This window comes from Lacticaseibacillus yichunensis (assembly GCF_003946405.1).
Lineage (GTDB): Bacteria > Bacillota > Bacilli > Lactobacillales > Lactobacillaceae > Lacticaseibacillus > Lacticaseibacillus yichunensis.
In genome coordinates, this window is record NZ_RHOG01000004.1 from 57672 (window position 1) to 100694 (window position 43023).

The 43023-nt window shown below is 55.9% G+C and carries 43 protein-coding genes, 3 pseudogenes and 1 riboswitch; of the genes and pseudogenes, 6 read left to right on the forward strand and 40 right to left on the reverse strand.

The features are described from left to right. Nucleotides 1-16 precede the first annotated feature (16 nt). The 6 genes from EKM95_RS02365 to EKM95_RS02390 form a co-directional block, all read right to left on the reverse strand. A complete protein-coding gene (locus EKM95_RS02365; RefSeq protein ID WP_125696234.1) occupies nt 17-853 on the reverse strand; it encodes an aldo/keto reductase in 837 nt (278 codons plus the stop codon). A 228-nt stretch (nt 854-1081) separates the two neighbouring features. Further along, on the reverse strand, nt 1082-1426 hold the full coding sequence (locus EKM95_RS02370; RefSeq protein WP_125696235.1) for a DUF1831 domain-containing protein: 345 nt from the start codon (nt 1424-1426) through the stop codon (nt 1082-1084). 66 nt (nt 1427-1492) lie between these two features. Continuing rightward, complete coding sequence (locus tag EKM95_RS02375) at nt 1493-2653, reverse strand: cysteine desulfurase family protein (protein WP_125696236.1); 1161 nt, start codon at nt 2651-2653, stop codon at nt 1493-1495. Between the two features lie 139 nt (nt 2654-2792). Further along, entirely contained in the window at nt 2793-3485 is a 693-nt protein-coding gene (locus EKM95_RS02380) for a 5'-methylthioadenosine/adenosylhomocysteine nucleosidase (protein WP_125696237.1), read from the reverse strand. An 18-nt stretch (nt 3486-3503) separates the two neighbouring features. Next, the gene (locus tag EKM95_RS02385) at nt 3504-3776 is read right to left on the reverse strand and encodes a hypothetical protein (protein WP_125696238.1); all 273 of its coding nucleotides are present in this window, start codon (nt 3774-3776) and stop codon (nt 3504-3506) included. After that, complete coding sequence (locus EKM95_RS02390) at nt 3769-4320, reverse strand: NUDIX hydrolase (protein ID WP_125696239.1); 552 nt, start codon at nt 4318-4320, stop codon at nt 3769-3771. The genes EKM95_RS02385 and EKM95_RS02390 overlap by 8 nt, the downstream gene beginning before the upstream one ends. Before the next feature lie 151 nt (nt 4321-4471). On the opposite strand from EKM95_RS02390, the gene EKM95_RS02395 reads away from it, so the two are divergent. Together EKM95_RS02395 and EKM95_RS02400 are read left to right on the forward strand one after the other, a co-directional pair. Continuing rightward, nucleotides 4472-5203 (forward strand): 5-bromo-4-chloroindolyl phosphate hydrolysis family protein, encoded by a 732-nt coding sequence (locus tag EKM95_RS02395; RefSeq protein WP_125696240.1) that lies wholly within the window; start codon nt 4472-4474, stop codon nt 5201-5203. Further along, entirely contained in the window at nt 5196-6440 is a 1245-nt protein-coding gene (locus tag EKM95_RS02400) for a toxic anion resistance protein (RefSeq protein ID WP_125696241.1), read from the forward strand. Before EKM95_RS02395 ends, EKM95_RS02400 begins: the two co-directional genes overlap by 8 nt. Nucleotides 6441-7196: 756 nt before the next feature. Here the strand turns inward: EKM95_RS02400 and EKM95_RS02405 are convergent. Then, nucleotides 7197-8627 (reverse strand): MFS transporter, encoded by a 1431-nt coding sequence (locus EKM95_RS02405; protein ID WP_125696242.1) that lies wholly within the window; start codon nt 8625-8627, stop codon nt 7197-7199. Between the two features lie 190 nt (nt 8628-8817). On the opposite strand from EKM95_RS02405, the gene EKM95_RS02410 reads away from it, so the two are divergent. The 3 genes from EKM95_RS02410 (at nt 8818) to EKM95_RS02420 (ending at nt 10731) form a co-directional block, all read left to right on the forward strand. Then, nucleotides 8818-9711 (forward strand): phosphate ABC transporter substrate-binding protein, encoded by an 894-nt coding sequence (locus tag EKM95_RS02410; protein ID WP_125696243.1) that lies wholly within the window; start codon nt 8818-8820, stop codon nt 9709-9711. 211 nt (nt 9712-9922) lie between these two features. Then, complete coding sequence (locus EKM95_RS02415) at nt 9923-10225, forward strand: hypothetical protein (RefSeq protein WP_125696244.1); 303 nt, start codon at nt 9923-9925, stop codon at nt 10223-10225. Continuing rightward, entirely contained in the window at nt 10216-10731 is a 516-nt protein-coding gene (locus tag EKM95_RS02420; RefSeq protein ID WP_164510054.1) for a hypothetical protein, read from the forward strand. The genes EKM95_RS02415 and EKM95_RS02420 overlap by 10 nt, the downstream gene beginning before the upstream one ends. A 72-nt stretch (nt 10732-10803) precedes the next feature. Here EKM95_RS02420 and EKM95_RS02425 read toward each other — a convergent pair whose 3' ends face one another. From EKM95_RS02425 to EKM95_RS02505, 18 genes and pseudogenes are all read right to left on the reverse strand, one after another. Then, a complete protein-coding gene (locus EKM95_RS02425) occupies nt 10804-11016 on the reverse strand; it encodes a cold shock domain-containing protein (RefSeq protein ID WP_125696275.1) in 213 nt (70 codons plus the stop codon). A 1-nt stretch (nt 11017) separates the two neighbouring features. After that, on the reverse strand, nt 11018-13801 hold the full coding sequence (gene ileS / locus EKM95_RS02430) for an isoleucine--tRNA ligase (protein ID WP_125696246.1): 2784 nt from the start codon (nt 13799-13801) through the stop codon (nt 11018-11020). Between the two features lie 318 nt (nt 13802-14119). Further along, nucleotides 14120-14908 (reverse strand): DivIVA domain-containing protein, encoded by a 789-nt coding sequence (locus EKM95_RS02435; RefSeq protein WP_125696247.1) that lies wholly within the window; start codon nt 14906-14908, stop codon nt 14120-14122. A 36-nt stretch (nt 14909-14944) separates the two neighbouring features. Next, complete coding sequence (locus tag EKM95_RS02440; protein ID WP_125696248.1) at nt 14945-15724, reverse strand: YlmH family RNA-binding protein; 780 nt, start codon at nt 15722-15724, stop codon at nt 14945-14947. A 9-nt stretch (nt 15725-15733) separates the two neighbouring features. Continuing rightward, nucleotides 15734-16021, reverse strand: coding sequence for a YggT family protein (locus EKM95_RS02445; protein WP_164510055.1), 288 nt, complete (start codon nt 16019-16021; stop codon nt 15734-15736). A gap of 44 nt (nt 16022-16065) precedes the next feature. Then, nucleotides 16066-16533, reverse strand: coding sequence for a cell division protein SepF (locus EKM95_RS02450; protein ID WP_125696249.1), 468 nt, complete (start codon nt 16531-16533; stop codon nt 16066-16068). 358 nt (nt 16534-16891) lie between these two features. Continuing rightward, nucleotides 16892-17089, reverse strand: a pseudogene (locus tag EKM95_RS11965) (cell division protein FtsZ); the annotation flags it as partial. Between the two features lie 80 nt (nt 17090-17169). Then, nucleotides 17170-18127 (reverse strand): annotated as a pseudogene (gene ftsZ / locus EKM95_RS02455) (cell division protein FtsZ); the annotation flags it as partial. A gap of 19 nt (nt 18128-18146) precedes the next feature. Further along, nucleotides 18147-19478, reverse strand: coding sequence for a cell division protein FtsA (gene ftsA / locus EKM95_RS02460; RefSeq protein WP_125696251.1), 1332 nt, complete (start codon nt 19476-19478; stop codon nt 18147-18149). A 113-nt stretch (nt 19479-19591) separates the two neighbouring features. After that, complete coding sequence (locus EKM95_RS02465; RefSeq protein WP_125696252.1) at nt 19592-20440, reverse strand: cell division protein FtsQ/DivIB; 849 nt, start codon at nt 20438-20440, stop codon at nt 19592-19594. Between the two features lie 43 nt (nt 20441-20483). Next, nucleotides 20484-21566, reverse strand: coding sequence for an undecaprenyldiphospho-muramoylpentapeptide beta-N-acetylglucosaminyltransferase (gene murG / locus EKM95_RS02470; protein WP_125696277.1), 1083 nt, complete (start codon nt 21564-21566; stop codon nt 20484-20486). 2 nt (nt 21567-21568) lie between these two features. Beyond that, nucleotides 21569-22945 carry a UDP-N-acetylmuramoyl-L-alanine--D-glutamate ligase gene (gene murD / locus EKM95_RS02475; RefSeq protein ID WP_125696253.1) on the reverse strand — a complete coding sequence of 459 codons (1377 nt, stop codon included), beginning with the start codon at nt 22943-22945 and terminating at the stop codon, nt 21569-21571. A gap of 23 nt (nt 22946-22968) precedes the next feature. Next, entirely contained in the window at nt 22969-23934 is a 966-nt protein-coding gene (mraY, locus tag EKM95_RS02480; protein ID WP_125696254.1) for a phospho-N-acetylmuramoyl-pentapeptide-transferase, read from the reverse strand. Between the two features lie 18 nt (nt 23935-23952). Continuing rightward, a complete protein-coding gene (locus tag EKM95_RS02485; protein ID WP_125696255.1) occupies nt 23953-26103 on the reverse strand; it encodes a penicillin-binding protein in 2151 nt (716 codons plus the stop codon). Beyond that, nucleotides 26100-26492: a cell division protein FtsL gene (locus EKM95_RS02490; protein WP_225423137.1), complete on the reverse strand. Its 393-nt coding sequence runs from the start codon at nt 26490-26492 to the stop codon at nt 26100-26102. Before EKM95_RS02490 ends, EKM95_RS02485 begins: the two co-directional genes overlap by 4 nt. A gap of 17 nt (nt 26493-26509) precedes the next feature. Beyond that, nucleotides 26510-27445, reverse strand: coding sequence for a 16S rRNA (cytosine(1402)-N(4))-methyltransferase RsmH (rsmH, locus tag EKM95_RS02495; protein ID WP_125696256.1), 936 nt, complete (start codon nt 27443-27445; stop codon nt 26510-26512). Between the two features lie 2 nt (nt 27446-27447). Then, nucleotides 27448-27879 (reverse strand): division/cell wall cluster transcriptional repressor MraZ, encoded by a 432-nt coding sequence (gene mraZ, locus EKM95_RS02500; RefSeq protein WP_125696257.1) that lies wholly within the window; start codon nt 27877-27879, stop codon nt 27448-27450. 188 nt (nt 27880-28067) lie between these two features. Then, nucleotides 28068-28394, reverse strand: a complete 327-nt coding sequence (locus EKM95_RS02505; RefSeq protein ID WP_125696258.1) for a hypothetical protein — start codon at nt 28392-28394, stop codon at nt 28068-28070. A gap of 117 nt (nt 28395-28511) precedes the next feature. Here EKM95_RS02505 and EKM95_RS02510 point away from each other — a divergent pair, with 117 nt between their 5' ends. Beyond that, nucleotides 28512-28652: a DUF4044 domain-containing protein gene (locus EKM95_RS02510; RefSeq protein ID WP_164510056.1), complete on the forward strand. Its 141-nt coding sequence runs from the start codon at nt 28512-28514 to the stop codon at nt 28650-28652. A gap of 114 nt (nt 28653-28766) precedes the next feature. Here EKM95_RS02510 and thiT read toward each other — a convergent pair whose 3' ends face one another. From thiT to EKM95_RS02585, 15 genes and pseudogenes are all read right to left on the reverse strand, one after another. After that, nucleotides 28767-29375 (reverse strand): energy-coupled thiamine transporter ThiT, encoded by a 609-nt coding sequence (thiT, locus tag EKM95_RS02515; RefSeq protein WP_125696260.1) that lies wholly within the window; start codon nt 29373-29375, stop codon nt 28767-28769. 50 nt (nt 29376-29425) lie between these two features. Continuing rightward, nucleotides 29426-29524, reverse strand: a riboswitch (TPP riboswitch). 497 nt (nt 29525-30021) lie between these two features. Beyond that, a complete protein-coding gene (cls, locus tag EKM95_RS02520) occupies nt 30022-31452 on the reverse strand; it encodes a cardiolipin synthase (protein ID WP_125696261.1) in 1431 nt (476 codons plus the stop codon). Between the two features lie 36 nt (nt 31453-31488). Next, a complete protein-coding gene (locus EKM95_RS02525; RefSeq protein WP_125696262.1) occupies nt 31489-32298 on the reverse strand; it encodes an amino acid ABC transporter substrate-binding protein in 810 nt (269 codons plus the stop codon). Next, nucleotides 32295-32936: an amino acid ABC transporter ATP-binding protein gene (locus EKM95_RS02530; RefSeq protein WP_125696263.1), complete on the reverse strand. Its 642-nt coding sequence runs from the start codon at nt 32934-32936 to the stop codon at nt 32295-32297. Before EKM95_RS02530 ends, EKM95_RS02525 begins: the two co-directional genes overlap by 4 nt. A 15-nt stretch (nt 32937-32951) precedes the next feature. Next, nucleotides 32952-33608: an amino acid ABC transporter permease gene (locus EKM95_RS02535; protein ID WP_125696264.1), complete on the reverse strand. Its 657-nt coding sequence runs from the start codon at nt 33606-33608 to the stop codon at nt 32952-32954. A gap of 487 nt (nt 33609-34095) precedes the next feature. Further along, entirely contained in the window at nt 34096-34893 is a 798-nt protein-coding gene (minD, locus tag EKM95_RS02540; RefSeq protein WP_125696265.1) for a septum site-determining protein MinD, read from the reverse strand. Next, a complete protein-coding gene (locus tag EKM95_RS02545) occupies nt 34893-35540 on the reverse strand; it encodes a septum site-determining protein MinC (RefSeq protein WP_225423139.1) in 648 nt (215 codons plus the stop codon). Before EKM95_RS02545 ends, minD begins: the two co-directional genes overlap by 1 nt. 28 nt (nt 35541-35568) lie before the next feature. Further along, the gene (mreD, locus tag EKM95_RS02550) at nt 35569-36105 is read right to left on the reverse strand and encodes a rod shape-determining protein MreD (protein WP_125696267.1); all 537 of its coding nucleotides are present in this window, start codon (nt 36103-36105) and stop codon (nt 35569-35571) included. A 1-nt stretch (nt 36106) separates the two neighbouring features. After that, the gene (gene mreC / locus EKM95_RS02555; protein ID WP_125696268.1) at nt 36107-36964 is read right to left on the reverse strand and encodes a rod shape-determining protein MreC; all 858 of its coding nucleotides are present in this window, start codon (nt 36962-36964) and stop codon (nt 36107-36109) included. Nucleotides 36965-37050: 86 nt separating this feature from the next. Continuing rightward, nucleotides 37051-38055, reverse strand: a complete 1005-nt coding sequence (locus tag EKM95_RS02560) for a rod shape-determining protein (protein WP_125696269.1) — start codon at nt 38053-38055, stop codon at nt 37051-37053. 119 nt (nt 38056-38174) lie between these two features. Beyond that, nucleotides 38175-38858 carry a RadC family protein gene (gene radC / locus EKM95_RS02565; protein WP_164510057.1) on the reverse strand — a complete coding sequence of 228 codons (684 nt, stop codon included), beginning with the start codon at nt 38856-38858 and terminating at the stop codon, nt 38175-38177. 34 nt (nt 38859-38892) lie between these two features. After that, entirely contained in the window at nt 38893-39531 is a 639-nt protein-coding gene (locus EKM95_RS02570; protein ID WP_125696271.1) for an HAD family hydrolase, read from the reverse strand. Further along, entirely contained in the window at nt 39528-40835 is a 1308-nt protein-coding gene (locus EKM95_RS02575; RefSeq protein WP_125696272.1) for a bifunctional folylpolyglutamate synthase/dihydrofolate synthase, read from the reverse strand. The genes EKM95_RS02570 and EKM95_RS02575 overlap by 4 nt, the downstream gene beginning before the upstream one ends. A 69-nt stretch (nt 40836-40904) precedes the next feature. After that, entirely contained in the window at nt 40905-42278 is a 1374-nt protein-coding gene (locus EKM95_RS02580; RefSeq protein ID WP_225423141.1) for a L,D-transpeptidase family protein, read from the reverse strand. Nucleotides 42279-42503: 225 nt separating this feature from the next. After that, nucleotides 42504-42950: pseudogene (locus tag EKM95_RS02585) on the reverse strand (ABC transporter ATP-binding protein); the annotation flags it as partial. Nucleotides 42951-43023: the final 73 nt, after the last annotated feature.

The following is a 43023-nucleotide window of genomic DNA, read 5'->3' on the forward strand; positions in this document are numbered from 1 at the left end:
GTCGCTTGCTTGTTGATCAGTGTTGGGTCTTGTTGCCTGGTTGTTGCGGGAGCGCGTTCAGGGTCGCCATGTCTGCGTCGCTGATCTCGAAGTCCAGGTTAGTGTTGGCTTCGATGTGCGCGGTGCTTGAGGCTTTTGGCAGTGGCAGGGTGCCGTTTTGCAGGCAGAAGCGCAGGGCCAGTTGGGCGACGGAGACGTTGTTTTTATCCGCGATGCGGGTGATGGTCGGGTCATCGAGCAGGCCGCCTGTAGCCAACGGTGAGTAGGCCTCGACCAGCATCCCCGCTTTTTCTGCGGCGGCGGTGTTCTTCGGCTGGGTGAAGCCGGCGAAGTAACGAATCTGATCGACGGCCGGCACAACGTCGGTATTGGCGATCAGGTTGGCGATGTCGTGATCGTTGAAGTTGGAAATGCCGATCGCGCGAATCTTGCCAGCCTTGTACAGCTTGACCATTTCCGCCCACACGGCGATGTTGTCCTTATCATGGTTATCGCCGATGCGGTTCCATGGCCACGGCGCGTGAATCAGCCACAAATCAAGATAATCGACACCTAGGTTTTGGATGGTCTGGTTAAAATAGCCTTCGACCTTCTTGGCGTCCTTGACCTCGGCCGGCAGCTTGGAGGTGATGAACACATCCTTGCGCGCCAGGCCGCTGTCCTTGATCGCCGCGCCGACACTTTCCTCATTGCCGTACGCAAACGCGGTGTCAATGTGCCGGTAGCCGGCACGCAGCGCATCCGCCACGGCGTCATACGCTTTTTGGCCGTTTGGAATCTGCCAGGTCCCAAAGCCGACCTTTGGAATCTCAACGCCATTATTCAAGGTGTAAGTCTCTGTCAAAATAGTCATCAAATTCGCTCCTTTCGTTAAGTCCTCTTCATGATACCGTTTTCGCCAAAAAGATGATAGCAGCGCTGCTTATTCTGGTCGTTTTTCCCGCGGGTGGCCGGAACCCCGACGCCACGAAGTCGGTAATACGCTCGGGTCGCCGCGCCGCCCCGCCCGTCTGCGCGCCCAGCCCACGAAAAATGCCCCGCCGCGGCCGCATTCGGCGCCACAACGAGGCATCATTCTGATCTATTTTTTCAGCTCAAAGACACCGCGGTCAATCAGGTTATCCATGAGGTACTCGTATTGCTCGACGTTGTCTTTCGTCGCGTCGTGTTTAAAAATATCGACGGCCTTCATGCCATTGCCTGTGGTCGCAGAGATCTGGAACTTGTCGAGATCCTTGCTGACGGTGATCTTGAGCTTGTTGGCGGCGGTGTAAGGCGAATTCGGGTCCAGCGAACGCTCGAGCTGGAAGTTGCCGTTGTTCGTCTTGATGAAGCCAACGTCCATCAAGGTGTAACGTTTGATCTGCGGGCTGATCTGATAGGTGTTCTGATCACCCAACGCGGCCCCTGTTGTGCTTAATGCCATATGAGACACCCCTTACCTGCGGCGCTGCCGCAATTGTTTACCTTTTCATTGTACCATGACGACTGGTCAGCCGGCATGTTTGGCGAGCAAGCGGGTCGAGATTTTTGCGATCGCGGTGGCCAGCTTAGAAATATCCAAGGCGGTGGTGTCCTTGCCAAATGAAATGCGCAGCGATTCGCCAATACGCGGGCTATCCTTGCCGAACATCGCGGTCAAGACGTGCGACGGCTCGAGGCTGCCAGCGGTGCAAGCGGACCCGCCGGAAACGGCAAAGCCGGCGAGGTCGAGGTTTGTCTGCATGGCATACGTGGAGCAGCCTGGCAGCCAAATGTTGAAGACGTGATTTAAGTTGTCCAGTTCGACTTGGCCATTGACTTTGAACGCGACCCCACTGATGGTGAGATCCTGCATCAACTGCTGTTTGAGGCCGTAGTATTTGGCCTGCCGATCCGCTTTTTCCTGCGGGGTGATCAACTTGACAGCCGCCGCGAACCCGGCGATCGCCGGAATATTTTCCGTGCCCGCGCGCCGCTTCATTTCCTGCTCCCCGCCTTTGAGAAACGGTGAGAAGTTTAGGCCCTCTCGGCGGTATAAAAAGCCGATTCCTTTTGGCCCATTCAGCTTATGGGCCGAAACGGACAACAGGTCGATGCCAAGCGCGTGGACGTCGAATTCGAGCAGGCCATACGCCTGGGTCGCGTCGACATGGAGCCAGGCTTGATGCTCGGCCAAACGCTCAGCGATCGCCGCGATCGGCATGACAGAGCCAACTTCATTGTTGCCCATCATGATCGTGACAAGAATCGTTTGGTCGTCCAGCGCCGCATCAAAATCGGCGAGGCTGATCACGCCATTTTCATCGACTGGCAGATAGGTGACGGTGAAGCCCTCTTGTTCAAGTGCCGCCAGCGGTTTGAGCACACTGGGATGCTCGATGGCGGTGGTGATAATGTGTTTGCCAAGCGCCGCCCGCGCATGCGCCGTCTGGGTGATCGCGGTATTGTTGGCCTCCGTCGCCCCTGAGGTGAAAACAATTTCGCCTGGCTTGGCATGAATACTGTTTGCCATCACTTGGTGGGCGTCGTCCAAGACCGTGTGCGCTTGCCGACCAAACCAGTGGGTCGAGCTCGCATTGCCAAAATCTTCGGCCATCTGCGTGGTCATGGCGTCAATGACAGGCTTGGCCATCGGAGTGGTGGCGGCGTTGTCGAGATAAATGTGTTCCAAAAAAGCCACTTCCTTAGTTGAGTTGGGGCTCGGTGCGCATGGGTGGACATCTAACTGACCCAGTCACTCGGGGCTAAGACCGCCCCCAAGTGTCTGGCCCAAACTAGCTGCTCAGACCTAAACGCCGCGCGCCGCACCCTTATGAGTTGTTCTTGAGATATGCCAGCAGCATTTGGGCGCTTTGCTTGCCGGCATCGATGATAAAATCGTCAAAATTGACCGAGGCGCTTTCGTCGCCGACATCACTCATCGCGCGGATGATGACAAACGGTACACCGAATTGATGTGCCACTTGGCCGATCGCCGCGCCTTCCATTTCACTGGCCAACGCGTCTGGGTAGATCGCCAAAATTTTGCCAATGGCGGGCTTGCTGGCAATGAACTGATCACCGGAAACGATCAGGCCAACATGGGTCGTTAGCGCAACGTCTCGCGCGGCCTCGGCGATTGCCGCAACAGCTGTAGCGTCCGCCTCAAATTTTTGCGGCTGCTGGGGCAGCTGGCCTGGCAGGTAGCCAAAAGCCGTGGCGTCGACGTCGTGATACGCGACTGCATCGGAGATCACGACATCGCCGATTGCAAGACCTTCGCCGATGCCACCGGCGCTCCCTGTGTTGATCAGGAGATCTGGCTTGAACACTTCCAACAACACGGCCGCAGTGAGCGCCGCTTGCACTTTGCCGATGCCCGATTCGACCAAGGCGACCTCGTGTCCGGCTAGCTGGCCAGAATAAAAGCGTTGACCGGCGACCAGCGTTTCTTGTCGGTCAGTCAGCTGGTTGACCAGCGTGCGGATCTCTTCTTCCATGGCGCAGATAATACCGAGTTTCATTCAGTTGACTTCCTTCTATTATAAGATGAGCATGACGGCATACGTGATGATGATCAGGACCACCACAATGCCGATTGCCCAGTTCAGTTTTTTCTTGAGCGCGTTGACCTTTTGAAAACTCGGATCAAGCCGCTGGTCGCCGGCACCCGCAAGCACCGTTTCGCGTTCAGCCTCGCGCTGTTGTTTGGCGTAGTCGCGTTCGACTTCTTGCCGTTTTTCATCGCGCGCGGCAGCTTGGCGTTGCGCGTTTTTTTGCTGCTGGCGGTACTCTTTGCGCGTCAATTCAGCCATGTGCGTTCCCTGCTTTCTGTTCCAATTCCCACAGGGCAAGCCCCAGGGTCGATTTGGCGTCACACAGCCGCCCGTCTTGGTGGGCCGCTTGCGCCTGCGCCAACGTCAACCATTGCACCTGAACGAACTCGCCGGGATCCATGGCGCGCTTGTGCAAGGCAGGCGTCAGGCCAGTTGCGAGAAACAACGTGGTCTTGGCATCGGAGAAACCCGCGCTTTGAAAAAAACTGGTAAGCGGCCGCCAAGTGCCAGCCTCAAGCCCTGCCTCTTCATTCAGCTCGCGTTTCGCAGCGGCCAGCGGCGTTTCCTTTGGCTCGATCTTACCCGCCACAAGCTCCAGCGTTTCGCGGTTCAGCGGGGTGCGCCATTGCCGCACAAATAGGGCCTTGTCACCGTTTAGCGCCAAGATTGCCGCCGCGCCAGTGGTTCGCACAATTTCGCGGGTCGCCGTCGTGCCGTCTTGGAGCAAAACGGTGGCCTGACTCAACGTGAGAATCTGGCCCCGGTACAACGTTTTTTCCGAACGAATGACTTCTTTTGCCATGCTGCCACGTTCCTTTCCTTCCTATCATACCAATGCGCGGCGTTTTGGCAAATGCGCTAATAAATTCTTAACGAAACTCAATCTAGAGGCGGAGCCAGACCCCCATTTTATATGCTAAAATTGAGTCACAATAACCTAGGAAGTGAACGGAATGAAAAGCGGACAAAAACAGATCCGGTGGTGGCGTGTGGGCGTGTGGGCGCTGGCCGGCCTCGCGCTTGGGGCCCTCTCCGGCCGCCTGTGGCTGGCAATTTTCACCCTGCTCGTGTTCGGCGGGGCCAGGTTGATCGGCGAATTGTCGCGACCCAAACCGCAGCCGACCGAGCCCGAGACCCCGCCCTTGTCAGAGCAAATGGCCAAGCATTACGAGCAATCAGGGCTGGCCGGCAACGACGTCAAAGTCTTTCGGGACACAATGGACACCACCAGCGATCAGATTCAGGCCTTCGAGGCGGTCACCCAGCGCGTACCGAAGTTGCGGGCGATCGCGACCAATGCCGATCTGAGCACCATTTTGCATGCATACTTCAAGGCAATCGTGGCCAATCCTAAGAAACTGAGCGCGGCCGGCCATTTTATTTACGAAATGTTGCCGAACTTGCTGAGCATCGCGCAGAAATACGAGACAATCAGCCATCACGAGGTCAAAACGGATGACACGTTTGCCGTCCTGACCACTGCGGGCAACACCATCAGTGATCTAGCCGGGAAAATTCGCGCCGACTATGCGAATTTTGTGGAGACCGACCTGGATGACCTTGAAGCCGACATCGATCTCGCCAAAAAGCAAGCCGCCGAAATTCCGGAAAGCACCCAGCCGCTCAATCGTCGTGTCAATCTCACCGATCCGATCAAAGAAGAAATGGAGCATCCACATGACTGAAGAAAATAATCAACCTGTTGAACCACTGCAGCCAGCTGCTGAGCAAAACGCCTCGAGCCAGGCCCAGACCGTCGAGCAATCCCAACTGGTCAATGACTTGTTGCGCCAGCCGTTTGCCAACACCCAGCCCCTGACCACCGCCGCCGCCCAGGAGCCCGCCCAGCAAGACGGCCGCCCGCGCCTGACGCCTGAACAGGAAGCGCAGGCCAAGGACCTCGCCAGCCAGATCGACGTACGAAACACCGACTCGGTCCTGAACTACGGCGCAAGCGCGCAAAAGCAACTGGGTCAATTTTCCCAGACCATGCTGGATCAGGTGCAAAGTCAAGACACCGGTGCGGTCGGCGACGCCCTCACCTCCTTGATGGCGCGCCTCAACGAAGCGAATCCTGACGAATTGCGGGCCGAAGACAACAATATTTTCAAAAAGATCTTCGGCAAGGTCCGCCGGTCGATCTTTGAGATCACCGCGAAGTATCAAAAGATCGGCGCGCAGATCGACGGCATCGCCAATCGCCTCGACAAGGAGCAAAAAGGCCTGCTGACGGACAATAAGATGCTGGACGAATTATACGCCCAGAACAAGGCGTATTTTGACGCCCTGAACATCTACATCGGCGCCGCGAAGATGAAGCTCGACGAACTGGAAACGACCACCATTCCGGCCGCAATGAAAGAGGCGCAGGACTCCGGCGACCAAATGAAGGTCCAGGAAGTCAACGACCTCAAGGAATTCCAGTCACGCCTTGAAAAACGGACCTATGACCTTGAGCTCGCCCGCCAGATCACCTTGCAGCAAGCGCCGCAGATTCGCCTGATTCAAAACACCAACCAGGCGCTGGCGGAAAAGATCCAGGCCAGCATCAACACCGCGATTCCGCTTTGGAAAAATCAGGTCGCCATCGCCCTTACCCTACTTCGGCAAAAGGACGCGGTCACGGCCCAGCGCGAAGTTTCTGAGACCACCAACGACCTGCTGAAGAAAAACAGCGCGATGCTGAAGATCTCGGCAGTCGAAACGGCAAAGGAAAACGAACGTGGCGTCGTCGACATCGAGACCTTGACGCAGACGCAGAACGACTTGGTCGACACCTTGAAGCAGACCCTCCAGATTCAACAAGATGGCCGGGTCAAGCGCCAAGCCGCCGAACAAGAACTCACCAAGATGGAAAACGATCTCAAGAATCACCTGCTGGACTATACTTCGGGCAAAATGGGCGGCACGACCCCGCAATAACGCGGGCGGCAACCAGTTCAGCAAGTTCTCTGAGAGACGCGATGGCGAAAGCTGTGGTGCCTCTTTTTTTCGCGAATCCTTGGCTCAGAGAAAGTTATTTTAAATAAATATATCGCAGACTGACAAGACATTGTTCAAAACGCCCCTTCTATGCGGTTTTGGGCGTTTCATTGACCGTCAAATAAAGTTGACAAAACCGTTTTCAAAATGCTATATTAATCGACAGCAGAAGGGGCTTCTGGTGTGGCCACACGGAACGATCTCCCCCGAGGCAGGCGGACCCAGTGCGGGGGATACCGTACGCAAACCTAGAGTGGCTGCTATGAAGGGCATCCGAGTCAGTGGTGTCATAAATTAGGGGAGTGGGTCAGTTCCACAGTTCCATCGTTCTACCCGTATTACCAGTTTTACCAGCGCGACGGTTCTTCAGTCGCCTCGTTGTCCGGCAGTAAGTATCGACCTTTGATCACGCTGTCGCAGTTGAAATCTGATCGTGCCAAGCCCCACAGGCAAGGCGCCCGCAGTATCCTAATCTAAAATCACGCAAACACACTGGCCATGCCTGAAAGGACACGTCGACCGGTGTGTTTGTCGTACATAGCCCCAAAATATTCATTTTCGATTCTGACCTTTTTTCAAAAAAGTGAGAATCGACAAAAAATCTAAACATGCACAAAAAAACGTGCCAATTTTTGGGCACATTGACAAACTGGGACGGCCCTGCGATGGACCGTCCCAGTATTTTTAAAAGGTGGCTCAATGTGCCTTGCGCATCGCGATCATCCGGGTGGCTGTCAATAAGATCGATACCACACAGAAGCCGGCCGCGACCAGAAAGACCACATGCATCCCGCCGATGAACAGGTCGGGACGGCCAGCCACATAGGTCGTCACCTTTTTCCCTGCATGCGCGCTCATCGCGCTGAAGAGCACGGTGGTCGCCGTTGAGATGCCCACGACCATGCCGAGGTTCCGCGCCAGCGCGTTCAATCCGCCAGCGATGCCCAGCTCAGACGGCGCCACAGAGGACATGACGATTGTGTTGTTCGGCGACTGGAACACCCCGTTGCCAAGGCCGACCAGCCCGATCAGCAGCGCCACCACTGCCCACGGGGTGCTCAGGCCGAGCACTGCATAACCGAGCTGGTTAAACAGAATCAAAATCAAGCCGACCAGCGTGATCTTGTACGGCCCAATTTTATCCGACAAACTGCCGGCAAGTGGTGCCACCACCACTTGGACGATCGGGAAAACCATCAGGAGATACCCTGCCTTGGTCGCACCCAATCCCCGCGCATTTTCCAGATAAAACGGCGCGATCACGTTGAAGAAGAAGTTGGTGATGAAGATCATGAAGCCCGCCAACAAACTGATCGAGAACTCAAAATTTTTAAACAGGCTCAGTGAGACCAAGGGCTCAGCGACGCCCCGCTCCGTGACCAAAAACAGACCCAGCGCCACAACCGCAACGGCAAACAAGGCAAGCACCAGGGGCGCCGCGAAGCCGGTCACCTGGCCGATGAAGATGCCGACAAACAACGCGACGATGGTGACAAAGAAGCTGCCAAAGCCGAGCCAGTCGATGCGGGCATGGGTCTGGCGGATGTCTTTTGGCAAAACGACCTGGCCGATGATGATGGTCGCCACTCCGATCGGCACGTTGATCCAGAAGATATAACCCCAAGGCAATGCGCCGAGAATCAGGCCCCCAAGCCCTGGGCCGGCGATCGAGCCGACCGCCACGAAGGAGCCAATCAGCCCGAGGGCCTTGCCGCGTTCCTTAAATGGAAAGACTTCAGTGATGATGCCGTTGTTGGTCGCCATCGTCATCGAGGCCCCAAGCGCCTGAACGAAGCGCGCCGCCAGCAGCAACATAAAGCTGTGGTTGAAACCCGCGAACAGCGAACCAATCGTGAAGAGCACGGTGCCGATGCGGAAGACCCGAATTTTACCGATCGTATCGCCCAGTTTTCCCATCAATAGCAACAAGGCGCAGATCACGATCAGGTAGATCGAGACCACCCACTCCGCCTGGTTCATGGGAATGTGCAAGTCGCGGCTCATTACCGGCAGTGCGATATTCACGATCGAGGCATCAAGTGTGGACATGATGGTGAACATTCCGACCGCGGTAATGATCCACCAGCGATGTTTTTGCACCACTGGATCATCGACATAATTTTGCATGTGGGTACCCTCCTTCGGTTCTTGTGGTATTATACGCCATCATTTTCTGAAAAACAAAATTCGTTTTTACGGCACCGATACAAGATCGAGGCCATCTTTTTACCGCCACAACGTTTTTGATACGCGCCAAGTCATGGAATTTTACAAGACTCGCCTATGCTTAGTGTATTCAAACACGGAGGCGAATGACATGAAGAAAAGTACATTGATCCTCGGCTTCACCATCCTGCTCACCTTGGCCGGCTGCGGCTCGCAAAGCACAAAAGGCGCTAAGGAACTATCCGGCAGTGTGCAGACCGAGCAGACCAAGATCGTTGCAGTCGGCTCCACCGCGCTTCAGCCGCTGGTCGAACAGGCGGCGCAAGATTATCAGGCGAAGACCCCTGGTGCCGACATCACCGTTCAAGGCGGCGGCTCCGGTGCTGGCCTCAGCCAGGTAGCCAGCGGCGCGGTCACGATCGGCAACTCCGACATTTTTGCCCAGGAAAAAGACGGCATCGACGCGAACAAATTGGTCGATCATCAGGTCGGCGTGGTCGGTATCGCCCCGGTCGTTCATCCTGGCGTTGGCGTGAAAAACGTGACGAGCAAGCAGCTGGTCGACATTTTCACCGGCAAAGTGAAGAACTGGAAGGCACTTGGCGGCAAGGACCAACCGATCGTCGTGATCAACCGCGCGCAAGGCTCTGGCACCCGCGCCACTTTTGAAAAATTGGCCCTGAAAACGGACAAGGTCATGACCGCCCAAGAACAGGATTCCAGCGGCACCGTCATGAAGATGGTCGCCAGCACCCCTGGCGCCATCAGCTACCTCGCCTTTTCCGCCATTCAGTCCGGCGTCGACAAGCTCAGTATCGATGGCGTTGAGCCGACCGACGACAACGTGACGACGAACAAGTGGCAAGTCTGGGCATACGAGCACATGTACACCAAGGGCGCCCCGACTGCCGGCGTTGCTAAATTCATCAACTACATCCAGTCCGCCGCGGTCCAAAACAGCCTCGTCAAGAAAATGGGCTATGTGGCCATGACCGCGATGAAAGTCGCCCGGACCCATGACGGCAAGATCGAAGACGTTAAATAATGCCCACATCAGCGGTGCCAATTGCGGCATCGCTTTTTTTGTTCAAAAAAGGGCAGGCCCATTTGCGCGCTTTGGCCCCTTCATTTCTACCATCGCAAACCGGTTTCAACTGCACCCGAAAATAGTGTCACCTCGCGTTTTCCCTGGACCGCCCGCCACGCACACATCTGCTATACTGAGACTGACAAAACGGATAAGGGAGAGATGCGCATTGACACAAACAATCGCGACGCAGTGGGATATCGCAGACATCTATGATGTGATTTTGGATTGGCAGGGCCGCGTCGATGAATTCGAGCGGCGCGACCCAGACGACCCCGCAACCGATCAATATAAGTACATCATTGGGACGTTGAATGGCGTGACGCTTGAAGCTCGGCATGGCACAGACGGGACACATCTCACCCTGTCAGACGGCGACGAGGCCAGCGAGACAGAGGTGATCTCGATTTTGACCGATGCCCTGGGGCCAGCTTCTAGCGCTCGGACCTACGACGGAAAAGCTTGGAAATGACGCCCTACGACTATACGCTGATTGCGAACCTCAATCTGACTATTCGCGTTGAGCGTTTCCGCATCATGGATCCCGGTTTTGGCGAACCGCTCGCCTTGACGGACATTCCTTACACGCAGGTCCAGCTGACCGAAGACGATATGGCGGCACTGATTCTGGGTGCCAACGCGATGGCCGAAAATGTGACGTTGTACGTCAAGGCCAAGGCCCCTGTGCTTTCAGCGGATCAACTGGTGGCGGTGCATGCCGCCCTTCAGCAGGCGCTCACCACCCTGCTCGACCACCTGCCGGATACGGCTTTTCAGCGGGACCACGTGCAGGTGCTTCACCCAGCGGACCCGGAAAACCGAGCATCCGGGTTGAACAGTTATGTGCACGTTGTCGACGACGGGGCCTTCCAGACGAAGATCTACCTGACGTATATGCCGACTATCCTCAGTAGCATCCGTATTTTTCCGATTCGTCCAGGTGCAGTGATCAACGATTATTCGATTCTGACATATTAGACCACGCAAAAGGGTCGCGCAGGCAATTAACATGCCTGTGCGACCCCTTTTGAATACGATAGGTTGACTGCGTTAGTCGTTTTCGTCGCGGACGACGGTGACGTTCGCGGCTTGCGGTCCCCGCGGGCCTTCGACGATCACAAAATCGACGAGCTGGCCCGGTGTCAGAGACTTAAAGCCCCGTTCATTGATCGCCGAGAAATGAACAAAAATGTCGGGTTGGCCTTCCGCCTCGATGAAGCCGTAGCCATGATCCGTGTTGAAGTTCTTCACGTGGCCCCGCATCTTATTCAAGCCCCTCGCTGAGTGCGTCTGGGTAGTTCGCCGCAACAATAGCGGCACAGCGCGCGCACAACTGCGGAAAGCGGCTGTCGGTGCCAACATCTTCGCGCGTCATCCGGCAACGCGGGCAGACCTCGCCTGTTGCGTGGGCCACCACGATCGCGACATCATCGAAGACGGTAGCATCGGCTGGCGCCTCGGCCTTCTCGCCGGCAATCTCAAACCCGCTGGTGATCAAAAGCTGCATGATGTTTGCATCAAGGCCTTCAAGCAATTGTGTGAGACCAGCCGTTGGGTAGACCGTGATGGCAGCTTCAAGTGATTTGCCGATCACTTTGGCATCGCGGGCCATTTCCAGCGTCTTTTGCACGTTGGCGCGAAACTTCATGAAGCCGTCCCACTGGGTGAGCAGTTCGGCTTGACCAGGAAAGTCCTGGGCAGTTGGCATTTCGGACAGCGTTGCATAGGCTTCAGAGCGCTTCAGGTAAGGCCAGATTTCCTCGGCGGTGTGCGGCAAGATCGGTGTCAGAAGCTGCACGAGACTGAGCAGTGCCTGGTACATCACCGTCTGCATCCGGCGCCGCTTCAGATCATTTTTGCCTTCAATGTAGACAACGTCCTTGGCGAAATCCAGATAAAAGGCAGAGAGGTCGTTGACCAGGAAGCTGGAGATCGTTTTTTCGACGGTCGCGAAGTCGTACTTGTCATACGCGGCCTTCGCCTGCTTGATCACCTGGTTCAAGCGCACGGTCAGGTATTGATCGACGCGGCCGAGCTGGTCATAGGCCACACTGTTGGTCGCCGGATCAAAGTCATCGGTGTTGGCGATCATGAACCGCAGCGTGTTACGAATTTTCCGATAAGCCTCACTGGTCTGGGAAAAACTATCCAGTGACACGCGCACATCGGAGCTTGAGTCCACGGTCGAGACCCACAGCCGGATGATCTCAGCGCCAAATTGTTTTTCAACAGTATCCGGCACGATGGTGTTGCCCAGCGACTTACTCATCTTGCGGCCGTCGCCATCCAGCGTGAAGCCCTGGGACAGGATCTGCTTATACGGGGCAACGCCGTGGTTGGCCACGCTGGTGATGAGACTGGAGTTGAACCAGCCGCGGTACTGATCGGAGCCTTCCAGGTAGAGGTCGGCGGGATAACTCAACTCCGGCCGCGCTTCAAGCACACCGGCCCAGCTGGAGCCAGAGTCAAACCAGACATCCATGATATCCGTTTCCTTGGTGAACTGACCGTGCGGGGAATGTTCGTTGGTGTACCCGTCCGGGAGAAGATCCTTGGCCTCGCGCTGGGACCACACGATCGAGCCGTATTCGGCAAACAGCTCCGCAACATGATCGATGGTGGCTTTTTCCAAGATTGCGGTGCCGTCTTCGGCATAGAAGATCGGCAGCGGCAGGCCCCAGGCACGCTGGCGCGAAATGACCCAGTCGCCGCGGTCGCGAATCATGTTGTACAGACGCGTTTTGCCCCATTCCGGCGTGAAGGACACGGTGTCGATCGCGTCAAGAATCTGTTTGCGGAAGGCATCGACTGAAGCAAACCATTGCGTCGTAGCGCGGAAGATCACTGGCTTTTTCGTCCGCCAGTCATGCGGGTAGCTATGGGTGAAGAAGGAAAGCTTGAGCAATGCGCCCTTTTCTTCCAAGGCTTTGGTGACCATCGGATTAGCTTTGTCGTAGAAAACACCGGTGAAGCCAGGCGCATCCTCGGTCATGAAGCCTTTTTCGTCCACGACAGACACAACTGGCAACTTGTAAGCTAAGCCAGCCTTGTAGTCATCTTCACCATGCCCCGGTGCGGTGTGGACCAGGCCAGTCCCCGAATCCAGCGTGACATGATCACCCAAGATCACGAGACTGTCGCGGCCGTAAAGCGGGTGCTCGCCGACCATGCGATCCATGTCCTTACCGGAAAATGTCTTGAGCACCTCGACTTCTTGCCAGCCGAGCTCTTTTTTCACAACATCGAGACGCTCGCTTGCGACGACGTATTTCTTGCCGTCTGCGAGGACCTGGGCGTATTCAAAACGCGGGTTGACTGCGATGCCCTGGTTGGCGGGAATGGTCCACGGGGTGGTGGTCCAGATGATGAAGCTGGTATCGGTGTCGACGATGCCCTTGCCGTCCTTGACCTTAAAGGCCACATAGATCGAGGGCGACTTCACATCGTGGTATTCGATCTCGGCTTCGGCCAGCGTGGACTCGGAGCTCCAGGACCAGTAAACGGGTTTCAGGCCATGATAGATATACCCCTGTTCCGCCATTTTACCGAACGTGCGAATCTCCTGCGCCTCAAATTCCGGCTGCAAAGTGATGTACGGATGGTCCCAGTCGCCGAGCACGCCGAGCCGCTTGAAATCGGTGCGTTGCTTATTGATCTCCTTCATGGCAAACTGACGGCAAAGCTCGCGGTACTCGTCCAGCGCCATTTCCTTGCGGTGAACACCCTGCTTGGCCAGTTGCTGTTCGATCGGCAGGCCGTGGGTATCCCAGCCAGGTACATATGGCGCGCGGAATCCGTTCATGCTCTTGTAGCGCACGATGATATCCTTAGAGATCTTGTTCAACGCGTGGCCCATATGGATATTGCCGTTCGCAAATGGCGGCCCGTCATGAAGAATAAACGTCGGCTTGCCTTCGTTGAGCTTTTGGCGCTGCTGGTACAGGCCGTTTTCCTCCCAGCCTTGTTGCATGACTGGCTCCTTGGTCGGCAGGCCGGCGCGCATTTTAAAATCGGTCTGGCCAAGGTTCAATGTGTCTTTGACTTTCATATGCTCCTCCTAGGAATTTTGATAACGTGGACAAAACGAATGGCGGTCGCTGAGACTCGGCGCACGACGCTTTCAAATGGCGGTGTGGCGAAAATGCCGCCAGGTGGCTCCCCGCCAATAAAAAAAGCCCGCCCCTGACATAGGACGAGCTGGTCGTGGTACCACCTAATTTTGCAGACAAACTGTCTGCCTTATGGACGGATAACGGGGTCGGCCGGTGCAAAACAGTGTCGGGACTGATACTTACTGTCGCTGCGGCTGGGCTTTCATCAGCTCCCAGCTCGCTTTCTCGCAGGTGAAACAGCAAGCGCGTGTCCGTCATTCGTTGGTTTCGTTAGTTGACTCGGTCTCTGAATCGCTGGCTTCGGCAGACGCGTCGGCCGCGGTGTCATCACTGACAGGCGCGGCTTCGCTTGGCGTCAGCTCCTCGATCGGCTGATCGTCGACTGGGGTGTCATCCGGTGCCGGGGCCGGTTCATCTTCTGGAAAGATCACTTGGTTGTAGCTATCGAAGACTTCACCAGCCGCTTCTGAGTTTACCGATTCTACAGGGGCATTGTCAACCGCTGCGGCAGGTTGGGCCGGATCCAGATCGTCGATGGCTTCACTTGAGGATGACAGGAGCTCTTTCCATTCCGGGCTCTTGACCACTTCAAGCTGGGATTCGAGCATCACCTGAAGCCGCTGACGGAACACGCGCGTTTGGCGCTTGAGGTCTTCCGTCTGCACGGAAATGACCTTGCGCTTATCGGCGGCGTCGCCCAAGATCTTATTGGACTTGTCCGTCGCTTCAGTCAGCAAGTCGCCTGCATTCTTCTCGGCCTTTTGCTGAATCAGATTGGCCTCTTCGTCCGCATTTTTCTTGACCTTGTCCGCCGCTTCCTGGGCAACCAGGATACTTTGGTTCAAGGCGTCTTTCAGATCGGTGAAGTACTTGACCTTTTCCTGGGAATCGGCCAGCTGCTTTTGCAGGTCTTCCTTGTCCTTGATCACCGCCGTGTAGTCTTTGATGATCTGGCTGAGAAAATCATTGACCTGGTCTTGATCATAGCCGTGAAAACGGACATTGAATTCTTTGTTGTGAATGTCTAATGGTGTCAGTGCCATCATTTTCCTCCTCGCACCCGCTCAGGTGCACCCCAGTTATTTATGAATCACGTCAAGCATCACACGCAGCTTGCCTTTTTGCGTCGTGCCGGTCAGCTCGCGGATCCGCAGGCGGCCAAACCCACGCACCGACACGAGGTCATGTGACCCGATCACCAGATCTGGGCGATCCGTTTCGGCAAAATTGAGCCGCACCTTGTCCCCTTCGATCAGCGTTTTTGCGCGGTTGCGCGAGATATTGAACACATGTGCGACCACGTTGTCGAGCCGCAATGAGGCCAACAGCTGCGGCGCTTCCTCCCAATCATTACGCGGAATGATGCGCGCGTCAAGGTCGGTTGGCACCAATCGAACGCCGATGCGGCCGATCTTCGTGACATTATCCACCAGCCAATCTTGCATGGTCTGCGTCGCAAACACCTGCCAGGTCTGACCATCTGTGATGATGTCGCCGAAGACTTCGCGCGCCACACCGGCATTGACCAGCGTACCGAGCACCTGTGAATGATGCATCTCGGCGAATTTTTCCGGATACTTGATCGTCAAAAGCGCAATGTTGAAATCGGCTGGCAAGGGCTCAAAGTAGCTCGGCGCCAGCAGCAACCGTGCGCGCTCCGCATCGGGATACCCGCCAAATTCATGGCCCTCCACATCGCTTTGCCCGCCGATCAAGGTTCGCGCAATATACCGCTGGCGTGGATCCAGAAAATCGGTCAACACAGGCCGATATTCCGTTGCGGCAATGGCGATCTGTTCCGCCAAATGATCGATAAGCGGGGCTTCTTCTTTGCGAAAATGCTGATAAATGTTATCCATCTTTTCGCCTCAGACCAGGTGGATCGCAAGATTCATGTAAAGCACATCGATCAGTTCGCGAACCAACACCAGCAGGAAGAACCCGACGACAGGGGCCAGATCCAGGCCGAAGATCGGTGGAATGAAGCGGCGAAACAGATCCACATACGGATCCACGAGTTTACCGACCCATCGCCCAACAAAACTGTCCTGTGCGCCGGGGAACCATGACAGCAATGCTTCCACTGCGATCATCAGCATATAAATATATAAAACGCCGGTGAGGCCTAAGTATAGCCAGTGCGCAACCTGAAACATAGCAGGCTCCTTTCTTCAACGCCACGTTCAGCGCAAAACGCGGATCACAGATCCATATCGGTGTCGGCATCAACGCCGAGCGTGGCCGCCAAGCTCCCATCGATCTGGAAGTTCGCCGGCGTCACCAGGAAGATCATTTCGCCGACGCGTTTGATCTCGCCATTGATGGCAAAAACAGTCCCCGTCAGAAAATCGACGATGCGGGTCGCCTCTTCCGTCTTGATGCGATCAAAATTAACGACGACCGCTTTGTTATTGAGCAGGTGGTTGCCGATCTCTTTTGCATCGGAATAGATGCGCGGCTCATAAACGACGATCTTGGCTGTTTTTTCAGTTGGTTCCTTCATCGCGACCACCTTGTTTCCACGATAGTTCTTCGCCGCAGGTTGTGGTGCGGTCTGTTCAGTTGCAACGGGCTGCTGGGCAACCGGTTGTTCGTCTTCGGGCTCGTCCTCGTCGGGATCCATTGCGAAGAATTTGGAAAATGCGTTGCTGATCTTACCTAATGCCATAAGGGCACCTCCTTGATGGGTATGATACCCGCTCATCCCGCACGGCTTCACAGCCTTAGTTGCGCTCCGCGGGGCGGACTGGGCGTCGCTAGCTACGGTCTAGCACTCGAGGCTAAGAACGCCTCAAGTGCTTGACCTAGGCTACCGATCCCAGTCTGAACGCCCCGCTACGCAGCCTTCTTAGTTGCGCTCCGCCGTGCAGGTTCGGCACAGCTAGCTACGCCACGTCGCTCGGCCCCCAAAAACGGGGCCAAGCGCCATGCCTAGGCTAGCTGTCCGAACCTCCCGCACGGCTTCACAGCCTTGAAAAAATCGCGTCTTCCCCGGCGGCGGCCGCTAGGGAAGACGCGCGGGTAGATCACTGCCGGCGGTGTTTGAAGAATGGCGGCTGGTCGTCGCCTTTGTCATCGTCGCCACTTTCTGGTTGGCTTTCGAAGATATCGAAGTCTTGCTTCTTCACATTATCAAAGTTTTGGGTCGTTTGGCGCTGTGGGGCGTCGCCTTGTTTTGGCTCACGGCGCATGTCCCAGTTGCCAAACGGATCATCGTTGCCGGCAGCTGGCTTGCTGCTTTCCTGATGGTTATCGGTCGGGGCCGCCGCGCGCTTGCGTGGATTGCGGTCTGCATCGGCCAACGCATCGGCATCGATGCCGGTCGCGATGACGGTGACGACAACTTCATCACCGAGCTCTTCGTTGATCGAAGTCCCAAAGATGATGTTAACATCGTTGGTTGCCGCTTGGGCCACGATATCACTGGCCGCTTGTGCTTCATATAAGGACAGGTCTGGGCCGCCGGTAATGTTGAGCAGGACGTTCTTGGCGCCATCGATGGAAACTTCCAGCAATGGGCTGGAGATTGCCTTCTTGGTCGCCTCTTCCGTCCGGTTTTCGCCGGTGGCAGAACCGATGCCCATCAACGCGGAACCCTGATTGGCCATGACGGTCTTCACATCCGCGAAATCCAAGTTGACATAGCCAGGGCTGGTGATCAGATCAGAGATCCCCTGCACCCCTTGACGGAGCACGTTGTCGGCCGCATGGAAGGCTTCGAGCATTGGGGTCTTCTTGTCGACGATCTCAAGCAGGCGATTGTTCGCGATGATGACCAAGGTGTCCACATGCTCCTTGAGCTGGGAGATCCCTTCAAGCGCATTTTTTGCACGTTTCGGGCCTTCAAATGTGAACGGCCGGGTCACAACGCCAACGGTCAACGCGCCCATGTCTTTGGCGATCTTTGCGACAACTGGCGCAGCGCCAGTGCCGGTGCCGCCGCCCATGCCACAGGTGACAAAGATCATGTCAGCGCCTTGCAGGGCATCCTGAATCGCTTCTTCGCTTTCCTCGGCAGCCTTTTGCCCGATCTCCGGGGTTGAGCCGGCGCCAAGCCCACGTGTCAGTTTCGGGCCGAGCTGAATCTTCGTTTCCGCCTTGGAGCTGGACAGTGCCTGAACGTCGGTGTTGGCCGCGATGAATTCGACGCCTTTGACGTCTTCTGAGATCATGCGGTTCACAGCGTTACCGCCAGCACCGCCGACCCCGATGACTTTGATCACCGCACCGGTGTCGTTTTGTGAATCAAGTGAGAATTCCATTGTCGTTCCTCCTAGACTTTTATTCGAAGAAATTACCGAAGAAGCCCTTCAGCCAGGATTGCTTCTTCTCTTTTGGCTCGGCCTTTGGTTCTGCCGTTTCCGGCGTTGGCTGTTTAGAGACCGGCTTGGCGGCGGCGCGACGCGGTGTTTCAGCGGTCGGCTGCTTTGTTTCCGGGCGGCTGAGACTCGGCGTTGGCAGCACGCTGGACACAAGAATATCGATGTCGGTTAACTGCGCCGCATAATTGATCAAGCCAAGCGCCTGGGTAAAGGCCGGATGGCGCAGCCCCATTTCTTTTGGAATGTAGCGCTTCACGGCCCGGCCGAAAATGTCCTGAGCCAGCTCAACGATACCCGGAATGGCGGTCGTGCCGCCGGTGATCACAATGCCACCTGGCAGATCCAGCGCATTGGCCTGTTGCAGGGCTTGATGCAGGCGCTTGAAGATCTGGGCCAACCGCGCTTCGATGATCTCGCTCAAATATTTTTCGGAGATCATCACCGGTTCGGTCTTGCCGACCACAGCCACTGGGAAAGTCTCATCCTCCGTGGTGGCCAAGCTGTCTGCGTTGCCGTAATCCCGTTTGAGCTTTTCCGCGTCCTTGAAGCCGGTATTGAGCACCACGGAAATATCCTTGGTGACAAACTCGCCACCTTCTTGATCGACGTCGGTGAACTTCAGCTTGTGATCGTGAATGACAGCCGCCGTGGTCTGGCCGCCGCCAACATCAATCAACACAGTACCGAAGTCCTGCTCCCCATCGCTCAAGGCGACTTGCGCGGTGGCCAGCGGACTGGCGACGACGCAGGTCACCGTGAGACCAGCTTTTTCGATTGCTTTTTTAGTATTATGTAGCACAGTTTTTGGCACGGTGAAAAGAATGCCGCGCATCTCGAGGCGCACCCCGATCATGCCGCGCGGATCCTTGATATCATCAAAGCCATCGACGATAAATTCGGTCGGGCTCAGCGATAAGCTCTCGCGCTCTGGTGGCAGGTTCCGCACCAAGGCCGCGGCGGCGACACTTTTCACATCTTGATCCGTGATCTCTTTGCTGGCATCACCCACTGCGATCATCCCGGAAACCGGTTCGATCTTCAGCATGTTGGCAGGAATGCCGGCGATCACACGCTCGATCTTGACGCTGGCTTTTTCTTCCGCCTGGGCGATCGCCGCTTTGATCGCGACCGTCGCTTTGTCGATATCGACGATCACGCCGCGCGACAATCCTTCTGAGCGCTGACTCCCCACACCAATAATATTCATTTGACCTTGAACGTACTCGGCAACAATGACTTTTATTGAGGTGGTCCCGATATCAAGTCCAACGTATATGTCCTGATTCCCCATGGAAACGGAACCTCCTTGTCTCAGATGTATTACTTCATTTTTAATATGAAAGGCTAGTTTGATTTTACCACAGTTGTTTCACAGTGCGTACCCGGCGCGGCGGCTTTCCCACTTTATTTACTATTTTGTTTCGCGTTTTTATATGGGGTGAAGAAAGCGCCTACTTCTAGGTCAACCGTACCGGTGGTTTTGACCTGCGCAATGATGCTGGGATAGTACTTGATTCGCTTCGCAACCGTGCGCGAATCGGCGACCACCGTGTTGCCATCCGTCATGGTCAGCGTGATCTGGTACGGGTTCGCCGCCCCGCGCGTGGCCTTCACTTCGGACACGGCATGGCGCACCGCCGCCGGAAACGCGGCGATCTTGGCCGCAATCGATTTCAACTCGCTGGCCTTGAAGTCCGTGAACACTGGGTAATTATTGGTCGGCGTGTCCGTCCCAGCCGCAACAACTTTGCCACTTTCCAGCAAGACATGGTACTTGCCTTTGGTCAAAAGATAACCAACTGGCTGATACTCTTTCACATGAATCGTCACTTGGTTGAAATTGGCCACTGACAGCCGGACCGTTTTGATCTGCGGCAATCTCTGTTTGAGCCGACTCGTTGCATCGGTGCGCCCTGCCATGAGCGCCACGATCAGGTCATCGGCGCTTAGGTGTGAGTCGTCGATGATCGTTTGGGCCGGCACGGTGATCTCTCCTTGAACGGAAAGCTGACCGACTTTTGCCAGCGGCGACATCAGATAGCCAAACAAGGCCAGCAAAAGCACCAGCGGGGTCAACAACAAAATCAAGTTTCGTGCCCGGTGATGCTTTCGAATCTCAGTGACTTGTGGCAGGTCAAGACGCGGGGCCTGCTTTGGCTTGGCTTTGGCCTTTGCCTGCCGTGCCTGATAGGCCTCCCAAGGCGTCAGCGGATCCTGCGGTGCTTCTTCTTTTTTTTGCTTGAACAACCCCATCGGATTCGCCTCCTTTGCCAGCGGGTGCCTAGTTAGACTATTGCTATTTGATCACATCTTCGAGAACGGCGATCAGACGGTCCGTGGCATCTGGCACACCGAGTTTGGCGGCTGCCTTAGCCATTGCGTTGAGTCGGCCGTCATCGGCCAGCAAGGCGGTGATCGTTTGGGTGAACTTCGCCGGCAATTCCGGTTCTGTCAAGAGCACCGCCGCCCCGGCGTCCGCCATGCTTTGGGCGTTGACCGTTTGATGGTCATGCGTGACATTGGGGCTGGGAATCAGCACCGAGGGAATGCCCAGCGCGGTCAGCTCCGCCAAACTGGTGGCCCCGCTGCGCGACACAACCAAGGCGACATCCGGTAAGATCGCCGGCATGTCATCGATGTAGGGCGCAATCTTAAAATTGGCCGGCAGCGTGCCGACTTCTGCCATCACGGCATCGTAATGGGCGCGTCCGGTGACAAACAGCGTCTGAAAATCACTGTCGCCAAACGCCTCAACACTCGCCAAGGCCGCCCGGTTGATTGCCGGTGCCCCGCGGGAGCCACCAAAGATCAGCAGTGTCCGGCGCTTCGGATCCAGCTCAAATTCGGCCAGCCGATCATTTGGCTGCAGACCCGCCACCTGCTGGGCACGCGGATTGCCGACCATCACCACTTTTTTTGCAGGAAAGGCGGCGGCCACTTCAGGAAATGCGATGCCGACCTTGTCCACAAAGTGACTCAAAAATTTGTTGGTGAGGCCGGCCACCGAATTGGATTCATGAACGACCGTGGGAATATGCATCTGCGTCGCCGCAAACAACACCCCGCCTGCGACATAGCCGCCGGTACCGACCACGACATCAGGCCTGAAATCCGCCAGCACCTTTTTGGCCTTGCCGACGCTGCTTAAAAACATCTGAATCGTTTTGAAGTTTGATAACGACAGGCTCCGCTTAAAACCCTGCAGCTCGATCGCCTGAAACGGAATGCCCGCGTCTGGCACGATGCGACTTTCAAGGCCGCGATGCGTGCCAACGTACAAAACCGCGTCGAGCTTGCCTTCTTTTTTCAGCTGATCGATCAGCGCAAGCGCCGGGTAAATATGGCCGCCGGTGCCGCCGCCGGAAACAACAAGTCGCATGGTCATGCCTCGCTTTCTGCCAATTGCTGGACCGCGTCGATGAAGACGTCGCCGCGCACCTCAAAGGTTGGGAACTGATCCCAGCTCGCGTTGGCCGGGGAAAGCAGCACAATGTCCCCTGGCTGGCTGGCTTGATAGGCCAGCGGCACCGCCGTTTTCAGGTCAGTGGTCTGCGTGAATGGCACGCCCGCCGCCTTCGCGACTTCATTCATCTGTGCCGCGGTCTCACCGAATGTGACCAGCGCGCGGACATGTTTTTTCACCAAAGGCACCAAGTCGGTCATCGGCAAATGGCGATCGAGGCCGCCGCAAAGCAGCACGATCGGGTCGTGGAAGGCTTGAATGGCGACGCTGGCCGCTTCGACATTCGTGGCCTTGCTGTCGTTGTAAAACTTGCGGCCATTGACCGTCTGCACGTATTGGATGCGGTGCTTAACGCCTGTGAAGCGCTGAAGGACTGCGACGATCGCCTCATCGCTGACGCCTTCGAGCTTCGCCACCGCGATCGCGGCCAGCGCATTTTCGATGTTGTGCACGCCCGGGATCTGCATGGCGTCGGCCTTCATGATCTTGTCGCCGGCATAGCTCAAATAGCCATCCTCAGTCAGGACCGCCTGCGCCCCGGCCGCGCCTTGGCGGGAAAATGGGACGATGGTCGCCTTGCTACGTTTGGCCAACTCGTGCATTTCGGGCAGGTCCCAGTTCATGACAAAATAGTCGTCCGCCGTTTGATTCATCGTCAGACGCATCTTCGCGTTGACGTAATTTTCACGATTGCCATGCCAGTCCAGATGAGCCTCATAGATGTTGGTCAGTACCGCGATATGTGGGTGCAGGGTCTGGATCCCGCACAATTGAAAACTGGACAGCTCCGCCACGATCGTATCGTCCGCGCCAGCTTTTTGCGCCACCGCGGTTGCCGGGATGCCGATATTCCCTGCATCATAGGCGGTGCCGCGACGATCTTTATCTTCGTTGAGCATCAGGCCGATCAGTGTGGTGGTCGTCGTTTTCCCATTTGAGCCAGTAATGCCGATCCATTCACTGTTTGAGACTTGATACGCAAGCTCCGGTTCCGTGATGATTGGAATGTTGAGCTCCTGTGCGCGTTTCACCATCGGATTGGAATAAGGAATGCCAGGATTTTTGACCATCAGCTCAAAGTTCTCATCGAGCAGGGCCACTGGATGGCTGCCGGTGATCACTTTGATGCCGTCTGCCAAGAGTTCCTGAGCGTCCTTGTTGTTATCGAATTCCTTCTTGTCATTGACGGTGACCAGCGCCCCCAGTTTGTAGAGCAAACGGGCGGCGTTGACCCCACTTTTGGCCAGACCGAGCACAAGGACTTTTTTATTCTGATACGACGTGATGTCTAACATGGCGATGCTTCCTTCTTTTTATTTTACAAAAACAATAGGAGATACAGACCGGCTGCGAGCAAGCCGACCAGCCAGAACACGAGGTCGACTTGCCATTCGGACCAGCCGAGCATTTCAAAATGGTGATGAATCGGCGCCATCTTGAAAATGCGCCGATGGAACAATTTGAAGCTTGCCACTTGGAGCATGACGCTGGCCGTTTCGGCGGCGTAGACAAAGCCGATCAAAAGCAGCGACCAGGAGCGGTCTAGCAAGATCGCGATCGCCGCGAGCATGCCGCCCAACGCAAGCGAGCCGACATCGCCCATGAAGATCTGGGCAGGCTTGTGATTGTAAAGCATGAAACCGATCATCGCGCCAACCACGGTCAAGCACAGGACCAAGACATCGGTGCGCTGATCATGCGCGGCGATCACGGCATAGGCGCCGAAACTGATCATCGCCAGCCCGGCTACCAAGCCGTCGAGTCCATCGGTCAGATTGACCGCATTGGAAAAGCCGACCAGCCACACGATCGCAAAGACGACAAACAGCCAGGTCACATTGAGGTTACCCAGAAACGGAATGTAGAGACTATGCGCAAAGCCGTCGTGGAGATAGGCGATCACGAAGACCACGGCCCCAATCACTTGGCCCAACAATTTTTGCCAGGCGCGCAGCCCGAGATTGCGCTTCAGGGAGACGCTGATAAAATCATCCGCGAAGCCCAGCGCGCCATACAGCACCAGAATGAACAGGCTGACCCACATGGACAGGGTCAAGGCGTGTTGCCAGATGCCACAGCCGATCGCGGCGATGATAATGGCGCCGATAAAGACTAGGCCGCCCATCGTTGGGGTGCCGGTCTTTTTTTCATGCCAGCTCGGGCCCTCTTCACGAATGGTCTGGCCTTCTTTTTTCATCCGCATATAGCCGATGAACAGTGGCAAAACGATCACGGTCAGGGCGAACGCCGCCACCATCGGAATCAACATTTGTGCAAGCTGCATCTCTTTTTTCTCCCCAGACTATTGGTTCTTGAACGTCACGGTGACGGCATCGTCGGTCAGTAAACTACCTTTGGCCAGGCTTTGGTGCGCCGCGTACCCGTCGCCGCTCAAGTTGAATTTTTTGCCAGTCAATTGAGCCAATTTTAACACATCACTCTTGGACCAACCAGAAACATCCGGCATGGTCATGGCGCCGTTCGTCAGCAGAATCACGCGCGCCCCAGCCAAGGCCTGTGAGCCAGCTGCGGGCAATTGTTGCACGACCCGGTTGCCAGTCCCGACCAGTGCGACCTTCAGTTGTTGATCCGCAAGCACCTTTTGCGCCGCGGTCAGGCTATCGTTCGTGACCGCCTTGACGGACACTGTTTTCCCACTGGTAGTCGTGGTGCTGTTATCATCCAGCGCCAAGGCCCGAGTCATCATCGGCTTGAATATGCTGGCCAAAATAGTTTCGGCGGCCGCCGTCATTTTCTGCGGCTGCTTCATGGTGATGTAGAGTTCATACTTCGGATCGCTGGCAGGCGCTAGGCCCATCACGCTAAAAATATAATTGTTGGTCCCAGTCAGATACCCACCCTTAGGCGACGCGATCTGCGCGGTCCCTGTTTTGATGGCAAGGTCGACGCCAGGCATCTTGTATGCGCCGCCAGTCCCATAATCGGCGGTGACAACTTGGCGCATCAGGTCGATCACTTCGCTGGCGGTCTCGCTGCTAATGGGTTGCCCCAAAACGGTGCGATCATACGTCGTGGTCTTGCCCTGTGGACTGACGGTTTTCGACACGATGCGCGGCTGGATCATCGTGCCTTTATTGGCGATTGCCGTAACACCCTGCATCATCTGCAGCGCATTGACATCGATGCCTTGGCCAAACGAGGTGATCGCCTGTTCCAGCGGCGTCTTCACCGCGTAATTGCCAGCTGTTTCGCCTGGCAACGGAATGCCCGTCTTTTGGGCAAAGCCAAATTTTTGCAAATAAGTATTCCAGGTGGTGGCGCCCATTTCCTGCTCAATTTTGACCATCCCGACGTTACTGGACCGCGGAAAGGCCTGACTCAGCGGAATGTTGCCCCAGCCGCCAAGTTGCCAGTCGGAGATCTTGCTGCCCTGGACCGTCACCGAACCGGACTTATAGAGCTCGTTTGGGTGATAGGTGCCACTTTCGATTGCGGCAGCCATAGTAAAGATCTTCATGACTGAGCCGGGTTCGTAGCCGTCTTCAACGAGAATATCGCGCCACATGCTCGACAGCCCAGACCCCGTGCTTGGGTCAAACGTTGGTCGCTGCGAGGCAGCCAAAATGGCCCCAGTCTTCGCATTCATGAGAACGGCCGTCATGGTTTTGGGCTGATATTTGTTTTGAACACTGGTCATCAAGGTCTCAAGATAACTCTGCATGCCGGCATCGAGGGTCGTGGTGACGCTTCCCCCATCGACTGCCGCCTTAGCTTTGACCTTGGCTTGCGGCAATTCATAACCATAGGTGTCCGTTTGCGTGCGCCGCCAACCATTGGTGCCCTTCAGGATGTTGTTGAAGGACTTCTCCAGCCCCATCACCCCGGTGAGCTGTTTATTCGTATCACTGCTCGTGGCTTGGCCAAGGCCCACCACGTGACTGGCGAAAACACCATTCGGATAAAGCCGGGACGGCGAATCATAGAAGCCGATTCCCGGCAATTTTTCCTTTTCGATCTGTTGCTTGAGGGCCAAGGACAGATTCGCCCCAGCGGTCCCAAATTCGACTTGATCGAGGCCCGGTTGATCGAGCACTTTTAGAATCGCAGCCTTACTCATCGCCAAATATTTGGCCAGCACCGTCGCGGTCTTGTCCTTGTCGACGACATAATTTTTCTTATCGCCATCGACGTAAGTGTGATTGAGGGCCGCGTAGATCTTATAAGTACTGGCATCCTCGGCGATGATGGTGCCGTCGCTGGCGTAAATGGTCCCACGCTTCGCCTTGAGCGTTTGCGAGGTCGTGTATTGCTTGGCGCGTTCCTTGGCTAAGTTCGCGGAATCCACCTTGCCGCCTGTTGAGATATAAAAAAAACGAATGACAAACACCCCAAGTGCCAAAAGCGTGATGCCCAACAGCAGAATGCCAAATCTTCTGCGGTTGCGCTCAGGATGGCGGGTGCGTGTCAGTCGCTTCGTCTTGTTTTTTGTCATTTGTCAGTCACTCGCTTGATGTTGCCATTGATCACGGTCAAGCCGTGCGCTTTGGCGAAGTTGGCGAGCCGATCCGAGTTGGAAAGCTCCCCGACCGTCTGTTTATAATCATCGATCTGCTGGTTTTGACTGCTGATCTGAGACTGCAGATCCTGATAGGTGCGATTGGTGGCCGCTAACGAATTCTGCGTTCCGAGATACATCAGGCAAAACGCGACAACAGCGAGGCCGCAGAGCACAGTCAAAAGCCGTTCAAGCGGGGCGAACGCGATATGTTTTGGCGCAGGGGCAGCCGCCGGGGCCGGCGCCGCAGTGGGCGTTGGCGCCACAACTGGCGCTGTGCGCAGCGGCTCTGCTGCATCTAATTGTCTTGCTGTGTTATCGAGCATCACGTTCAACCCTTTTCTTACAATTTTTCGATCACTCGCAGTTTTGCGCTGTGCGCGCGGTGGTTGCGGGCAAGCTCTGCAGCGCTAGGCTCAATTGGCTTGCGCGTCACCAAGCGAAATGCCGGTTTGGCGTCATCTGGGATGACAGGTAGGCCGTGGGGAATATCCTGCACGGTCGTTTTTTCTTTGAACATCGTCTTGACCAGCCGATCTTCCAGTGACTGGAAGGTGATCACGCTGATGCGGCCGCCTTGATCAAGAAGGTCAAGGGCCTGGGTCAACGAGTCCTCCAGCGCCCCGAGCTCGTCGTTAACGGCGATGCGGACCGCCTGGAATACACGTTTGGCGGGATGGCCACCCGTGCGGCGCGCCTTGGCCGGAATACCAGCCTTGATCAGTTCCACCAATTCGAAGGTGGTCTCGATCGGCTTTTCCGCGCGTGCACGTTCGATCTGGCGGGCAATCGATTTGGCAAACTTTTCTTCGCCATAGCGATTGAAAATTCGCACCAGGTCGTTGAACGGCCAGTCGTTGATCACCACGCGGGCGGTCAGTGCTTGGCGCTGATCCATCCGCATGTCCAAGGGCGCGTCGAGGCGGTAGGAAAAACCGCGGGTGCTGTCATCAAATTGCGGTGACGAAACGCCGAGGTCATAAAGCACCCCATCGACCTTGGTGACCCCTTCTTCTGCCAGCCCACTTTGCAGCTCCCGAAAATTGCGGTGCAACAAATGCAAGTTAGCAGGAAATGGTTTCATGTCGGCCATGACCGCATCGATGGCGGCCTGGTCTTGGTCAAACGCGTACAGCTGGCCGGTGGTCAACTGATTGAGGATGCGGCGGGTGTGGCCCCCGCGTCCAAGTGTTGCATCTATGTATGTCCCACTTGCTGAGACATTGAGCATTTCGGTGGCTTCCTTTAGCATCACCGTTTCGTGTGTGAATTCAGCCATTGTTATAACCCAAAGTCCATTAGATTTTCGGAGATATCATCAAAGTTCTCTTCCGCTTTGTCGGCAAAATCCTGCCAACGCTCGGCGCTCCATACTTCGATTCGATTGGAGACCCCGACCAGCACACATTCCTTCTCGATACCGGCATGGCCGATCAAGCTTTTGGGAATATTGACACGGCCTTGGCGATCCAGTTCGCATTCAGTGGCGGCGGAATAAAGAAAACGGGTGAACGTCCGCGCGTCTTTTTTCGTCAACGGCAACGCGGCCAGCTTTTCTTGAAGCTTTTCCCACTCGCTGAGGGGGTAGCCGAACAAGCAGCCGTCCATGCCCCGGGTCAACACGAATGTTGGATTAAGCTCATCGCGAAATTTTGCCGGAATGATCAGGCGGCCTTTCGCGTCGAGACTATGATGGAACTCACCCATGAGCATGGACTTCACCCCCTTTTCGATGATAAGTTCAGTCTACCACAATCCCCCACTCTCCACCACCACATCTCAAAAAAATGGGTTGACTTTTCTGAACTCGCCATTAGGATCCCAACCGTAACAAAAAGACCCCTGAATCCACGCGGGATTCAGGGGTCGTTGTCAAGTGGTGCCAAGGTGGGGAGCTGTCCCTAGATTGTGAGGAGAATCGCACAGACCCACCAGATCGTGGCGGCCGCGGCGAGGAGCCGAGCCAACCACGCCCAATAGGTGGTGAAAAGTAGATCTCCATCGCGCACCAGCAGGAGGCATACCACCAAGAGCGCCACCAGGACGGCGCAAAACAGGACCACGAAGAGATAGTTCGGCGCCTTGCCAGCGGTGATCACGCCAATCGCGATCAGGTCCAGCAAAATGGCAAGAAAATAGAAGAAATTATGTGAATAGTGCGACCGTAGCACCAGGCCGCCCAGCACCACCAACATCACCAGTGGGACCGCGTAAGCAACAACCAGCATATTGAGACCTCCAAGAACAAGATACCGCACCAACTCGAATAAAACCACTCTCACCTTGAAGGCGGCGCGTGAAAAAGGTATCATGTGTCAGTAAACAAATTAAAGGTGGTGACTGGAGTGGCAGAGAAAACCAAGAAAAAAGAGCCACGCTCCAAGTTCTGGTATGTCACACATATCGCCGCTTGGGCCATGCTGATCGTGACCGTGCTCAGCGCGGTGATCTACGGCGTGATTCTAATTATGCAATACAACAGCTAAGTACAGGGCGCGTCTCCGTTGAGGGGACGCGCTTTTTTTGCGTCAATGGAGCCAATTTTTGCACAAAAAAACCCGGCTCCGCCGCTGCGCGGCGAAGCCGAGATCCTGGTCAACTTAATTATGAACACTGCCCAGCGACTGGGTCGTCTTCGGCAAGAAGAGCTGCTTGGCCATCACGATCAGCGCGCCGATCACAACGATCGCCAGCGCCGTGCTGACGACGAACGAGCCACCATTGACGATCAACGACCACATCCAAGCCCCAATGCCTTTTGGTGCGTAAGAGCCCCAGAAGATCACCCCCGCAACAAAGTGGGCGAAGTACTTCAGCCCTGCCCCAATAGCAATGGCCGCCAGTGCGTAGACAGTCGCGACAGTCTGCCGGCCATCGCGAAGTGCTTTTTGAAACGCAGGCATCATCAAGCCGGCAAAACCGACCACGGTAAAGGCAACTGGATATTCCAGCAAGCCCTGAGTCAGATTAAGCACCTCACCATCTGCGAGGCCCTTCAGAAACAGATCCAAAAGCCCCCACACAAGCCCAGCTGAAAGCCCTGGCCAGACGCCGCGCCGCAAAGCCAAGACCACCAGTGGCACGACGCCGTAACTGATCTGAATCGATGAGACGCCCAATTGATGTGGAATATACTCCAGCGCCATTGCCAGCGCGGCAATCACCGCGACTTCAACCAAAATCACAAGATCTTCCTTACGTTTGTCCATGCAAAAAACCTCCTTTGTGTCAATGAACCCGGGGCACAAAGAAGGTCGATCACTCGACGATCACAAATTCCTACGCTCGTATTAACGAACAGGTTCGAAGGGTCTGAGGTTTCCCTCACTCTCAGCCAATGGCTCCCCCTTTGTGACGGGTATCATATTTAATTTTCTTGTTGGACACGATATAGTTTAGCACGAACAAGCCAAAATGCAAGCGCGACCACTCGAGGGAAAGGGAGCGGCGCGAGGCGTTTAGGTCTGAGCAGCTAATAGGGGCTGGTGCCTGGGGCCGCATTTAGCCCCGAGTGCCGGACCCAGTTAGCTGCCTCAGAGATGCCTCAGACCTGCCCCGCGTAGCCCAACTGAAAAAGGGTGCGAAGCGGGGCGTCTAGGGGCGGGCAGCTAAGTCCATCAGACGTATGAGGCGTTCTTTGCCTCGTATGGCTGATGGCTTAGATGTCCCGCCCCTGCCCCGCGTAGCCCAACTAAGGTGCGTATGCCCGCGAGATGGTGAGGTAGCTCAGCATTTCGTGTCATGCAACCACAGCGCGCATTTCACCACGCCAAAAAACGTCAAAACCGGCGCCAGTCCTGGAGAACAGCCTCCATGGACCCGCGCTGGCGAATTTTTTCTTCCATTATAAAGGCACTACATGATTGGTGCCAACAGCCTGGACAATTCCTCGTCCAGTGTGGCGAGGCGGGACTTGCTTTCAGCCATTTGACGGGTGTAACGAATCGCGTGGTTCATATCTTCTTCAAACAGCGCGGCTGCTTCCTTGACCAGCGCTGGGTCATAAATAAAAGCAGCGATCTCAAAGTTCAACTTGAAGCTGCGACTGTCGAGGTTCGCGGTGCCTGTGGACAAGAACCGGTCATCAACCACGATCGTCTTGCTGTGCAAAAACCCCTCTTGATAAAGAAACGTCTTCGCCCCATTTTTAGCCATACGCGCCAGATAAAACTTCGTCGCTTTGGTCATCAGCGGGATGTTGCTGGAAGCGGGCACCATCACCCGCACATCCACCCCACTGCCGGCCGCAACCGCCAAGGCATCCAGCAAACTATCATCGGGCACAAAATACGGCGTCTCGATCCAGATTCGCTTCTTGGCTAGCGCAATCAAACGTAGATAGCCCAATTTGATGGCTTCCACATTTTGATCCGGCCCGCCAGAAACGATCTGCATCGTGGTGCGCCCAGTGTCGGGTGCATCTGGAAAATAGCTCTTTTGAAAATGGACCTTTTTGACTTTGGCCGTCGTGTTCCAGTCCATGAAGAACCGCGCCTGCAGGGTCGCCACAGCCTGCCCTGTGATGCGGAGCTGACTGTCGCGCTTGATTGCGAGGTGGCGCTTGGAGGCCCCGATATCAAAGCCGCCCATGTACCCAACACGGCCATCGATGATCGTCAGCTTGCGGTGATTGCGAAAATTGATACGCGGATTGACGCGACCAAACTTCGTCGCAATGAAGGGTTCGACCAACCCACCGGCATCACGAAGCGGCTGCCAGAACTTCGGCCGCAAGCGGTGTGAGCCAAAGGTATCGTAGACCAGCCGCACGCGCACCCCGGCCTTGGCCTTGGTCACCAGCAGGTCCCGCAGCGCGAGGCCGACTTGATCGGGTTGAATGGTATACGCTTCAAGATGAATGTGATCGGTAGCGCTGGCGATATCCGCAAACAACAGGCGGTCGAAGTCTTCGCGCTCGGTGACGAGCTGGACGTCATTCATCGTTGTGATGAGGGCGCCATCTGTTTTCAATAACGTGCGGACCAGCTCCGCCCCGCTACCCAAGTCTTGGCCCAGTGGCGCGTCCGTCTCGTCGATCGCATCCTGCTGGGCGGCGACCATTTGATCGATGCCGAGTCGCTGCTGGGTAGCCAGCGCATTCAACTTATTGGTCGAAAGCTTACGGCCAAACAGGTAATACAGCACGAAGCCGAGCACCGGCAACAGTAATAACACCAATAGCCAGGCCCAGATCGCCGCAATATCACGCGGCTGACGAAAGACCGTGACGATGGCGATCGCCGCGTTCAAAACAATGATAATGGTGATCACCGTGCCAACGACCATCTTGACGTCCCCTTTCAATGCGGCGGCCAGCCAGCGCTATTTTGCGTCGTTGCCGAACCACTTAGCCTTGAGCTTCGCCATGGTACCATTTTTCTCCAGTGTCTTGAACCCGGCATTGATCTTGTTCTTCAAGGTCACATCCGACTTCCGGAGCCCGACGGCAAAATTCTCATAGCCAAAGCCTTTGTCCTCATAGACCTGATAGGCCTTGGGGTCCTTTTGGTGGGCGATGTAATAACGCGCATACACTTCATCCATAAAGATGCCCTGAATCCGGCCGGCACTCAGGTCCAAGAATGCCTCATTAAAAGTATCATACAAAACAGGGGTCTGTTTATCAATGTACTGCTTTAAAAGTTTCGGGTTTTGATCAAGCGCAGACGCGCCGCTTGAGCCTGTTTGAACGCCGAGCGTCTTGCCGGTCATGCCCTTGAAGCCGTTGACGTTGTACTTGGTCATGGTCACCAGCACCTGGTGATTTTCCAGGTATGGCGCGGTGAATGCGACCTGTTTTTTACGCTCTGGTGTGACTGAATAGCCATTCCAGATGAGATCGATGGTCTGGTTGCGCAGTTCCGTTTCCTTCATCGACCAATCGATCGGCTGAAAGCTCACCTTCACGCCGTAAAGTTTGAAGACCGCACGAGCCAGATCGATGTCAAAACCGGCCAGCGCCCCACTTTTTTCACGGAACCCCATCGGCACAAAACTGTCATCAAGGCCAACGACCACCGTTTTCTCCTTTTCGATGCGCGGCCAGGAGTCACTGCTTTGTAGCCGGGCACAGCCGGTCACGGTCAAAAAGGCGGTGAAAAGAAAAATCAATGCAAGAATTTTTTTCTTCATTCGTCATCGCCGCCGATCTGTTGCACCTTGAAGGTCGTGTCCGCAACGCTTTCGGCGAAGTCCATATCATGCGTGACAACGACCTGGGTCATGCCGTTTTGCTGCACCGACTTGACCAGATTGGCCACGGATTGGCGGAGGTTTGGATCAAGCGCAGAGGTCGGCTCATCGTAAAGCAAGATCTGAGGATTGAGCGCCAGTGCACGAGCGATCGCCACGCGCTGTTTTTGGCCGCCGGACAGGGAAAATGGATAGGCGTTGGCTTGTTCCGGCAAGGCCAATTCATCGAGTAGTTGCATCGCGGCTTTATCCGCTTCGGCCTGGCTCTGGCCCTGCAAGACTGGCGCAAGCGTGATATTTTTCAGGACGGTCAGGTTCGGGAACAATTCGAAGCCTTGGAAAACAACCCCGATCACGCCGTCTTTGCGTAACTGCGCTGGGGTGGTCGGCTGACCGTTCCAGATGAACTCACCGCTGTCGGCTTCGGTCAGGCCGGCGATGATGCGAAGCAAGGTGGTTTTGCCAGCACCACTGGGGCCGACGATTGCCAATGTCTTTTGGTCATCAATGGTCAAGCTGATGTTGTCGAGGACTTTTTTGCCATTAAAGCTTTTGCTGATATTTTTGATCTCTAACATATTTTTGCCCCCAACTTATTTGTAATAGGAAAATGATTTTTCAACGCGACGCTGCAGGAAGGTCAAGACCAAGGTCATCACGAGGTACACGACCCCGACCAAGGCCAGCGGCACCAGTGTCACATCGCGCGCGGTCGCGACTTCCCCGGCGCGCAGAAGATCGCCCAGCCCGATCACATAGACCAAACTTGAATCCTTGACCAAGTTGATCACTTCGTTGCCCATTGACGGCAACACGATCTTCAGTACTTGGGGAATGACCACGTAACGCAGGCTCTGCCAGCGGGTCATGTTCAGCACGGTCGCCGCTTCGAATTGCCCCTCCTCAACAGCCCCAAAGCCGCCGCGATAGATCTCGGCGAAATACGCCGCATAGTTCAAAATGAAGGCGAACAAGGCGGCGTTGAACCGCGGAAAGACGATGCCGATCAGCGGCAGGCCGTAAAAGACGAAGATCAGCTGCAGCAGCAGTGGCGTGCCGCGAAACAGCCAAACGTAGCCTTCAAGCAACGCATGACCCAGCGTGCCAAAGATCGTTTTGGCCTTATGCATCAAGCCCACCGAAACGAGCATGCCGAGCGGAATTGCACCGATCAGCGTGAGAAAGAAGACACTCAAGGTCATTTGGACCCCAGATAATAATGCCGGTAAGATCTGCAATACATATGTCATAACGCTGCCTCCAATAGTTTTTTCATCATCTTGCGAGGACGCAAAACGCGCCCCCTCAGTTTTCACCGAGAGGACGCGTCTGCGTGGTACCACCTCACTTCGCGTAGCCGTCACCGACTGCGCCTCATGTGGTTGAAAAACGAGCGGCGAGGAGAAGCTCAGTCTTGAGGGCCCTGCTTCGCACCCTGGAACAAAAAAAGTCGCCCTCCTGCAGCTACTGCTACAAGAGGGCGACTTGAATGCCGCGGTTCCACCTCTCACTTGCGCAGATGTCACCACCAACGCCTCGTGTCGTTTTTCAACCACGGCGATAACGAGCCCAACCGGCAAGGCCTACTAAATTTCAGCCGAGCACTCGTGGATGTGAGTTATGCGCGAGATCATCCGGCTCGCACCATTCCGGATTCGCTTGCATCGTCGCCACATAACATTTCCACTCAACGTTTTTAAAGATTGATTAGAATACTAGTCGCTCAAATGAGACTTGTCAACCCTGTCTGTGAAATAAACGCGACCAAAATCCTGGTTTCTTCTGTTCAAGGCTCAGCAGCGGGACACTTTCGCCCATCAAGCGGCGTGCAATATTGCGATACCCCTGACTTGCGAGGTCATCCGGATCCATTACGACCGTCTCTCCCTTGTTCGAGGTCGCGATGACGGAATCGTCGTCCACAATGATGCCAAGAAGATCGATCCCCAGATGTTTCGTGATTTCATCCACATCCATCGACCGCCCATCTGCCATCATGTGTTGGCGAATGCGGTTGATCACCAGGCGCGGTGCCGTGACCATATCGCGCTGTTCGAGCAAGCCCACAACGCGATCGGCATCCGAAACAGCCGAGATTCCCGGGGTTGTGACGACGATTGCGCCATCTGCCCCTTCGACCGCATTGCGGAAGCCTTGCTCGATGCCGGCTGGCGAATCCAAAATGATGTAGTCGAACTCGTCGCGCAACTGATCGACGATCGCCTTCACTTGCTCCGGCTCCAGCGCATCCTTTTCCGCGTTTTGGGCGGCCGGCAACATGTACAGACGGTCATCAAAGCGCTTGTCTTTGATCAGCGCCTGATGTAGTTTTGCGCGGCCGGTCGTCACATCCACAATGTCGTAAATGATGCGATTGGATAAGCCAAGGACCACATCCAAATTACGCAAGCCGATGTCCAGATCCATCAAGCAGACTTTTTTCCCCGCTAAGGCCAGGGCCGTGCCGATGTTCGCGCTGGTCGTCGTTTTGCCGACGCCGCCCTTCCCTGATGTCACTACAAATGCCTGTGCCATTAAAAGTCCTCCAGTTTCCGGAATAATTTTGGCCGCAACTTCTCAAGGTCGGCAAGCTTGCCATGCGAGAGGATATGTAGGTCATTAATGTAGCTGAGGGTGTTCACGTCGTAATCATTTTTCTCAATGATCTCGACGGTGTCGGCGATGCGAATCTGACCGGCGGACTTGATGTTGCCCGTGATCACCGCATCCTGGTCGCCATTTGAACCGGCGATCAAGAGCCCTGCCACGTCGCCCATGACGAAAATACTGCCGGACGCCTTAAGTGTCGCTCCGGTGTGCAGGCTACCGACGAACAGCACATCCCCCTGCATCTCGATGACCTGGCCGGAGCGTAGAATGCCGCCGACCAAGTGAATGGTGTGGGCCAACAATTGCGATTTCAACGGGGCAATGGCCGCCACATTGGCATGCACCGAACGCACCGCAAACCGCGGAAATTGGGCGAAGACCTGCTGAATCTCACTTTGCTGCGCCTCATTGAGCTGGCGGTCGCCGGTCTCAAGCATGAAATCGACGTTGCCCTCTGGCGTATCCGCCGCAAGTTTTGTCAACAGCGTCGTCAGCGCCACACAGATCTCCGCAATGCCCGCGCCGTCAGCCAGCTGCAGTTCAAATCCCGCCTTGCGTCCCTTTAATGTCACCGCATCCAAGGTGCCACCCCCATTATTGTTAATGCATACTCTCTTTTAAGTTTAGCAATATTCGGCGCAAAGGCAAATAGCTGATGAAAAACAGTCCCGCGTTCATCAGCAGACTGGGACCAAGATGCCGCGCAAGCAGGTAGACCATGTTGCTGGTGCCGTAGCCTAAAAATAAATTGATCACATAATTGGCCAATGAGTACACCGTCAACGTGATCACCGTGATGAAAAAGATCATCAGAAATTTGCGTGGAATCGCCGGGCGCGCCTGCACCACGCAATAGATCAACAGCGGCCAAAGCAGCGCGTTGACCCCGAGTAAGCCAGTATAAAAACTATCATAGATCAGCCCGGTGACGGCCGCGATCGGCACGGTGTATTTTTCGACCGGCAGCAACAACGCCAACTCGATCAGGGTGATCAAAGTGAGTTGTGGCACCGCGGTGAATCCGGGCCGCATGAACCACTGGCCGAACGTCTGACTGAGCACCCCGTCAAGAAGCAGCACCACAAACAGGAGCAGCGCGACCCTGCCATGGCCGGTAAACACTTTATCCTGCTGCATGTCACTCCCCCTCAATGGTGCGATCGATCACCGTCACCACGGACAGGTCGTTCAAGTCGGCCGCCGGTTTCAAATAGACGGAATTGGCGAGGCCGTAATCATCCTTTTTGACTGAGGCGACGGTGCCGATCAAAAGACCCTTCGGCGTGGCCCCACCCAGGCCGCTGGTGATCACCTGCTGACCTTTTTTGATGTCCTTATCCGTGTTGATTTGGCCCATGATCAACATCCCCGACTGCTCATCGTAGCCGGTGATGATGCCATTGACCAAGTCGCTGCCGGTCGAGATCTGCGCCGCAAAACGGTTGGCCGATTTGTTATCCGTGGACAGCATTTCGACCTTAGCGTTGGTCTTGTTGACCTCGATCACTTGGCCGACCACCCCGGAGCCTGACATCACCGGCATGTTCTTTTCGATGCCCGCGCCACTGCCCTTGTTGATCACGACGATATTGCGCCAGTCATCCGGCGACCGCAGCATGACACTGGCGGTGATCTCCGTGTAATCCGTCAAGGTCCCGGTCAGCTTCAGCTGTGCCTTGAGCGCCTTGTTTTCACGAGTCAAGGTCTGGTTGCGGACTTTGGTCTGGGCCAGGTCTTCCAGTTGACCCTTGAGCTTGCGGTTCTCCTGATAAGTCGACATCAGATCATCGACATCATCGAGGCCGTTTTTGATCCAATTCGCCGGCGCCTCAATAATGCGCGCGCCAATGCCCACTGCATCGTTGCCAATCTGTTGAATGAACGGCGGCGTGCTTTTGTTATTGCGCACCCCGACCGAGGTGAAGATCAGCCCCAGGCTCACCAGCAGCGCGACCATCAGCACGATCAATTTTTTATTTGAGAAAAACTTCTGCATGCGAGCCTCCTGCCACGTGCGCGATCACAGACAAAAGAAGGCCGGCCAAAACGTCAGGTTTTGTCGCCGGCCCACAATTTTGTTGATCAGTGTTTCTTCAAAACATCGATATTTTTTAATGACTCGCCCGTTCCGATCGCCACGCAATCCAGTGGATCTTGGGCGATGAAAACTGGCACCTTAGTCGCATCAGAGATGACCTCGGCCAGGTGCTTGAGGAGCGCCCCACCGCCAGTCAACACGATGCCGTGATCGATCACGTCGGCCGCGATCTCAGGGGACGTTTCTTCCAGCGTCTCCTTGACGGCATCGATGATCGCCGCGACGATCTCCTGCATGGCCGTCGCGATGTCGATGGCGGAAATGTCGATCGTCTTTGGCAACCCAGACAACAGGTCACGACCGCGAATCGACATGCCATCGATCTCCTTTGCCTTTTCAAGCGAAGCGGAGCCGATCTGCATCTTGATGTCCTCAGCGGTGCGTTCGCCGATCAACAGGTTGAAGTTCTGGCGAATATAAGTGATGATCGCCTCGTCGATCTTGTCGCCGGCCATCCGAATCGAACGGCTAGAAACAATCCCGCCCAGCGAGATCGTGGCAACATCGGTGGTGCCACCGCCGATATCAACGACCATCGAGCCGGTCGGGTCCATGACTGGAAGCCCTGCGCCGATCGCGGCGGAGTATGGTTCCTCAATGACAAACGCATCCTTGGCGCCAGCCACTTTGGCGGCATCGATCACGGCACGTTTTTCCACTTCAGTCACACCACTTGGCACGCATACCATCACTTGCGGGTGGGCATTCTTGTTGCCAAGGGCCTTGGACATGAAGTATTTGAGCATCGCGGCGGTAGTGTCATAATCCGCGATGACCCCGTCTTTCATGGGCCGGATCGCGGTGATGTTCGCCGGGGTGCGGCCGATCATGGCGCGGGCCTCTTCGCCCACCGCAATGATCTCTTCCGTCTGGGTATTTTTAGCAACGACAGAAGGCTCATTCAAGACGATGCCTTTTCCGTCGACGTAGACGAGTGTGTTCGCCGTACCGAGGTCGATCCCGATATTTTTCGATCCTAATCCAAACAAGACGTTCTCTCCTTCAAAAAGCTTCGTTTTAACGGTCTTTTGCATTATAGCATATTTGAACGCAAGGCCGCACCGCTGACCGCCATTCTCGATGCTTTCAGGGGATTATTTGAAAAATCTTAAGAACGCCGCGACTGTTGCGCAAAAGAATAGAAATCATCCGCCCCGACGATCACGTGATCCAGCAAGTCGATTCCGATCATCGCCCCCGCCGTAGTGAAGCGGTCTGTCACGTCGCGGTCATTCTCGCTGGGTTGTGAATCGCCACTGGGATGGTTGTGGACCAGAATCAATTTGCTGGCCTTGGCCACCAGCGCGGCGCGAAAGATCACCCGCGGATCGGCAAAGGCGGCATCCAGCCCGCCCCGCGCGATCTCCAGTTCCTGGATGACCTTGTTCTTCACATCCAGCAGCAAAATCAAGATCACTTCCTGGCCGACGCCGCGAAAACGCCGAATCATCGTCTCGCCCAGGGTCTGACTAGACATGATCTGGCCGAAGCGAAAATACTGCCGGCGCTGGACCCGGGTCCCGAACTCGCTGGCAGCCGCGAGCAGCGTCGCCTTGGACAGGCCGATGCCCGGCACGCGCACCAGTTCTGTGGCCCCGACCTGATCGAACCCGGCGAAATTCGGAAAGCGTGCGAGCAGGTCGGCGATGGTTTCGCTCAACGGCACGGCCTTGCTACCGGCACCAAGGAGCACCGCCAGCAGTTCCTCGTCGCTGAGCACCCCTGGGCCGTGGGCAAGTAATTTTTCCCGCGGGCGAAGCGGCTGGGTGGAGACGATCTCAAGTTGTGGCATGGTCATTCCTCCTATCAACAATGGATAAAAGAAATTACGCAAGATCACACAGCCAATCCCCCGCCTCGGCTAAATTTTTGACGCGTGCTGTGGCACCGGGCGCCGGCGCATCCAGATCAACCACCTGAAGCGCGCGCAACCCAGCCGCTCGGGCGGCCTGCACGCCGATCACAGTATCCTCAACGGCGACGGTGGCCGCGGCTGGCGCAGCACCGGGCGCAGCCACCGCCCGCAGATAAAGCGCGGGGTCTGGTTTTTCCGGCGCGCCATCTCGCGTGTGGATCGCGGCGAAATAATCGCGCAACCCCGCCGCGGTCAGCATCGTCTGAGTATACGCAGCATCCGAGCTGGTCACCAGCACCAGCCGCAGCCCGTGCGTCTGAAGTCGCTGAAGCAACGCGGCGGCCCCAGGACGGGCGATCGGTACACCGGCTTGCACCCACTGCATGACCAGCGCCACGGACCGTTCGGCAAAGGCTGGCACCTTCGCAGCCCCCACCAACGCCGTCATTTTCGCAAGGCCATCCGCGCCGGCGGTTCCGACCAGTGGAAGAAAATCCCTGGGTGCACGGGGCACGCCCAGCTCTGTTGCGGCTTGTGCGTTGGCCTTTAAAAACAGGCGTTCTGAGTCGATCAAGGTCCCATCCATGTCGAACATCACCTGGCTGATCATGCCTGTTCCCCACTGCCAAGGCCGCCAAGCAATTCCTGACGCACCGCTGAGACCAAATAAAGGGAGCCCGTGATCACGACCGGTTCATCCCCATACTCGCTGAGATGCGCGGCCAGCGCCTCCTGCCAGCTGGCAAACTCGCGCGTCCCCTCAAGCGGTGGGTAATCAGCGAGCGTCGCAGCGCGTGGATTGTCGGGCACGGGCACTAACCAAAGCCGGTGATGCGTGCCCGCAAGATCCGCCACAATCGTCGCCACAGCTTTGTCTTTCAAAATACCGGCAATCAGCGTCATCGGCTGGTGGCCGAACACCCGATCAAGGGTCTCAACCAGCCCATGAATGCCTTGGGGATTATGCGCCCCATCGAGCACGATCAGCGGGTCATCTGAAATTTTTTCCATTCGGCCCGGCCAGTGGACCTTGGCCAGTCCCTGGCGAATGTCGGCGGCGGTCAGCGGCCACTGGATGCGGTCGGCGAACCATTTTGCCGAGCGAATCGCCACCGCGGCGTTGCTCAGTTGATACGTGCCCAGCAGCGGCAATGTCAAGCCGTCCAGTCGCCCGTCCGGATCAAGATAAGTGAACCGTTGCCCCCAACCGCTGAGCGTGGCATGCGTGGTGGAAAATTCATGGTCAAAACGCGCCCAATCACTGCCTGTAGCCTGCGTTTTTGCCGCGATCACCGCCTCTGCTTCAGGCGGCAAGGCCCCGGTCACGACTGGCACGCCAGACTTGATGATGCCCGCTTTGTGGGTGGCCACCGAAGTCAACGTGTTCCCCAGCAATTTCTGATGGTCAAGGCCAACGCTGGTGATCACCGACACGGTCGGCGTGATCACGTTGGTCGAGTCGGTGTCCCCGCCGATGCCGACCTCGATCACGGCCGCATCCACCCCACGGCTGTCGAACCACCAAAAGGCCAAGGCGGTGATGAACTCAAATTCGGTCACGCCAAAATCCGGCTGGGCGTTCTGCAGCTGATGCAACGCGCCCGCCACCGTGTGATAGGCCGCCACCAACTCGGCGTCTGCGATCGGGTCATGGTCGATCATGAAGCGTTCGTTGAACCGCATGATGAACGGCGAGGTGTACAGCCCCACCGTCAGCCCGCTTTCCTCCAGAATCTGGGCGGCCATGGTCGCGACTGAGCCCTTGCCATTCGTGCCTGTGATGTGAATATACCGGCCGCGTTGCTGCGGATCGCCGAGCGCATGCAACAACGCCAAGATTCGCTCGTGCCCCCCTGTTTTCGCCAGCCGGGGAAACGCATGGATCGCCGCCACCACTTCTTCATATTCGCTCATGTTTTGCCTCCATTATCTTCAATGAAAAAAATACCACAGATCCGAAGACCTGTGGCAGGAAAAACCGTCTTAGTAGACGATCACGGGCGTCCCTAACGAAACGGCCGCATAAAGTTTTTTCATGAAGCTTGGCGGGTTGTTCACACAGCCGTGCGAGCCGTGCTCTTTGTACCAGTCGCCACCGTATTTTGGCTGCCATGGACTGTCATGCAGGCCGACGCCGGTGTAATCGATCGGCATCCAGTAGTCGACCGGACTGGCATATTTCGTCCCATCATCATTGGTCCCGCGCAACGTTGCATTACGCTGTTTGGACCAGACGAACCAGACCCCGGTCGGCGTCGCCTGTTTTGGCTTGCCCGAGACAATGTCCGATTGTAGGACCAACTTACCATCCTTGTAGTAGTACTCGTGCTGATTTTTCAGATCGACTTCGACATACGTGTTGCCGATTGCACTGCCATCCGCGTGATAGCCAGAGCCCTGGGTCGCGACGTCAAGGGTAAAGTCCTTGGCCGCCTTGACCGCCGCAATCAGATTCGCGGTCTGCGTATTCTGGGCGATGGACCAGCCATAAGTGCCATTGGCCAACGTGACTGTGCCGCGCTTGGTCGACTTGAATGTCCAAGTCTTGCCATAGGTGCCGTATTGCGTCGCTAAAGTCGCGACATAAGCGGCCACTTTGTCCTGGGAGACATCGATCTGGCCATTTTGGTACGTGACCCAACTGCGAATCGTCGCCGTGGGAATCGTGACCGTTTGATTTTGAATCTTGATTGCACCTGTGATGTTTGTCAGATCGGTCAATTTTTTCAGTTCGCTGGTCAAGCTGGTCGAGGTACTGGTCACGGCCGGCTTTTCGTAGGCAACAGTGGCGGACACGGACTTTTTATCGTTCGCGATCGCCTTGCTGAAGGCCGCTGTCAGCTTCTCGGCATTGAGCTTGGTGCCCTGAACCTCTTTTTTGATGACGTACTGATCGTCTTTGGCAACGATCTCGGCATCCTGGGTCGTGGTGCGCGTCGCGTTGAGTTTTGTCGTCGCGTTTTTGACAAAATCACTGATCGTCGCGTCGTCGGCCTGAATCGCCGCCGCCCCGTCTGCATCCGAGCCAGCGAGCACGACCGCGGTGAGCCCCCAGGGGTTTTGCCGATCGAGCAGCTTGTTCAGCGTGCTGGTGAAATCCCGCTTGAGGCCAAGCTCGCTACCAGTAGCGCTGGCCAGCGTCTTGTTTTTTTCCGTGATGCGGTACGTGGTCTTGGCAAAATGCGTTGTCAGCGCCCTGTTCGCCTGCGCGACATTTTTACCTGCGATGTCGACCCCAAGCACTTTGGTCTCGGGCAAAAAGCGTTCCTGATAATGCAGGCTCCGCGCGGCATAGGCTCCTGCCAGCACAACGACCAGCGCTGCGGCGATGCCGATGAAAATATTTTTTTTCTTCACTGGAGGCTCCCTCCCCATCAGTTCAAAAACTGGTGTGATTGTTGGTCATTATACCACAGACCACGGACCGGTAACAGGTAACATGCGAAAAGACGTTCGCTGACGAAAAGAAAGTCAGTTGCCTCTTCACAGTCATTATAGCCCGCCCCCCCGAGACAAGGCAAGGAAGTGAAATGGCGGGTGCGGAGCCCAGCTGCAAGGGTGCGCAACCCGAGGGATACGAGCTTAAGCTTCCTGTTTGGTCAATCGGCCGTCCGTCATCTCAAAAACCTGATCGGCAAATGGCGTCAGGCGCACATCATGAGTCACAACGATCACCGCTTTTTGCCGCGAATGCGCGAGGTCGGCGAGCAATGCCCCCACTTCTTTGACGCGTGGGCTGTCCAGCGCCGCAGTCGGCTCATCCGCCAAGATGATCGCCGGATCCGGATAGAGGGCACGCGCGATCGCAACACGCTGCTGCTGGCCGCCAGATAATTCGGCTGGATACTTGCTGAGTAAATTCTCGATACCTAGTTGTGTCAACAGTTCTGTCAAGACTTCCCGACTCAGATTGCCCTTGGGATGCACGCGGTCCACCAACTTGAATTGATCCGCAACGGTCAAAAAAGGCAAGAGGTGATATTGCTGCAAGACAAACCCGATCGCGTCCAGTCGCAAGGCCTCACGGGCGTGCGGACAAAAAGTTGGACTTCAGGTATGATATTAAATGTACTCACTAAAAGAGAAGCAGAGGGCCGTCGAG

Coding starts and splice junctions, on each gene's coding strand:
- EKM95_RS02425 (WP_125696275.1), bottom strand. CDS start 11,016: ATGCGGGGCCACGTGAAGAACTTCAACACGGATCATGGCTACGGCTTC.
- rsmH (WP_125696256.1), bottom strand. CDS start 27,445: ATGGCTGAATTCACACACGAAACGGTGATGCTAAAGGAAGCCACCGAA.
- EKM95_RS02450 (WP_125696249.1), bottom strand. CDS start 16,533: ATGGCATTAGGTAAGATCAGCAACGCATTTTCCAAATTCTTCGCAATG.
- ileS (WP_125696246.1), bottom strand. CDS start 13,801: ATGAAAGTCAAAGACACATTGAACCTTGGCCAGACCGATTTTAAAATG.
- EKM95_RS02445 (WP_164510055.1), bottom strand. CDS start 16,021: ATGTTTCAGGTTGCGCACTGGCTATACTTAGGCCTCACCGGCGTTTTA.
- EKM95_RS02575 (WP_125696272.1), bottom strand. CDS start 40,835: ATGAGCGAATATGAAGAAGTGGTGGCGGCGATCCATGCGTTTCCCCGG.
- EKM95_RS02530 (WP_125696263.1), bottom strand. CDS start 32,936: ATGTTAGAGATCAAAAATATCAGCAAAAGCTTTAATGGCAAAAAAGTC.
- cls (WP_125696261.1), bottom strand. CDS start 31,452: ATGGTCGTTGGCACGGTGATCACCATTATCATTGTTTTGAACGCGGCG.
- EKM95_RS02405 (WP_125696242.1), bottom strand. CDS start 8,627: ATGCAAAATTATGTCGATGATCCAGTGGTGCAAAAACATCGCTGGTGG.
- EKM95_RS02370 (WP_125696235.1), bottom strand. CDS start 1,426: ATGGCATTAAGCACAACAGGGGCCGCGTTGGGTGATCAGAACACCTAT.
- radC (WP_164510057.1), bottom strand. CDS start 38,858: ATGCCACAACTTGAGATCGTCTCCACCCAGCCGCTTCGCCCGCGGGAA.
- EKM95_RS02465 (WP_125696252.1), bottom strand. CDS start 20,440: ATGGGGTTGTTCAAGCAAAAAAAAGAAGAAGCACCGCAGGATCCGCTG.
- EKM95_RS02490 (WP_225423137.1), bottom strand. CDS start 26,492: ATGCTCGATAACACAGCAAGACAATTAGATGCAGCAGAGCCGCTGCGC.
- EKM95_RS02435 (WP_125696247.1), bottom strand. CDS start 14,908: ATGGCACTGACACCATTAGACATTCACAACAAAGAATTCAATGTCCGT.
- EKM95_RS02505 (WP_125696258.1), bottom strand. CDS start 28,394: ATGCTGGTTGTTGCTTACGCGGTCCCACTGGTGATGTTGGTGGTGCTG.
- mraY (WP_125696254.1), bottom strand. CDS start 23,934: ATGCAGCTTGCACAAATGTTGATTCCGATGGTGGCGGCGTTCGCCCTG.
- minD (WP_125696265.1), bottom strand. CDS start 34,893: ATGGCACAGGCATTTGTAGTGACATCAGGGAAGGGCGGCGTCGGCAAA.
- EKM95_RS02570 (WP_125696271.1), bottom strand. CDS start 39,531: ATGATCAGCCAGGTGATGTTCGACATGGATGGGACCTTGATCGACTCA.
- mreC (WP_125696268.1), bottom strand. CDS start 36,964: ATGCAGAAGTTTTTCTCAAATAAAAAATTGATCGTGCTGATGGTCGCG.
- murD (WP_125696253.1), bottom strand. CDS start 22,945: ATGTTAGACATCACGTCGTATCAGAATAAAAAAGTCCTTGTGCTCGGT.
- EKM95_RS02365 (WP_125696234.1), bottom strand. CDS start 853: ATGACTATTTTGACAGAGACTTACACCTTGAATAATGGCGTTGAGATT.
- murG (WP_125696277.1), bottom strand. CDS start 21,566: ATGCGACTTGTTGTTTCCGGCGGCGGCACCGGCGGCCATATTTACCCG.
- EKM95_RS02395 (WP_125696240.1), top strand. CDS start 4,472: ATGAAAAGCGGACAAAAACAGATCCGGTGGTGGCGTGTGGGCGTGTGG.
- EKM95_RS02535 (WP_125696264.1), bottom strand. CDS start 33,608: ATGACATATGTATTGCAGATCTTACCGGCATTATTATCTGGGGTCCAA.
- mraZ (WP_125696257.1), bottom strand. CDS start 27,879: ATGCTCATGGGTGAGTTCCATCATAGTCTCGACGCGAAAGGCCGCCTG.
- EKM95_RS02410 (WP_125696243.1), top strand. CDS start 8,818: ATGAAGAAAAGTACATTGATCCTCGGCTTCACCATCCTGCTCACCTTG.
- EKM95_RS02380 (WP_125696237.1), bottom strand. CDS start 3,485: ATGAAACTCGGTATTATCTGCGCCATGGAAGAAGAGATCCGCACGCTG.
- EKM95_RS02400 (WP_125696241.1), top strand. CDS start 5,196: ATGACTGAAGAAAATAATCAACCTGTTGAACCACTGCAGCCAGCTGCT.
- EKM95_RS02390 (WP_125696239.1), bottom strand. CDS start 4,320: ATGGCAAAAGAAGTCATTCGTTCGGAAAAAACGTTGTACCGGGGCCAG.
- thiT (WP_125696260.1), bottom strand. CDS start 29,375: ATGGACAAACGTAAGGAAGATCTTGTGATTTTGGTTGAAGTCGCGGTG.
- EKM95_RS02525 (WP_125696262.1), bottom strand. CDS start 32,298: ATGAAGAAAAAAATTCTTGCATTGATTTTTCTTTTCACCGCCTTTTTG.
- EKM95_RS02440 (WP_125696248.1), bottom strand. CDS start 15,724: ATGGATAACATTTATCAGCATTTTCGCAAAGAAGAAGCCCCGCTTATC.
- ftsA (WP_125696251.1), bottom strand. CDS start 19,478: ATGGGGAATCAGGACATATACGTTGGACTTGATATCGGGACCACCTCA.
- mreD (WP_125696267.1), bottom strand. CDS start 36,105: ATGCAGCAGGATAAAGTGTTTACCGGCCATGGCAGGGTCGCGCTGCTC.
- EKM95_RS02485 (WP_125696255.1), bottom strand. CDS start 26,103: ATGACAAAAAACAAGACGAAGCGACTGACACGCACCCGCCATCCTGAG.
- EKM95_RS02385 (WP_125696238.1), bottom strand. CDS start 3,776: ATGGCTGAATTGACGCGCAAAGAGTACCGCCAGCAGCAAAAAAACGCG.